This window comes from Gammaproteobacteria bacterium, from assembly GCA_003696665.1.
GTDB lineage: Bacteria > Pseudomonadota > Gammaproteobacteria > Enterobacterales.
This window is the reverse complement of the sequence record RFGJ01000266.1, coordinates 1-41068: the sequence shown is the minus strand read 5'-3', so window position 1 is coordinate 41068 and position 41068 is coordinate 1. Positions and strand designations below refer to the sequence as shown.

Below are 41068 nucleotides of genomic sequence, written 5' to 3'. Positions count from 1 at the left end.
TGAGCCGTGTTTAGCGCGTGTAGTGTGTACATTTTTTTGTGGAGAGTAGTTCGTTTGGACACTTTCAACATAACACCATCTCAGTTTGGCTGTCTACCCTGTCTCGCGTTCTCGCGTGTGCCCGTGTGCGCGGGTGCCTGTGTGCGCGTGTGGGTGCGTGTGGGTGTGCGTGTGTGTGCCTGTGCGTGTGGGTGCGCGTACGGGGGGGGTGTGTGTGTAATTATATATTAATTAACTCACAATAAATTTTCGCCAAATTTTCGCCGTCGATAAACGGCGATGAAAGGGTGTCGTTATACCAATTGTGCCAACAAAAAAAATAGGGTTATCCTATATATAGTAATTGCGAGTGAGCGGAGCCGAGCGAGCAATTACACCTACGACACTTAAAAGAAGCAATGGAAACTATCACAGTTGTTGCTGTTCTCAGTGCCGTGTCTACCGCACTAGGTGTAGTACTGTCGGTTGGTAATTTGCAGGAAAGGGTGGCAAGACCGCAAATTGAACTGCGGTTATTACAAGAGGGGCAGAAACGCCTTGAAGTGCGCCTCGATAGGCTTGAGAATAAAATTGATGGACTAAGGGAAGACAGTAATGAACGAGAACGAAAGCATCATCCTGGAAACAATTGACGACCCGTCGTTGGAAGCGGTGTTGGCAGAGGTTAGACCAGTAGGCGAGATGACGACCGACGAGCGTTTAGAGCGACGGCGGCGGCAGGAGATGGACGCGGTGTTTAACCGTGTGCTTGCTTTGCTAAATGGGGCAGGGTACTCCGTAAGCCAGTTTGCTGAATGGGCAGGTGGCAAAAAAAATGAACCGTCTACTGCCACACGTATGCGTGAAATTCGCAAGGAACGTGACAATGACACTGGTAAGAGGACAAACAAGCCCGCTAAGCCTGTTGAAAACAGCGAACCAAAACCAACCGAGCAAGGAAACGGACGGGCGGCGACGAAGGTTGGCAGAAAAACGCCAGTCATTAACACGCGCAAGACGGAGACTCCGCTAGAGCTGGAGGAGTACGACGATGGGCAGCAGGAGTAAGAAGGTTAAGGCTTCGAAAGAAGCCAAAGACACCTCCAGAGAAGTTATGAAGATGGAGCGTGAGCGCATTGCCCTTGAAAAAAAGGCTATGCGCGCGCGCAAACAGGAGGTTGGGCTATTAAGACGACAGCTCAACGCCCAAACCGCACAGAACGAGCAGCAGTTGGGCATCATGCGGCAACAGCAGCAGGAACAGCAGACGCTTTTTGGGCGCTATTCCGCACAAATGGATGAGGCGCGGGCACTCGCAGAGTCCCAAGCCGCTGACGCAGAACGTGAAGCCGAGCGGGCAAGGATGCTGCAAGAGAACCAGCGCATTAGGGCAACCAACCAGAGTTCAACCCTTATGCGTAGGAACCAACAGCGCCGTTCGTTAATGAACCGCCGCGCTCCAATTGTTTAATATAAACTTTTTTGCCACATTGGCAGAGGACAACCGACATGGTTTTAGGTTTTAACAACTTTGGTCTACTGGGCGCAAAAGACCAAAGTGCAGAAAAAGTAAATGCCCTTTTCCAAAAACTCGCTGAGTACCGGAAAGTAAACCTGGTGACAACTGGGGACACCCCCACCGTCGCACACCAAATGTTTCTGCCCGCAGCGGTTGCCGGTGTTTACGTGTTTCGGGTTGTGGCTACGAGCTACAACAGCACCGATAACGTGGGCGCAGGCTACACAGGTTTTGTTACGGCTACCGTAGATAACGCTGGTAACGTGACCATCGTTGCTGATGTCGCCGGTACCCTGCTTGGCATTAAGAACAACGCTTTGGGTGCAGCCGCAACCGCAGTGACCGCCGTAGCGCAAGACGCACCGGGTACGCCCGCTGTTAACTTCTTGGTCACCGGCACCGCCGCCAAGACTATCTACTGGAACGTGACGGTTAACGTGGAAAGCTACGCTGTAAACAACCCCAACCAAGCACCGTTGGGCACCGAACGGGTGACTTCCACGCCGCCCATTGCTTAGACCACTGTGGGGAGGACTGCCAACTCCCCACTAAACTTTTTTGCCACATTGGTTTGTGTATGCCGAGAACAGTAACAAGAGCGACAAGTCGAAGTTCTAGAAAAGTACCCACCCTTTCCCAAAAGAAAAAAGCACTATACGACTTCTGGGAGTTCATTGACCTCATTAACTTTCAAGGTGGTCGTAAGGCGTTTGGTGAGTGCCACCATGAACTTATTAAGTGGGTGATGGGTATCCCTGCAACAGAAGACGGGAAGCGTCTTATGGTGCAAATGCCACGGGGACACCTGAAGTCAACACTGATGACCGTTGCGTTTACGTTGTGGGACATTTACATCAACCCAAACATACGTATTTTTGTGGGAACCAGTACCCTCCCCCTAGCTCATGCGTTTGTGCGTGAGGTTAAGACGTACCTAGAGGACGACTTTTTACAAGAGCATGTGTGGAATGCGCGTCCACACATTGACGGTATTCTCATTCCCACAATGGAAAAGCAGGGAATGAAGCGGGTACGGGATAGGCGCAACTTTGACGACACGACAGAGACAGAAGCCGAGGACAAGAAAATTGTGTGGCGCTCAACGGAACTACAGGTTGTGCGTCCGTTCACAATGAAAGAACCTACACTAATGGCGGGTTCTATCGGCAAAGGAAGCACGGGTTTCCACTTTGATAAAATACGTTTGGATGACGTTGTTACCAAAGACAACGCCTGTGATGGTGTTAAGAAGACTCGTTTGTTGGAGTGGGTAGGCGACCTCGAAAGCGTCTTAGACCCTCCGTATGTTGACACCTGGTTAGCCGATAAACTACCGCCTAACGCTAAGCACCAAGCCCTATTGGGTGGTGATATGACGGTAGTAGGCACACGTTACGCTATGGATGATTGGTATGAGCAGCTAGAAAACGACGCTGAAGAACTTGGATACCACATCTACAAGCGCAACATCTATAAGAACACATACGACAACACCGGCGGTTATCTGTGGCATGAGAAGTGGAGCAAAAGGCTAGAGATGAAGTTAAGGAAGCGGCTTACGGCTGCAACCTTTGCGTCACAGTACCTCAACACCATTCTGCTTACAGAGAATGCACCGTTGGCGCTTAACTTAGATGCCATCAAAATACGAAAAGAGCAGGTAGTATACAACGGTGACGGCTACGCAACCATCACGTTTAACAGTATCGATGCCTCTGAAAGGATACGTCTGTTTGCTGTCTGTGACCCAGCAGTGTCTATCCAACAGACCGCCGACTACACTGCCTTTGCAATAGGTGGAAGGACTAAGGCGGGCGTTCTGTGTGTCTTAGACGGTTTCTGCGCCCGCGTCAACACCAGTATGCTTATCTCTACCGCGTATAAATACATGGACAGGTGGGGTATCCGTTGCTTGCACCTTGAAACTGTGAGCGGCTTCGGTCATTTGGCAGGTGCGTTTAAGATGGCGTTTGCTAAGTTTCACCCCATTGGCATTGTAGAAGTTAAGCCTAGGGGTGAGAAGGTAGCGCGTATTATCAACGGTTTGGAACCGCTCATTCGTGACAACCGGGTTATGTTCGCTGAGTCCCTGACCCGTGAGATGCACATCATAAGTCAGTTTCAAATGTTTGGTGTACCAAACGCTAAAGACGACTTCCCGGATGTGGTTGAAATACTTGCAAGTGTAGCGAAACCCGCAGCACCGGACAAGCCAAAGAACTACCTAGAGAAATTCAGAAACAAACGTTACGGAGGTTTCCGTTAAATGCAAAAGCTACCTAAGCTAGACAAAAACCACTTCCTATTTACTGACCTGCCCTACCACGGCGCACCCTTAGCAGCTAACCAACGTGTTAACGCGCTGCTCCAGGTGTGCCAAACGCTGCATAAAGAGTTTGAAGACCGACGTAAACCCAAGACAGACCGTATGCTTGAAAGCTGGGGTCTGTATTTGAACACTGAAGAAGCTTCATCGTGGTTGCGGCGACAAGCAATGGTATCGACGGGTGACACAACCAAGGACTGGCGACACCGCATCCAAACGGGTCTAGCATTTCGTACTGTTGAAACCGTTGTGTCTTATCTCATGGGCGCTACGTTCCCAAATGACGACTGGTTTGACCTGTCACCAATGGAATACATTGACGATGAGGACTACCAAACCTACCTTAAGGTGATGAAGTACTACATTAAAACCAAGCTGAACCAGTCCGGCTTTACCGAAGTAACGGAAAGCTTCATTCGTCAGTTGTGCATTGCGGGTACGTCTGTGTACGCCCTGCCGTGGCGGTATGAAACCGCAAAGCGTAAGCAAAATGTCATCACCCGTGTTATGGATGAAGACATTGTGGAAGTAACAGAGGTGGAGAAAACCATCTTCAACGCTCCAGACCTAGAGGTTGCGGATATCTTTGACTTCTGGCTAGACCCAGACGCAAGCAACCCCAACAAGGCGGACTTCGTGCGGCGCATTACCATGACCCGTGCGGAGCTGCAACGTTTAGTGAAGGATGGTTACTACGACCTGGCAGACCCAGACCTACTTAAGACGGCTAAAGTTAACCGCAGCTTTAACGTATTTTCTGAGGAGAAGCGGAACCTTGACATCTTTGCTGGTATCGAACAGACCATCTCACCATCTCAGCGAGTGGAGGTGTATGAGTTCTGGGGTAACATCGAGCTGCCCGACAAGGAACTTCACGACGTTGTTGTTACATGGACAGGAGACACTATCCTACGCTGTGAGACTAACCCCTACTGGGGAGGTCGTCCCTTTGTATTTGGCACCTACACACCCGTCTTTAACCAGCCATACGGCATAGGGTTATTGGAACCAATAAGAGGGGCGTTGCAAGAGCAGGCGAGTATTAAAAACCAGCGACTCGACGCAGGTGAATTGTCCCTCGCACCAATGTACGAGTTCATCAACGACGGTACACTAGATGCCGACACGTTTACCGTAGAACCCGGTAAGCTTATTCCCGTTTCCGCTATTGGACAAACCATTCGACCGTTACCTTTTGACCGCACTTACCAAGGTGTCTCGGTTAACGAGGAGCAATTGCTTGTCCAGGACATCGAACAAACCACCAGTACGGGTGCCTTCATTGGTAACACACCTGGGCGTTCCGGTGAACGTGTGACAGCAGCAGAAATTCAAGCACTGCGTGACGCTGGCGGCAACCGTCTGTCTGGCGTACACGCGCATTTTGAAACACAGGTATTGAAACGACTGTTGACTAATTACTACTCGCTGTGTCAACAGTTCCAAATTGAAGAAGAAGTTATTCCCATTCCCGGTGACAGTCCAGAAACTATCTGGTACGTTCGCGTAGGTATCGACCAACTTTCACACAACTTCTACTTCCAACCCAAAGGCGCTTCACACGTCGCTGACCGAGAGTACGAGCTACGCAATATGACTGACTGGGTTTCGGCTGTAAACCAAGTGCCAGAGATGGGCAGTATTGTCAACTGGCTTGAAGTCGCAAAAGAACTAACACGTCGCTTTATCGGTCGCGACGTTGAACGCTACATCAAAGTACCCAAAGAAGAACCCGCCGCCGCACCAGAAATGCCCATCGACCCAGAGATGGAAGCAATGGCGCAAATGCAAGGTGACATTCAGAACATCGGTGGTTCCTCTCTAATGGATGCACTGGCAGCGCGTGAGTCTGCCGCCCCTGGTCTAACCGTACAGGGCATTTCCGCATCTATGCCATCCGCACCGCTACCTCCTGGTGTGGACGTTTCAGCACTTGACCCGTCACTAATGGAAGAGCAACTATGACGACGCAACCGCAAATTTTTGAATATAACGAAAAGGGTGGGGATGACGACTGGCTAACGCTGCCCGATGAACCCACCACCACAGAGGCACCTGTCGAAGGTGGCAAAATAGAGGGTGATGTTCCTGCCGCAGAGGAAACACCCACTGAAAAACTGGACATCTCCAAGCTTGACGAACTGCGAAAGGCGCTGAACCCCGAAGCCCCCAAAGCAGAAGAGAAGGCGGAGGGCGAGAAGCCCGCTGCTGACGCTGGTGAGTTAGACGACGCTTTCATTGAAAAAGTAAGCCAAGCACTGGAGAAGCGCCTTGGTCTTTCCATTGATGAAATTTTGTCTGTCCTGGGCGGTGCGGATGCCATCGTGCAACAAACCGCTGTAGAGAAACAGGAGCAAGAGTTACGCCAGTTCTGGGGTGACGACAGCTATGAAGCAAACATGGAAGCCGTTGCGGAACGGTTCGCCAAGCTGCCTCCTGAACTGCAAGAGAAGTACGATAACGTCGAAGGCGCTAAGCTACTGTGGGCGCTTGTGCAGCAGGAACGTGGTGTCAAAGAAACCCGTAAGGCAAAACCGCAGCGTGAAACCGTACGTTTTATCCAGGGCGGCAAGCAGGCAACCGGACAGGGCGCAGCGGCAAACACGTTCAAGCTGAGCGAAATTCTTGAGATGTCCCCTGCGGACTACCAAAAGAACCTGCCACTCATTGAAGCCGCATTTAGAGAACAGCGGGTTATTAACGATACAGTTTAGGACGGGTCTATAGGGTGGCACAGTAGTTAAACTATTTTGCCACCTGCTATATTTGCACATCGATAGAATAGGAAACAACTTTTATGTCCACCACCATTACCCCCCAAGGGCAAATTTTTGGTCGCGCAGAGGGCGCAACTTTTATTCCCGAAATGTGGTCTACGGAAATTTTCCGTTACCGCATGGAACAACTCATTTTGGCTAAGTACGTTAAGCGCATTGCCTTTAATGGTGGTGTTGGTGACTACGTGCGGATGCCTAAAATCTCCCGTCTCGGTGTCAACAACAAACTACCCAAGTCCCCCGTTACCTATCAGGCTGTGACTGAAGGTAAGTGGGATATGCGTGTAGACACCTACCGCGAAGCGTCCTTCATGATAGAGGACATTCTGGAAATTCAGAGCAACGTGAACCTACGTGCAGAGTACACACGCGAACTAGGTCATGCAATGGCGCGTGACATTGACAACCTTATTCTGGGTATGCGTGCTGCTTTCGTCAACGTCAACGTGGGTGGTTCTAGCCACATCAACGTGAGCACTCCGCTAAGTGATGCAGAAATTCTGACGGCTATTGAACTCATGGACATTCGCCGCATCCCCCGCCAAGGTCGGGTGCTTATTGTGTCTCCGTCGCAGCACGCTGACCTTATCGCGTCTGCTTCCAAGTTTGTACAGTCTGAGTTTATTGGTGATGCTGACAACCGTCCGATGCTTAGCGGTGTTGTGGGTCAAGTCTACGGCGTGCCAGTGGTCGTAACCGATAACATGACGGTGAACGGCACTAACAACTTCAGCAACGGCGACCAGGACATCGCTCCAGGCCCGTCTCCTGGCATGACTGGTAGCATGTACTACCCCACACAGTTTGACATCACCGCACCTGCTTCTCTGCCTGTCGGTAAGTGGACGGCTATGCTCACCACTCCCGATGCTCTGGCAATGGCAATGGTCAAAATGCCCTCCGTTGAGACTGATAGAGACATTGACTACCAAGCCACAAAGGTAGTCACGACTCAAATTTACGGCATCAAGCCGTACCGTGAAGATGGCTGCATCCTAATCTCTACCCAGTGATACAACATGGCGACACTATTAGAACTTGCTAATAATGTGTTGCTCAGTGTGAACGAGCGTCCCTTGCCTAACCTTAACGGGTTACAGGGGACGCAACTCAAAACTTGCATAACATACGCACTAAACAGAACCAGTCAACTAAACGACTGGGACTTCCTAAGTGAAAGCCGTAACGCCAATGTCTGGGCGGGTAGCATTGCCACACTAGACACTGACGTACAGCGCATTAAGGGGGTCTACTGGCGCGTTCCTTTAGGTGGCGGTGCGTCTCGGCGCATCGCCATTCCTTTTATGCAGACTCCTGAGTTCCTAGCACTAGCACACAACCAGTCATTTGACAGCACGTTATCTGTTGGAACTTACCCCAGCCGTTACACAACGGTAGGCTGGAACCGTTTTCAGTTTAACCCGTACCCCATCGATACTATCGGACAGAACGCTATCGAGTTTGACATCATTCGTTTCCTGCAAATTCCTGTAAACGATAACGGTGTGTTCACCTGTCCTGACTTTTTTATTCCGCTCATTCAAAAACTCGCGTCCGCAGAGTACGCGCGCAACCACCTAGAAGATACTTCTTTGGCTAACAGCTTTACTATGCTGTGGGAAAGCGAGGCACAAACACTGCGTGACCGCCACAGAGCAACGGGCAACCAACGTGGTTTCTCGTTCTACAACCGCAGGAGATAGCAATGCAAAGCAATAGACAACCAGCCCGCGAAGCAGCAGCAGACCAGGATGGTATTGTTAGCAGTGTGAAGGGCGGGTTAGACCTTGTGTCGTCGCGTTTAGTTATGCCACCAGAGAACAGCCCTGAACTGTTGAATGTGGAAATTATGCGTGACGGCACAATGAGCAAGCGGCGCGGGTACAGGCGCGAGCTTATCATCCAGAATGAGAACCTCATTAACCAGTACCCAGGGCAGTTCTACAGCTTTAACCTACTCGAAGGATACCCAGTCCTAGTAGGAGCAAGTCAAGGCACCCTCCTAGTCCACTGGCTACCCGATAGCGCGTACCCTCTGACAGGAGATGTACAGCGTATTGCGTTCCGTGGTCGTGTGGGTGTGTTCCGTAGTAACCAACACGTAGACGCTACGGTTGTTCGTGAACCCGGCAAGCTGACCCGCTGCATCCTAACCCAACGCGACACTACGCCCATCCAACTTATTACAAAAGAATACACACAGGTACGCAACACGACCAAAGGCGGACAAACGGCAAAAGCTTTTTACGCTCCAGACCTCGAAGGTATTATCGGAACAGTAGACCAGCCGTTGGGTAACGCTGTGTTTTACATCAACGGTATTGCTATCGACGACCCAAACATCATCGGTAACTACGACCCGGTTACTAAGGAAGTAGTTGTTATTGACTTCTACCTACCTGGCAACCTTGGCTCTAACTTATTGATGGTGTGGTCTACCGTACAGTATTGGTGTGAGGCTATCAAGGTAGACGGTACTCAGGTTATAGGGCGTAGTGTGCAGGGTACAGTCTCACCAGCCGACCGTCTTGTAGCTGTGCCACCGGAGCTGCTCTCTGGCATTACAAACAGCAGCACGTCACTAACCACCGCTGGCTACCCTATTCGTCCGTACACAACGTCGTCACCGGGTTCTGTTCTCATCTGGCTCAACCCACCAACCACCGCAGCTAACTACACATTCAGCAATGGAAGCACAGACACCACAGTTTCAGTACCACGCAGCCCCAACTTCATCCTTACTGGGGCACCTCCAGGCACCGCAAGGACACTTCTGTTTTCCCGTGGCTATACCCTCCCCTTCCGAGGTGGAGTTACCAGCTTTGCAGCTAATGAACTCGGAGTCTACGAAATCTCTGGAGTATCGGCTGCCCGACCATCTTGGATAAAGTGGCAAGACGCTAGTGCTGGTGTTGTGTCTCGTTCGTACTACCGTCGAACGCAGGACTACACAGTAGTTAACACAGGCAACACCATCACCCTCGATGCTAACTCCCTAGCAGATGTCAGCGGCGAGAGCCAATACATTATCTGCGCCCCTCGCAACGGCGGTGCGGGTGCATATTTTGGTACTGCTAATGAGGTTGTAAATTATCTGGTAGAAGGCGGTGCTTGGGTAACGTTTGGCATTTCCAACTTCTCAGACTACGGCAAAGCACAGTCACACCCGTCTGTGTCTACTATCTGGCAGGGGCGCATTGTGTTAGCGGGTTGGAAGGATGACCCGTTGCGTGTGGCGGTAAGCGCAGTAGGCGACACGTCCGTTGTCGGTTTGTACTATAACGACTTCCAACTTGCGCTATCTGAACTCGGTGCCGCCGGCGCGTTTGACTTTATTTTGCCAACCAGTAATGATGACTACATCACAGCGGTTCGGGAGTTCCAGGGTAGCCTGTTCATTTTTACCCGTGACCGTCTGTTTCGTATGACTCTAGGCGAGAACGGCGCAAACGTTCGTTTAGTAAGTAACAACGGAGCTGGTAACAGTCGTTGTGTAGCTGAGCTAGACGGCACCATTGCATTCATGGGTTCGTCCGGTGTGTTTGTCATTCAGCCTACCCGCGACGAGTTTGACTATCAGGCTATCAGCATTAGTGAAAACATCTCACCTGTGTTTGAGAAGCTGGGCACAGAACACGGGTGGTTGGCGTACTCACAGCAGCAGCAATTATTGTTTGCCAGTTTGGGCAACCACGGTTTAGACTGGTTCGCAGCAGAGAAGGAGGGCAGTGGTAGCCCGCTACCCGCTAACCTCCGCTATCAAACCCCCGACCACCTTTACGTTATGTCCACTCTCCACCAAGCATGGGTGAAGTGGAGTGGTTTGGATGGTGAACATTTTGATAACATGGGCGGTTGTGCTGTGCGTCGTGACGACAGCCTGACTACCGTTATGTTTGCTACGTCCTACTTTGGCGACCCGTGCGCCACAACATTCATTGACCCCAGCCGTCAGCTTTACTGTCTGTGCGAATGGGGCTTCGAGCAGCAGCACGCTGACGTTTATATCTACGGCAGTGGGGCTACCGTTGTAGGTAGTCACGCGACGGCTACCACACCCGCGCTTCGATACACTGCCAATGTGCAGGAAACGGAGTTGTTTTGTGATAGAACACGTAGCCTTATTTTGCCATCGCGTACTCCAAACAACCGCAGTTTCGGTGGTGGCTTCCGTATGTGTCCGGTGTCGGATGTGCAAGACGTTGCAGTGTACCCATTCACCGCTGACACACTTTCCTTCCCAGACCTAAACACAATTTCTCCACTCCAACCTAACGTCCACTACTACAAGACACCGCACAACACACTCGTACTAACAGACACGTACTTTGAGAACAACCAAGTTCTTATCCTGTATGGTCGTACGCGAGAAGACGGCACGTTCCAACTTCCCTACGCTCTAAAGGTGGACGAGAAGTTTGTAGACTATACTATCGTTGGTGCGGCGGATAACGGCTATCTTATCCCACTTGATGGGTATGAGAATAAGCTGGAAATTCTTGTGACTTTTCCCACCTGGTATGCATCTCCTCATTGGTATCGGCAAGGCATTGGTTATAAGAAACGTGTGTCTACCTACATGGGATATTATAACCACAACAACGACCGTCGTGTTACACGACAAAACAAGGGTGACTTGCCTTTCACTCAAGTAGGAAACCCCCTGAACCGCCAGCAGTTTGACCTTATCCTTTCCTTCTCTGATGAGAATACTGGATACTACGATGCCGACGTTTATGGCGCTGACACTCTTACGTGGGACTACAGCAGCTTAGACATCGACAGCCCGGTACTACAGAACCAAGAGTATGCGAGACTCGCCGTACCTATCATTGGCAGCGGCTACAACTTGCAGGTCTGGAACTACAGTATGGACGTAGGCTCGTTTAGACTGGTAGGCTACGAGTTAAGAAGTTCTACTAAGAGAGGGAAAGGCATTAACAACAACACCGACTAACACATACCAAGGTGGCAAAAAAGTTATGGTAGCACTTGCAGCAATTGGTGTTGCTATCAGTGCCGCTTCAGCCGTTTCGAGTATTAGCGCTCAGAACAGACAAGCCAAGCTACAGAGTCAGTCATTAGCAGACCAAACACTTCTGTCTAATGACCGACTAGCTTTGGCGAAAGAGAACCGAGAGTTCGCTAAGCAATGGTCGAAGGTACAAGCAACACAGGAACAAATGGTTCTGCTGGCTCAACGCGACCAAGCTAAGCAGGACATCCAGTCTCAAGCACTTCAAGCACAGATGGCAGCGACGCAAGCCCGCATGGAAAAAGCGGGACTGCGTACGAACATTGCACAGATGAACGCCGAAATGCTGTCGCAAATTTCTGGCATTAGGACAGAGGCGGCAGTAGCAAACGCCAACCAGTTGGAGGAGTCCGAGCTTCTCGCACGCACGGGTCAGGCTAACCAAACGATGCGCCAGATGTCAGCGGTGATGTCGGGCACAGGTGAGCCTGGTTCTCTATCCGCCCTCGCTAATGACGAGAAGGAAGCGCAGGGCATCTCAGCAATGCAACAGCGCATCGAGGAAGGCGTACGCACTAATGAGGCGCAGGCAACCCTAGCCACACGCGCTATGGAAGACACCCGCCGCATTAACAACGAACTGGGGCAAATTTCTTTAGACGGGATGGAGAGCAACATCAGCGCTCAGGAACGCTCTACCGCAGCGAGTACCCCGTTCGCTTATCGCAACCTGCAACGCACCGTCCGGCGCAACCAGTTAGCTATTAGGGCACAACGCTTTAGTGGCGCGGCCGCTCAGGACGCAAGCTACATTTCACAGGTTGCCGCTGAGAAGACTAACCAGTTGGCTATGTCTGTCCAGCAGAAACAAATTCAAAGACCAGGGTTCCTTAGTTACCTTTCCGCAGGAGCGGGTATTGGTATGCAAGCGTACCAAGCTGGTCTATTTAACCGCACACCGTCACAACCCGGTGTCGCTATTCCTTCTCAAAACGTTAGTCAAACTACAAACGCCGTTCGCGGTGGACTGCTCTCTACCCAGTTAACTATGAAAGGTTTGGGCATGGCAGAGGTAGGACGACAAGGCATTATCAACAGACCTTACTACCGTTACGTAGACGTAACAGGAAATACTTATGGTTAACGGAGCAGCACCCCCACCCCGGCGCTCACGCGCTATTCAGATAGTCGGCATCAACGCCCCTGGCATCGCCGCCCCCGCTGCACCCCAACCCGTTACTACCCCAGAAATTCAAGACGTTACCCAACAGAAGTACGCTCAAGTATTTGAGGACGTGCAGAGGGTACAACAGGCGCAGACGGAACTTGTCACCGCCGCCAGTCAACAAAAATCTGTGGAGCTTAGTAAGCGTGGGCACAGCAGCTTTGGGCAAGAACTCGGTGGTTTGGCTAAAGCCGTCACCGAAACGCTATCGTTTGTGCAACAACAGCAAGAAGCAAAACGCAAAGCGGAAAAGGAAAGGGCGGACGCAATAGAGCAACAACGCATCGCACAGCTAGAGATGTCAACTAGCGTCGTCCTACAAGACTACACAGCGGACTTCCTAATGAGGGCAGCGGAAGAAGCCGACAAGGTTTCCCCCGAAGAAGCACAGATGGAAGCCGACCGCATTCTAGCTGAGGCAGTGAAAGAGGGTTTGCCCTTTGACGTTGCTCAGACCCTTAGAACCCGCACGTTCGAGGAAATTGGTGCAGTACGTCAGCGCCAAGCCGACGCACTTTTAACGACCGCAGAACGCATGAGGACGGCACAAAGCTCCCAAGCTGCCAACCTTTTGCGTGTGGATATGTCTAGCTATTTTGCCACATTGGCACAGGCAAGAACCCCAGGCGAAGCCCAACAAACCGCTTCCTTTATTCTTCAAACTCTTCTAGACCCTTCCACTGGTGGCAATATGTCACCGCTGGAAAAGATGGAAGCGCTGAACCCACTTATCAATGAGGTTGCTACACGACTGCAAGGACGTGAAGATGCTTTTGCTGAGTCTATGCACAACCTTTCCGGCATTCAAGAACTTGCTCAACTGTACCCGCAGTGGATGAGCGAACTGGGTGGGAACGAAATGGGCTTCCAGCAGCGTCGTGCTGAGTGGGCAATACGGCGGGGTATTGACCTCAGCGTTGCTACTATGTTCGCGCCTTCTCCTGGTGAGGTTGCTAACCAGCAACTCAACCTACAGCAGACGACTCAATCTCTACAGCAAATTGGTGAGCAGCAAATTATTACTGAGCTGCTTAACGACCCTGACAGTGCCGCTGCTTTGTTTGCTGAACAGGTACACACTCTCGTCAACAACCCAGCACAGGCGCAGAGTTTCTTGGCGTTGGTGGATGCTGGCGGTGCTGGTGTCACAGCAGAACAGCGCGCCCTAGCCGCCCAACTGCGAACTACGTTGTCAGACATCGCCGATATCGAAAACCGCCAAGTGCGGCTTAGAGAGCTATATACTGAAATTCAGGCAAAGGGGTATCGTACTGTTGAAGACGCAACGGTTCGCGCCCGTGCAGTCAATATCACTGACTTTACCGGAACGGTTACGGGTTTACAAGCGTTTGTTTTACCTGACGGTACTTACGTGCAAGCACCGCCACAGGTTAGCCAAGCAGAGTTTCAAAGCATACAAGAGCAGTACCGTCTAGAGTTGCAACAATACAACAACGCTGTAGCAAACCTACAAGCACGCGGCATTAACCCCAACAACCGAGCTGAAGTTACACCCACACTGCGAAGTCTACGCATACGGGCACAACAACTTATAGAACAGCGGGCGCAACGTGCAGCGGAACAAGCGTCCATGATGCAGCAGGCTACGCCAAATTTTAGTGGTGGAGCGTCGCAAAGTGGGAACGTCGCTCCGCTACCTGTAGCCCCACTCCACCGCATAAATGACATACTCGTTCCTATTCGACAGCAAAGGGACGGAGGTGTTGTCATTACGTCTGAGTACGGTGCGAACCGTGACACGCACATTCATAACGGCATTGACCTTGCCTTCACGGGTGCATCTCAAAACCGTGCTGTGGGTATCACCGCTTTGTCTCCTGGTACGGTTATCTCCGCCCAAATTGGTGGGGTCGGTGGTTACGGTGGACGCATTCAGGTGATGACCGATGATGGGTACATTGAAGAGTACGGACACCTGTGGGGTTCTAACGTACAGGAAGGACAGCGAGTTGTACCAGGACAGCAGATAGGCACACTGCCATCTAGCCAACACTGGCGCAACAACCGCAAACCGGAAGGTGACGTAAGCCGTGGTAACAACCCTCACTTGCACTTCACCGTACGTCGTGAGGGTGCCAGAGACTTTAATGGTGGTAACAGTGTTGACCCTATTGCTTACCTACGCACTCGTACCCAAGCACTCAGCACATACAACTTCAACCAGAACCAAGGCGTAGGCGCGCCGCCCACTCAGCGTACAATGGGGGCTAACAACCCAGCCACAACGCTCATCGGTGGTCAAGCGCTCATGCCTTCTATGACCAACTCTCAGGCTATCATTGCTGACCTCAACCGTAGGTTAGGTTTTGGTAGCGGTAACTTTGTCACACCCTCACAGCCTATGCCAGCAGCAAGAGCCAGCATCCACCGAGCCGACTATCCTCAACGCAACAACCCAACACACAATTATGGTTACGGTGTCCTTCGTGATAATCCGCGCGCTGCAAGAGCGCTTGCGGAAGTCTCAGACTCGCTAAACATTCCCGCTCAATGGTTAGCCGACATCATCCAATTTGAAAGCGGCTGGATACCCCACCGAACCAATACGAGTTCAGGGGCAAGGGGTCTTATTCAGTTCTTGCCCAGTACTATTGAAACCTTTCGTCGTTCGCCAGGGTGGAACCCAGCTTGGACGTATGAAAGTATTCCACGTATGAGCATTGAAGAGCAGTTACGCGGGCCTGTGCGTGCGTACCTGAGTGACCCGCCGTTTGCCCGTCGCGGGTTTCGTACACTTGAAGACCTTCACGCTGCTGTGTTCCTTGGGTACGATGGGTTCAGACGTAACCCTACCGACCGCGCTCAAATGGGTGACAACGCCATTACATTCATGAACTACGTGCGAAGGTTAGGGGAGGCGGTAGGCAGACGCTACCACACCAGCTACGACCACGGGCACGGTGCAACTCACACAACCTTTACCGCAGGATGTAGAACATGTGCCCAGCAGCGACAGCAGCTAGGAAATATCATTCCACACAACGCACCATAGTTCTTTCACATGCCAAGGTGGCAAAATAGTTTATGTCATACTCAGCAAACAACCGCATCCGTGCGGGCATCAAAAGTCTAACTGACACCACTTCCATTACTCAAGCAACCGTTGGTAACACCGCCGTTTTCACGCTACCAGAGGATGCTACTCACCTCATTTGTTACGCTATTACGTCTCAGCATCAAGTACGTTTTGGTGACTCTACGGTAGCATTTACTGCAAACGATGAGGGCTTCCGTATTTCAACCTCAAGCAGCAAGATGCACATTCTGCCCATTCCCCCTGATGCAACTCATTGGCGCGTGCGTGCTATTGCTGCTAGCACCGCTAACCGTTTCGTTTATGCGTTTGCGAACTTTGCTCCTGGAACACCTATCGCGTATTAATCTTTGAAGGTAGCTCATTAACTATTTTGCCACACTGGTTTGTGAAAGCTGGTTGGGTAATTTATTTAATGCTGCTACCTTTTCTTTTTATATAGGGAAAGGGTGGGATAGGTAGGTGAAGAAGTGAGGGAACCCGAATACCGAACCGTCTTATCTATTCTTAATTATAGCATATTTTTACCCCCTTTGTCAAGAGGCAACTATGGCAAATATTCTAGACCAGCAAAATGACCCACGCCAAGACGCGCAGGGTCAGCGGCGACCAGTACGTCTAGGCACCCCACGGCGAGAGAACGAAACAACGAACAATGCTACTGGTGAGCAACTATCCCAGCCGCCCCTAGCAGGCATCCCAGACCTCCCAACTACCAACCCGCTACCCGCGCCGACCGTTCCCACCGAACCGTTACGCGATGTAGTGTTCGACCAGAACGACCCAGAAGGACGTGTTGTAGCCCCAGGAAGCTCAGTCGAGACACCCCTTGACCCATCGACACCCCCACCCCCACAGAGTGAGCCAGATGCCCCACAGCCTATCGAGCTACCGGACTTTAGCGCACCTCTACCCTTTGAAAGTGTACGTGGCGGTGAGGTGACAGAAGGTAATGAAGCATTCATGAGCCGCTTCAACGCCTCCGCATTACGCAATAGCGCCAACTGGCACGGCACACTAAACGAACTAACTAACCGTCCATCTCCCTTTCGAGCGTATGCTGAACCACCGCAAACGCCGGATGCCAGTGGTGCTATCCGACAGCGACAGTCTTATGTTGACTGGTACAACGAACAGTTAGCCAAACTGGAACAACAGAACCTAACCGTGCGCCCTGGTGGTACGTCCGGTCTGTACGGTACAAGTAACGACATCTTGCGTGCGCTTCCTACCCTTGACCCCACTCGTTCTATCTACAACCAGATGGCTGGTGGTGGTATTGGGCGTGGTGCGGAAGTTCCCAATGACCAGCGCTGGTTTTCTCTACCCGTCGCTGAACAGTTGGGTATATACTTTGGGCGAGGTATTGAACAGTTCTTTCGTGGCGACTTTGTTTCTTACCTGAACCCCGTTACGTACGCCCGTGCTGGTGCCCGGTACATCTCCGAGCGTATGCGTGCTGGTGAGCGTGATGGTCTGAGCGTAGCCAACATCCTACGTGCAGCGCAAGCGGAGCAAGCGGGTATGCAGCCACAGCGCAACGCCAGTAACCAGCCGCCAACCATCCTACAGCGTATGAGTGACTTGGTGCAGTACATTAACCAAGAAGCGTTTAGAGGGATGTCCCCGCAAGCTCAAGCCCGCAGCCGTGCCCGTGAACAAGCAGGACGCGATGCCTTAAATATGGTTCTGCAAGGTTGGCTACCACAAGAAGACCCCAATAGTCCAACGGGTTTTCGTATGGACTGGCGGCGTGGTTACTTTGGTGAGATGGGCGGTGGTGTGCTTGGTGCTGGACTGTACGCACTCAACGCCGTTGGCAGCGCCGTTCCCGTAATTGCTTATACCGTAGGTGATGCACTTATTGAAGTAGGTGATAACGTCACAGGACAACAACTGACCCCCACCATCAACGCATCGGTGCGGGCATTGGTAGACAACATTCCCGCGTTCATGCGTAACGAGAACCAAACCCCCATCACCCCTGTACAAATTCGAAACGACCCAGGATATGACCCGTTCTATCGTGCGCGTCAGGTACTCAGCGGTATTGACCTTGGCTTCATGAACGTAATGGGCGCGAACAATAATCGCTACCTATCAGTCACCGCACCAAGTGGTTTTTCTACACCCGTTAGAGTAACGACAGGTGCCATTGGTTTTGGTTTAGATGTGGTAACGGGAGGTTGGTCAGACAACATCGCGGGTGCTGCTTCACGCTCTGTACGTCGGTATGCTATCGCCGCCGGACGTACCGCACAACGTGAAGGTCTTATCCAAGCAATGAACGCGCCAAGGTTAACCCGTACCGTGCGCGCCCTCAACCGCATGTATGACGCTCGCCGAGCTGCTGATGCCCGTCGGGGTATCGTGAGCTTTGCCAGCAACGAAGAGTTCCCAGAAATCGTCAGCCCGTCCGCACCTGTACCAACACCCGTTCCCGGTGCTGCGTTGTCCTACGAGACGGCAATGCAGAACCTAAACACTGCGCCTATCTCACCACGTACTGTCATCCAAACGCGCCAAAGCGTCAGCACCCAACAACTCGCACAGCAGCTACTACCGGACATTCCGTTTGAAACCCGCTACCCTGGACAGCGTTTGCTACCCCCAGCAGCAGAACCCGGTAGCCGTGCCATTGTACCTACTCGCGTAACCTCCGCTCAAGAAGTTGATGCCGTCGCCCGTCGTTTTAACGATGCCCAACGTGGTGTTGTTGGTGCGGAAACTCCCAACGGTATTGAGACGGTTGTGCTTACCGACGTTGCACCACGCAGCAGTACGGCACAGAACAGTATTATTGTACGCCCGCCAGGACAACCAGGAGTTATCGAAGGTCGCGAGTTTATCCAAGCCCGACCCATCGAGCGACGCATCACCCGTTACGTCGAAGACCTGTGGGATGGTGCTGACGGTGAAGCCGTTATTGACGCAGAAATTATTCGTCGTCCTGACGGCACCGACCGTTTCAGAGTACAGCGCCCACAGCTACGAGCCAACTATGGGCAAGTCGATGACCCGTGGGATGCACCCACCATTGACCGTGAGCTTCAAGAGTTCAACCAGCGACAGCTACAAGGGCGAGAAAGCCTTGCCTTACCAGCAGAAGGTCAGACAGGTCGTACGCCAGATGGAGCCATCCCCATGCCCGGTGGAAGCCCCATTCAGACAACCGCCGCAGAACTGGAGCAACTGTTCTTGGAGGCAGACCGCATTGGCAGTAAGTACCAAACGCCCGAAGAAATTCGTGCTTTTAACCAGAGATATGCAGAGGTAGTAGATGATATTAATGCCATCATTGACCAAGCAGATATGTCATCTGTCCCTAGCCAAGGTGGCAAAATAGATGGTAGTGTCTCGCCGCAACGTCCTACCGCTACTCTCAATGAAACCGAACGCGCCAACGTGCAGCGCGTCTTAGGTGTCACCGCAGACCGCATTCGACGACAAGCAGACCAGCTAGTAGAGCGCGGGCGCAACATCCCCGACGCTATTGCAACGTCTGTGTACAAAGTGGAACCGGGCGCAACGGAAGCGGTGCTTAACGGTGTGGAGTACAACAAGGTCGGGCGCATATGGGTTCGTCAAGGTGATGACGTACCTACTACTATTTTGCCACAGCCCACAGCCGCACCGCGACACCCCATCACTCAGCTACTTGAAGAAGCTCCCACTGTTCCTACCTCCCGACGCTCCTTAGTTGAAACTGTAGCCGCTGCTGTTGATGACATCCCGAACAACACCGCCGCTCGTACGCTTGCCAATGAAGCACCCGTGCGCCCTGCCATTCTTGAGGAAGCAATTGATGAAGGCGTTATTCGCGAAGCGGATGACGGCTTACTGGTTAGCATCCCTGACGAAATTGCAGAAATTGAAAGCTACATCGAAAGCCAGAAGCGCACACTGCAAGACCTCACCGCCCGCGTCTACGCCAGTACCGACAAGGCACGTAGACAAGAACTGTGGAAACAGCAGCAAGCCATCCGCAACAACATCGATGATGCCAACATTGAGCTACGTAACCTCAAACGTGCATTGCCTCAGGAAGTAGCGGTCATCAACGCCGCAGCTCCTATCCTTACTCAGGAAGCAATGCGCCCATCCATGAAGGCGGCAGAGTACTTGAACTATCTGGATAGTGACGAGTACGTAAACCGCATTGGGGCTGTGACGGCTGCTGACGTGTTGCCCGTTAAGCGCTCCGGTGCTGACCTGTCTCGTCTTGCTAAGTTCATTGTGGACGACAACGGACGACCGCTAATGAACCCAGCCCGCAAAAGTGTGCTGAACAAACGCGAGTTAGACAAACTACGTAACGCCTACCCTGGTGTGTTCGACGTGTTTGGTAAGCCCGTACCCTCTGACCTACTGAACCCCAACGCCCGCATCGAGGTACAGCCGCGCACTGTTGGCACCCCACAGGTGACGCAGTTCGTAGCGCCACGTCCTACCATGATGACAGAAGCAGACGCAACCAGCGCGGTAGAACTTAGTGAGGCGGCGGCAAAGGCGGAGCTGTACCGTGACCAGCTACCACTGGACAAACTACGCGCAACCGCTCAGCGCAAGGAAGCACTCATTGATGACATCCTTAACAACAATGAGTTCAACGCCGACGCTGTAGAAGAACTGCTGCAAATGGAGAACGCTACTAGTTCTTTTGCCAATGCCGTTGACCACCCCGCCGTTGCTCGTAGCTGGAACGATACCCTGGCACCAAACGACCTTCGCGTTGCGCCCGCTGACATCGAAGCCACGATGGAATTCCGTCGCGCACAAGAAGAGTTTCACGAAACGGGAACGGGTATCCGAGAAATGGCAGAGAGCATCGGTGCCGTCACTGATGAACTCGACCGTACCATCGCCGCCCTCGATATGGCACCGGAACTTAAGCGCGCCCGCAACGCTGACGCTATTGCCACCGCCGTTAACTACCAAGCTTACGACCCAGAAATCCCGCTACCCCGTCACCAACAGCGACTAATTGATGACGCTCAAATGACGGAGCTTACCCCGTTTGACCTTGACTCTCGCATCGCCGCACAAGCGGAACTCGATGAGCTTATGCCCAATGCCGTTGACCCAATGGGCGCGCGCGCTGCCCGTGCTGAGGCGTGGTATCATGGGACAAAACAAACGCAGGAGGCAATGTTCTCTAACGAGTACAACCCCGTGCGCGGTGGTAGCAGTGGGGAGTTTGGCGTAGGTCTGTATCTAACCGACCGTGCCGACGTTGCAGAAATGTACGCCCGCGCCGCCACAGACCCAACCTTCCGCTACCCCGGCACTCAGCGTTTGGGTGCGCCATCTGTCTACCGTTGGTCAGACGTGCAGCCCCGTTCGCCGCTGTTCCTGGGTCAAGCCGCACGCGACCTTCCTGATGAAGTGGGGCGTTTGGTGAATGACGCTTTTGGTGGTGACATCCTTGACGACATCGTTGGAGCAACGGAGGAGATGCGCTACAAACTGCGCGAACTCAACCGTCAACACCCATTGCTGCGTGACCGTTGGCTAAACGTTCGAGAGGCTTACGCTGACACGTTCGGAACACCAATGCCGGAAGGGGTGTTCCAAGACTACTCGGTAGCCGTAGCGGAGCGCTTGCGTATGGCTGGGTTCGATAGTCTGGTAGACACCAGCAAGGTGAGAGGACGCACACTAACTATTTTGCCACATTCCACAGAGGCACCGTTCTGGGCAATCTCTCCCCTACCCCCCGGTGTACCTTCTCAACGTCTAGCCGCCAGTGCGGATGAGGGACTAGACGCGGTGATGAACCGACACCAAGCAGACAACCTACTACATCAGTCAATGGGTCGCAGGACTACCGCAGTATGGGAACAAGAAAGCCGCATGGACACTCTTGAGAACATGCTGGAACGGTACACCAAAGAGTACGACGATATGGTAGACCAGGGGCTATTTGCTAGTAACAGAGTAGAAGCACTACGTGACCAGTTACGTGAACTAAACAACGCCTACATCGCCCGACGTACAGAAGCCGCACAGCAAAGCGCAGAAGCCGCACAAGTACGACTCGCGAAGGACACCCCCATCGACGACCGTAATCCTTGTATTTAACATCATGGAAAACAACAACGAACCCCAGATGAGCCGCGAAGAGTTCATCCGGCGTAACTCATTGGAGAACCGGGTACAAGGTGGCACACCAGATGCACCCACCCAGCAAGAAACAACTCAAGCCGTACGACAACATAACCGCCAAGCTAAGGAAGCTAACCAGAAAAAGTATCTGAACGTCAACACCAGCTCAGGGACAAGCCGTCGCATACCTAAGCGTGTGTTCGCCTGTCCGACCCCTGACCCTACCTCAGCCGCTCAAGTGGCAATGGCATCCCAACCAGGAAGGGGTGGGGCTTCCCGGCTCACAGAGATGCAGCGTAGGACGGCAGACCTTTACGAAATGGTCGAAGCCCACGCACTCAACCGCCGACCGGAAAGCGCCCGTGTGCGTCAGGTTTTGCTAAACAACCTCAACCGTGCTGGTGAATTGACAGGTGCGTTTACTCTGCGTGCTGGTAACGCTGACCGCATTAACGAGTTCCTCGCTCGTACGTTTGCCGTAAAGCGCAAATACTTGGGAATGGGCAGCGACTACACTCCATCGGGACGGGTGCGGGAAAACATCAACCGCGCTGGTACACTTTGGAAAGGAAGCATCCATAGCGACCTGCATAAGATGGGTGTGGTTGATGTCATGCGCCGCGCCAGTGCGGAGTACGAGTCTATCTTCAACCGCTACAAGCTAACCGCCGCTCAACGTGCAAGCATTGTGCTAGACGCTGGTGAGTCTGGGTGGTATCGCCACATCCGCGACCGTGCCGACATCAGCGTCGCTGCTAAGAACAACCTTGTAGAGCGCAGTACCCGCCTATCCGATAGACTTATTCGACAGTTCGGGATGACACCGGAAGATGCAGCTTTGGTGCTACGTACCGGGCAAAGCGTGGCGGATGGTTGGAATAATGCTTACCAAATTGCTCGTCGTGCGGGTGCTAGCTTCAAGCAACAGGAACTCATTGGTTACCAGTACCGAGCGTTTGACCCCACCTTCCAACAGCGTTTAACGTGGCGACGCAGCAAAGACCCAGGCATGGGAGAACTGTTTGAGTTTGACGATGGAACTACGATGAGTGGTGCGGAAGTCATCAACCGCTCACGCTCTACCTACCGTTGGGCGGTGGAGGATGAAGCACTGTTTGACTATTACATCACAGAGAACAGCCGCCGCCGTTTGGGCGACCCTACCGAAGCCTATCGTCGTGCGCTAGGTATCGAAGACAAGAACATCGTTCCCACCTTCGCTGACGTTATCGAGGACGGGCACGCACTTCGACGCTTGCTCAATGACCGTGAGTTTCTGTCTGACAACGTGTTAGATAGTATGATGGAAATGGGGTTGGTTCAGAAGCTACCCATGTTCACAACGGACATTGCGGAAGACATCATTCGACGCTACAAGCTACCCGTCGAGGGACTGAACGAGCTACTCATTACCGACCCTGCTGCCATGCTTGAAGCCTGGACGCGCCAGCTTGACGTTGTGATGAAAAGCACCGGGCAAATTAACTTTATGTTGCGGCAGGTGATAGACCAGAAGTGGGGTGTGCCTAAGAGCGTGTTTGATGCCGACCCGCAAAAATACAGACAGTACGTCCCGCTGGTGTCGAGGGGGCAAAATAGTGTAGGTGTGTTGAACCAAAGCTTAGCGGAGCGTTCGGGTGTGTTCGCCCTCGGTGCCGGTGATGCGGGAACGGTGGGGCTGTTCAGCAACTACTACGTCCACCCTGTAGCCGCCAATGCCATCCGCGCTGTCATCGACGTTAGCCGTAGCCCTGAATACCTGGTGAAGGTGGGTGAGTTCATGATGGGACTCAACCGCCACTTCCGCGACCTCATCGTTGTAACGTCTAACTTCATTCAACGCCAGTTCATCAACAGTACATTCCAAGTGGCAGCGGGAGGGGGCAACCCACTACGCATCTTCGAGGACGGCATTCGTGCATTGGAACACTACGTCAAAGGCAAGCCCATTTGGGAAGCCTACAGCACCGTTCCCAAATACGCGGGTGGACTGAGTGACCAAGACGTTGTGCGCCGACTGTTTGAGATAGAGTTCATCCATACGTTTGAACCGTTAACGGGTGAGCGCATTGGACAGACGGGCAGGCGGGTGAGCCGTGGTACACTGGCAACCATTCGAGATGGGGAGCGGTGGGGACGGTACGCGCTGGAAGAGTTTGGTGACTGGGGGCAGTGGTTAAAAGAGAACACACGGGTCAATGTGTTCAGTGTGGCAAAAAACAAAACGGTAGGTTTCTGGCAGACAATGAACAACGCCGCCGATGTTATCGGTCGCATCTCTGCCGTCCTCTCTACTATGCGCCTACAGAACGCCCGTGGCGTAGACCCCTCTTTTTTTGCCACCAACGTTAGCGGCACCGGACGCAGGTTCAACACACTGGATGAAGCTGTTGACCACTGGAAAGACTACTTCCCTTACTACAATGACTTCTCTAAAGTGGATGAAGGGCTACGACAAATTATCCCGTTCTGGGGTTTCCACGGTCGCAACATTCCCGCCGCTATCCGGCACGCTATCCGCAACCCCGGTAAGTACGCCGCCGTGAGCCGCGCCATTAGCATCCACAACCAAGTACAGATGGAGGAGTTTCCCGATGACCTTAACGAGAGTACCGTCCCTGGTTACATCACCTATTCCCGACCCCTCTTCTTTAGAGTTAATGGCAGTGACGGAAAACCCCGCTGGTTCTCAATTGGGCTTACGTCGCTTGACCCTTTCAGCGGAGCTTATGAGGGTATCTCCACAAGTGCTGAGGCAATCTTTGGGGCTATGGGCATCTGGCAAGACGACTACTCCGCAGACCCCACCCAAGCAGCGCGTCGCACACGTGGCAGTACAACTGACCGTCTAGCCAACAGCCCAGTAGGACAGCGCCCGAAGTCGCCGCTTCTGGAACTCATCGCCGGTAATCTATTCCCTCAGTATGAAGCCGCAGCACAGCTCATCGCCGCCGGTAGTGCAAGCGCTAACCGTGAGCGTCAAGAGGTCGTGCAACCGCCGCACACGTTCTGGGGTGTGGAGATGCCAGAAATTGTGGAAAGCCTCATTACAGTGTTTTTGCCACCTGCGGCAACTATCAACCGGGTTAATCCCCGCATCGGCGGACGGCGTATCTTCGGTGAACGTGACTACGTTGACAGCAATACGGGCGAGTTCGTAGAGGGCTACGCCTCCCCCATTACCGGAAGTGTACGCACAGATATCGACGCTTTTAACCGTGCGCTAGATGCTGGTGGAGCAGTGGCGGGTATCCTACGTGCGGGTGATGTCATCGGTGTTCGCGTTACGCCCATCGATGTGGTGGCGAACGCGGGTTACACCATGCAGGAAATTGGTACACACATTCGCGCAAGCAAAGATGTATACCGAGCCTACGCACGTAACTCCCTCCGCTACCCACCGGGCACACCTCAACACCAAGACGCACTCAACGGTATGTTAGCTGTTGAAGCCTACCTCCCAGAGTTGGAGAAGGCATATGAGGATATGATAGCGTGGGGCGAACGTCGGGGTATTGACCCTACAGAACTAAGCAGGCTGCTGCGCGAAGGACAGATGCGACCCCACATGATGGTGGATGAAAACGGTGTTGAAACCGTAGAGCATTACGGCAGACAGATGCGTGAAGTGTTACGACAAGAAATTGAGGCACTAGAGAACGATGACAATTGATAACAGCACGGCAACCGTGTTGGTATCCCGTAGTGGTGCAGGCTGGGCAGTCGATGTCTCAGCCTGTAACCTTTCCTTAGATACCACGGTTAAAGACTTTCGAGTTACTATTGACGGAGTTATTGTACCAAACAGTTCGTTTACTAAGACCAGCCCTACGGTCATCACTTACACGGGCGCGAGTATTGGTGTTGACCTGCTACCTGTTAGTGTCGTGCGTGCCACTCCCATCGAACGTGTGGCACCGCTTATTGGTTACGGTTCCCGGTTGTCCACCGTCTCCTATGAGGGAGAGCTTAATCGTCTGCATCGCATCGCCTATGAAGTCGAGGAGCGTTTGTTGAACGTAGAGGCTGGTGGTGGGCTAGGAGGGTCACCCATTGTCAACGAGAGTATCTTGAGTGGCAACTGGGTTGGAGACACCGTGCAGGGCGCTACAAGGGCTAACATCGCTGAGGCACTTACGCTCCGTTTACTGGTGTCCAACGGCATCGCCAATAACTTAAGCATCAGTTCGGTTTACCCAGACACAGAGGACACCGATAAAGCTGTGTACGCAAGCTGGGTACGTACGCGCATTAACAATGCCATCAACTCTTACGTTGCTGGTACACCCGTGGCTTCCACACCTCCGATAGGGTCTGGGTTACGCATTGTGAACATGGAGTATCTATACACCACCGCACTACCAGCGGGCACGGTGCTGCCATTCGCGGGCAACAGCGATACTCCTGGTTGGTTAGACTGTAACGGGCAAGCAGTAAGCCGCACAACGTACAGTCGTCTGTTTGCTGCCATCGGTACGCTTTATGGGGCGGGTGACGGTAGCAGCACGTTTAATCTACCTAACATCAACGGCGCACCAAACAGAACACTGGCGGGCACGGCTACCAATAGCAACACAACCTCTGGTGCTAATGCCGTGACCGTGCCTTTACCGCAGCACAGCCACTCTGTAAACATCAACAGTGGTTTTAACAGTGCAGTTCACAGCCACGGGCTTAGCGGCGGTTACGTGAGTGTGTTCGCTTTCCACGGCAGCGCGGGCGGTACGTTTAACATTAGCACTAGCCCAGGTAATTCGCACGGCGGCGCTAATATTGCGAACAACATGTTTAATGAACACTACCACAACGTGAACGGTAACACCGCTAATGCTGGAACGGCTGGTGTTCAGATGGACGTTCGACAACCCACGCTGTACATGAAGTTTCGCATCTGCACGGGTGGACAGGCATAGACCTATTTTGCCACACCCCAAAGAAAAAGGACGACACTCCATAATAGGGGTGCCGTCCTTCTTTTTTGGTCTTCACCGCTTGGACGCTGGCTTACGGTTCATGAAGTATTCATCCCGTCGTCGCGTCTGTTCTGCTGTCAAGCGTGGTAGTCCAAAGGGGTTGTCGCCGTTGTGGTCAGAGCAGTCCGGCTGACCCTTAGCATCTTTCTTTCCCATTAGTCTGACCCCATACAATAGTCGTTACGTCGGCACTTAGCTTTGTGAGGGCAGCTATCACACGGTTCAAAGTCACTGTCGTATGCCTCAGGCGCAACCTTCACATCCAGATGAGAGGGCGCTGAGCAAGACAAGTTTGCATTCATGTTGGCTGTAGCTGCTTTCGGGGTAGCGGATGTAGGCTTGGTCAATGGCTTCAGCAAAAGCGTTTGCATAGTCTTCTCCACTAACAGTAAATACACACAGATGAACACCACCAGTCGCAGTGTTTGTAACCTTAACCGAAGCGCTGTACTTTAGCATGATTGTCACTCGGTGTAAAGAACGTTGGTTTACCTGTAGGCGGTTGGTTCAGTAGCAACCCGGTAATGTACAAAGTATACAGGATGGGTGCCACCATTGTCAAGATGCGAACTTTGTTTATCATCTCCACTGCCCCATTCTTTTCTTGATGTACTCCAGAACTTTAACACTGCGGGCTGAGCCGTTGTAGTTCCATGCACGTCGGGCACCAAGGTCGATATGAATGAACCAGCCAGTAGCGCTGATGCTCACTCCCACACCACCAGGGAAGCCAATGTCAAACAACGCATCTACAACTTCCTCAGGAGTCCAGTCAACAAGATAGAAGTCAACCGCTCCACCTCCAAGATGGTGCGACGCTGAGGCTCCGCCGATATCTCTATTGACTGCGGGTGGTCGAAACCAGGAGGTAACGTGGATGGAGAACGAACGACGCTTAGCCCGTAGCTGTAACTCGTTACGCAACCGTTGCAACCACGTTGCGATGTTGATAACGTTGTCTTCCACTTGACGAGCCGTGAGCTTTCGTCCGCCTTGACTGGAGGCTTGAATAGGTCGGGTGCCGTTTTTAGTAACCTCTCCCCAAGTAAAGTTCTTGCATCCGGGAATAGTTTCGTTATTTGGGTGTGGTGCGTATCTCATGTTAATTCTTCTTGAACCTTCAGTAACAACATTTGAGTCTTGACGGTCTGCCAGTAAGCAGATGAGCAGCTTTGAAGTATCTGTGGTTGTTGCTCAGGAATGACGTTGCAAAAGAACTCTACCACCAGTGAGTTAATGATGTCCGCTTGTTGGTAGCGGATGTCTTGTGGTAAAGACTCCATCACACCAGCGCTGACCGCACCAACAACTTGAGAGAACAACGAAGGGGGCAGCACCTTCTTAAGCCGACGGTATATCATTGTACCCTGATGCTTGGCGATGCCCTCACAAATGTCGGCGCACTTCATAGGATGAATAACCTTAACCCATTTCATGATGTCATCGTAACTTTCTTCTGTTGTCATTTTACCACCTCGAACCCAGCACATATAACGTGTCCTTACCATAGCCATTCTTGTCTTCAACCAGTTCATAGCACGCTTCAATTAACTCCTGTGGTTGGTACTTCATACTGTCAGGTAGAAGGAATGCACCTGTCGGACGCTTACGGTAGATTTCTGGAACCGGGTCGGGCGGGCGCACACCGTTGGCTATCGCCTCATCCCAACTGTCCGACTTTTCCCAAGTGTAGCACAAAGCTTTGGCGTAGTCGAGCATCTCATCCCGCTCTACTGGGTCAGCTTCCACCCACATCACCGTGCTATTGTCTTTGTTGTACACCAACAAACCAGTTCGGTCAATGCGCTCACCGTTGGTAAGTTCCCACGCCGCCTTGTATACAGCTTGTTGCACAAGGTATTCTCTGGGTACTGTACCTGACGTAAGCTTGCGGTAAGAGTTACTGCTTGCCGTCTTGGTATCAATAAGGTAGCGACCATCCTCCGTTTCAAGCACATAGTCCAGCTCTCCTGACACAGGAACGTTACACTCAAGGGCATCCCGTAGGTCATACCGTTGGTGGGCGCTACGCACCTTATAGAACCCTACACGTCGCAGGAACCATTCAAACTGTAGCTCAAATACAAACCCCTCATGGAACAGTCGCATGAGTCTTTCACTGGGCATCTCTGCCGACCACCACTCAGGGAAGAAACGCTTAGCAAACAGCTCCACCGTTGGCTTACCCAGTGTCGAGCCGCGTAAGATGCGCTCAGGGTCATCGCGTTCTTTAAGCTGGTTGAGTAGAACATCAGTGTAACGATGACCGATGTCTTTAGCAAAGGGTTTAACGGTATCCGCTTCGACGGTAATGAACATTTCGTCATTCATACGTCGAACAATGTCTTTAAGTTTCATACCTCTCCTCTGGTAGAAATCTAGGGGCGGTCATGCAGAAGGCTACATGACCGTGGGTGTTTTAGAAGTCTGACGGCACCAGAACTTTACCAGTCAGGATAGTAATGTCGCCAGTCTCAACGCGGTCTTCTGTGTAGAGGGACAGCTTAACGGGTGGGTCGCTGCGCTCCGCACCATTTTCGTTCATCAAAGCATACACGCTGTCGTCTTTACCTTCTAGCAGTGTGATGTAGTACAACACGGGGTTTTCAAACTCGGTGTCTTTTGGTGCAAGACCGTACTCTTTAACGAACCCAGAAGCGATGACCTTCTCACTGGCACCTTCCTTTGGTGCGAACAAGGTGATGTGTAGAGCGTGGCTGTCGTAAGCCAGGTTTAGGAAACCTTTAGCCACAACTTTGCTGTCACCGACAGCGCCGTAGATTATCGTGGCGCGCCCGCCATTGTCAACGTATTCAGTGGGAGTGCTGGATGTTTTGTTAGAAGCAGTAGCGGCGGGTTTCTTGATAGCCATAGTGGAATTGTCCTTGTGATAGTTAGTGGGTCAAATGTCGGTGTGGCAAAATAGTTTAGTGAGCGGCTCTAGAAGTTGGTGTCGTCTGTGAACCAGAAGTCATCGCCCTCATCTTCCGGTAGCTCAGCGGTGCAGTAACCATCGCACTCATCTTCTTGTGCTTCATCCTCAGACTCAGCGTAAAGACATTCGATAAACTCACCCAGCTCTACGTCGTCATCTTCTTCCTCGCCCAGCGGTAGGTAAACACCGTCTTTGAAAACACAGGGGTTGTTCTCAGGAGTGGGGGCTGGGTACATTTTGTTTGCCACACCGTAACTCTCGTAGTAGCCTTCTTCCATACGCGCCGAGAGTTTGGTAACGTTAATGTCGATGACCTCACCAAGGTCGCTGTCAAGGTGCTGGTGCGCCATAGCGCCAAGGCATTCCAGGATACCGGTGAGACAGGAGCAAGCTTCAAACGATGTCGCAGACCCAAGGTGCAGGTCAGCCACGCCGCCGACAAAAGACGCAATAGCAAAAATAATTTCACCAATTCGCACGGGGGAGAAGTCTTTCGACTTGCGAACGAGGTAGTTAATACCATCTTCGCTTCTCTCTTTTGCCATCCCATCTTCAAGCTCGATGCCCAAAGCCTCAGCGATAGCGAACACATACCAAACAACGTCACCCATTTCTTTCAGCAGCTTCGAGCGGTCGAGTTCTTTGCCACCGTACAAGTGCTTCTTCAGCGGCTCGGACACCTCACCCAGTTCACCGATAAGACCAAGACCGAAGTGTTCTAGCTGCTTGTCACGCGCACCGGGTGCCATAGTGGAGCGGACAAAGGAAGTGTAGGAAGCGTAAGTTTCAGCGTGTGCCATGTTTTGTTTTCCTGTAGTATCCAGAAGATGTTAGCGTATACGTTGCGAACCGTCCACTCACTTGTGGAACCCTCAAGGATGTGAACCGTTGCGTTCCTGTCCTGACTCTCTAACCATAGCAGAAGGTCGGTCAAGTTGTCAAGGGGTGGGGCGGCTAAGCAGTCAGCGGGTGTGGGCTTAGCTGCCCTCTTAGGCTTAACTGATAGTACGAAACCGAGACGAGCGGGGCTTAACGTCAGCCTTCTCGTTTGCCGCCAGTGTCTCACGCGGTGCGGGTGAGCCTTGCGCCGCGTTGCCATCGTCGTCGTCGTCAGCGGTGAGGCTGAACAGAGCACACAGGTTATAGCGTCTAGCGTAGGTAATGCCTGAGCCTAGCTGCTGTGCCTTCTCGGTGATAGCGCCGACCGGGAATGCAGAGCGCATGATGTAGGGGCGGACGCTGGTGTCTTCCGTTTTATTAGCGACGTAAACATCAGTGTATAGAACCAATACCCCGTCATGAATAACCGTGTAGTTGACCAGCTCAAACCCGTTGGCGTAGAGGATGGGCAGCACAACGTTTTGGCAAGCGTCGAGGGAAGCGTAGCGGTTCTTGAAGTGGGGGTTAACGCTGTCCTTAACTAAGGGTTGCTCGGAGATTTCTTTGAGAACTTCGTTGAAGCTAAGCATGGGTATCCTTTAGGTAAACACTACTAAACTGGTGGTGTAACTTACACTACCTATTTTGCCACATTGGTAGGTGCGAGACGAGCTTAAACGTCCTCCACTTCTCCGCTAGTCAGTTGGTCGCGTACGTCTAGGTGACTATCCCATACCTGCTCTAACGCAAACAACACACGGCAAGCAGCGTGAGCTAGTTCTTGTACTTGAGCATACGTAAAGTTGTGTCGGTGCGTCTCTTGCCCCGCCTGCTTCATGCGGTTCGTGCGCTGCATCTCTGAGATAACGGCAAAGATGTGGCGGACACCGTGGTTGATGTTGTCTTCGATGGGCAAGCCGTACCAGTTTTCTTTACCGTACTTCAGGTTGCCTTCGTACAACACACGGGATATCAGCGCCAAGGCTTGGGCGGGTACCAGTTGGAAGGCGGAGTCAATGCGACCAGACTTAGAACCATTAGGATATTCGCGCACACCAAAGTCAACGTCCTTGAGAAGCATATCATCGGGTGGCACATGCTTGACTTCTTCAGCGGGAGAGGTAAGGTCGAGCCAGTCTTCGGGCTGAAAGGTGGTTTCTTCATAGATGAAAGGTACTTGTCCGTTGTCAGGTGTCATAAGTTTCTCCTACGTTTTTTAGCCTTCTCGATTATTCTCAGTATAGCAGGGGTGGGGTTCGTTGTCAAGCGCCTATGTTTCCTCGGCACCTTTTTCTTTTTCATTTTTGTACGCTTGTACGTTGTGTCTTACCAGCACTCGAACGGGAAAGTAGTCTCTGAGTGTAGCATCATTTAATTACGCTCCAGTTATCACCGTAGTTTGCCGTGCCATCGATAGGACAGAACTGCATGTAGCTCCAGTTGTTCCGGTAGTGCAGTGTGAGTGCAGCGGCTAGGGGTTCAGCGTTGTAGTCGTCCACATAGAACAGTAGTTCATCATGCACTGTGCCCACGTTAATGCCGTCGAATGCGGGCACGATGGGCGAGCCGTTAAGCACTAACATCATGTTTCTAAGATGCTTGTACTCTGACCCTTCGAGTTTGTCAAGTACGTTGGTGGCGCAAAGTTCAGATGTGTTCACGTCTAGGTGTATAAGTTTGTTGATGTCGGCGGCTGTGCCCTGAATGCGGGCGTTGAAGCACTGACGCTTGGCGCGAGCGATAGCTTCATGGGTGCGGCTGCTAGGTTTCAGGCAGATGTCGGGGTAGTAGTTCGGGCGGTTAAACGCCGTGAACCCCCATCCCCCATTGTCGATAGCACTTTGCCACACCCACTGCTGAAACTCATTGAACGATGGGTTGCTTTCGTTAGCGGTGGCAATGATAGCGCGCGCATCTTCTTCACTGACACCCATCATGGTGCTAGCCTTAGCCGCTCCGAACCCGAACATTCTACCATATGACACGTTCTTACCAATGGTGCGGTAATACTTAGCCTTGTCCTGGTAGTCCGGCTTGTGCCCAAACCATAGCTGCGCCATCTCGGTGTGAATATCCTTGCCATTGATGAACGCTTGCAACATGAAGTCTACATCGGGCGGGATGTGCCCGTGGTACTGCATGAAGTACTGCGCCATCTGGTCAGCCAGCACACGATACTCGATAGCTTGGAGGTCAATACCTACCAGCTTCATCCCTGGTGGTGCAATAACAGCTTGGCGTATGCGCTGCCCGTGTTCAGTCCTGGCGGGTAGGTTCTGAAAATTAGGGTTGGAGCAACTATACCTTCCGGTGATGGTGCCATTTTGGTTCCATCCTGGAAATATCCAGCCATCTTGCGCCGTACCTGTGTTGTGCATACCCACAACATATGTGGTGAACAGTTTTTCAAACTCGCGGAAGGTCTTAAGCTGCTTAGCTAACTCGTACCGTGGTGCCAGTTCGTCTAGCTGTCCTTTGCTCAGTAACGGCTTGCCAGTCTTATCGCTGAACTCAATAGGCTTCCACCCTAACTGCTGAAACACCCATGCTAGTTGGTCATTGCTTTTGGGGTTAAGCTCCAGCTTCTCACGGTACACATACATACCGTTCTCGTCTTGACCACAGAAGAAGTAGCGGTCGAGTTTCTCAGCGTCACCATTCATGGGTTTCTTGAGTAGCTTAGGTGTGGCAGCGGGGACGAACCCAATGTTCTCACGCACCCACTCTTTCATACTACTCTCGGACTGGTCAAGCAGTTCGCCCCACTCATCCCACAGTACAGCTAGGTGGTCAAGGTCTAGCTTCATACCGTGCGCCTGCATCTCCATCACTAGCATGACGGTCGGGCGCTCGATGAGAGTGTAAGTACTCATCGCTGCATTCTTCACAATTGGGTCGAGGGTTAGTAGTTCTTTGTTTAGATGTTCCCAGATAGCGAAGGTAAGCTCAGCGTCGCGTTTCCCGTACTCAAGTAGTTCGATGCCCGTGTTTGTGGTGACTTCTGCCGTCTCGTCTTCCAGCGCAGCGTGTATCCTATCCCAAGTAAACCGCATCTTATCTTTGGGGAAGCCAAGACGCTCACCCCAACTGGCTAGACTGTGCTGCTCACCCGCCGCGTACGGACGGTTCGGACACATGCACCACAACATTAGCAGCACGTCATCCCATTTGAACTTAGCTTTAGCTAGTGCGTCACCATAGAAACTATACAGTACACTCAGGTCATGCGCGGCATTGGCGAATACAATGTGCTCAGCCTCAGATAGAATATCTAAAACTTCGGTAGCGTTACGTGCGGCAAGACCACCAATACCGAGAGCATCAGCGTACGTGTGGCAAAATACAGGATAGACATCAGCCCCATCGGCACACGCAATTTGTACCGTGTACAGTTTCTTCAGCGCACCGAACCCACCGCCACCTAAACTCTCTGTGTCAACTGCGATAGTCTTCATAATAGTTTCTAACCTCAGTGATGTTGCTCTTACCTGTCTTAGCGTCGAAGTCGAACGGTTCGTTGATGTTATTTAACATCTTAAGGTATCCCGACATGTTTGTCAAGTCGTAAAGCTTAAGCCCACGCACTAGACGAATGACTAGAGCCAGCATTGCCGTCGATGGCATGTATTGTTTTTGGTCAAACACAGGGTTAAACGCACCAGCCCACACCATTTCGTACTCGTCAAGGTCAAACAACCACGCCTCTTTACCTTGGGGCTGTGCGCCTAGCATACTTACTGCCGTGCGTATTAGGCTTTCGATAGCTATCGGGTACTGTAGCTCAACGGGTACGGGCACAACCAAAGTCTTATCTTCCAGTGCCACCGCGCCCGGTCGGTAGTTGCCCACAAAGTCTAGCACAATGCGAGGGCACCCGACGTTAGCACCGAATAGCACGCCATCATTGGAGTTTCCTTCCCCATCGGTCACGCTTAGGATGTACTGTGCGTTCTTCCACTCCTCCACCATCTTGCTGTGGTGGCACGGTAGCCACGTGTGCCCGGCGAAACGGAAAACGCTTTTGTTTTTCTGCGTCTTTATTTTCTTCAGGTCGGACAGTACCCGTGGCAGACCCACCATTGTTATCCCCGTGCCGTGCTTTGGTAGACTTTGGAGCAAGAGTTCTGCGGTTGACGTTCTTGCCCTGGTCATTATCAGACCCATGCGGGGTGGGGGTGGTGGCACCGGTGCGCCCTTGGTTAGCCAGTGGGCGGGTAATGGTTCCCCCGCTGTTATCCACTCCAGACCAAGCGCTGTCGCCCAGTAACCAGCGTTGACTTTCCTTTTGCCCACTCTCACCTTTGGGTTTGCAAACACAAGCCGATATCGGTTGCGGAATGCGTCCCCTAATTCCCGAATAAGTTTCTCGGTGCGTTGCGCGTAGATGTCCGTTATCATCCCCTTCGTTTCTATGTAGCACACTGGGGTCTGGAAGTCCGGTGTATGCGTCCATTCCTTCACCTCCGTGTAACGGAACAGTTTCATCTGTGGGTTCAGACGTGTCAGTTGCGCTTCGTGCTGCTTGTACAGCTCCAGTTCCATTAGGCTGTCGAACTTCAGCCCCTTGTATGTTGTCTTCGTGTTGTTGAATTTCCTGGGCATTGTCCTTACCTAGTGCTATTTTGCCACCGCTATATAAGCCAGACGAGTAGGTTACTGTGGTGTACACCTTACCATCTCTGTCTGCTTGACCGCCATTCCTATCTTTGAGCAAACGGATACGGGTGCGGTCATCCCGTCCATCGATACCGCACACTACAAAGGCGTAGTGTTCAATGGCACTCGCACCAAACCCCGATGTTAGTGTGACGGGGTGGTCTACCACTTCACCGTTTTCATCGTACTCTACAGACGGTCGGTTTATCTGCGAGAGTACAGCAATGTGAATGGGGTAGCGTTTGACCAGCTCCGCCATACCTGCCATGAGTTGCTGAATGCGCTCACGCTCACTGTCACCACGCAGCGTTTGTGCGACGTTGGTGATGTGGTCAACCAAGAAGAAGTTGCGACCACTGCTCACGATGAAAGCACCGAACCATTGCAACCACTCATCGACCGTGTTGTTATCCAGTTGAATGCGGTCGGTACGCACAACGGCTGTGCGCTGCGCGAGTGCAAGCATATCTTCATCCAGCCCATTGGGTGTAGCAACAATAGTGTGAGCGTAGTATTTGCTAATGGCTAGGTCTGCACTCTCCTCGAAGGGAAGATAAGCGCCGTTGTCTTGGCGGGATAGGAGGTAGCGACCGAACGTAGACTTGCCACTCCCTGACCCAGCAAGCCACACCGACAGCTCATGTGGGTACAGTCCGCCTTTAAGCAATTCATCAAGGCTGCTGACCCCTGTAGGGTAGGCTGTGCCCCTTTTCTTGCGAACTGCCTCAGCCATCTCGGTTGGTGACATCAGACAGTCCAGCGCGTTAGCCCCTGCGGCATAGAGGGAGTCAATAAACACACCCTCTCTGCCCTCATTGAGGAGCTGTCGAATATCCTTTGTCGTAGGTGGCAAAATAAGTTGTTTCAGCTTGGGCAAGTTGAGCGCTTTAACCGCTGCGGCCGCCCGCCGTCCAGCCTCATCGTTATCCACACAGTACAGGACAGACTTAAACTTACTCGCCCACTCCCAAGCGTTTGCGATGACTTGCGCTAGTACCGTAGCCGATGCCGCACCCACAAATGTATACGTACCCGCACGGGTTCCTGCCATCTGTCTAGCGGCTAGTGTGTCGGTCATGCCCTCGCAGAATACCAGCGTACCTCTGTCGATGTAGCGCGCAGTGGGTTGACCGAACAGTACCTCATTTATGGGCACGCCGTTCGTATAGTTAGCCTCATACTTTGTGTCATCGAGCGGGTCATACCTGCGGGTGTGGTAGCCTACATGCTCACCTGTGGGTCTGAATAGTGGAAACCTCCATTCGCCATCCTTTAGGCTAACGTCGTAGAGTTTAAGAATTTCCGGCGCTATACCCCATCGGTTGGTGTTCGTGTCTTTGATGTTGCTAGGCTTAAACATAAGCTTCCTTGTGCCATTACCTTTATAGTTTTTTGCCACACTGGTTTTAGTAAGACGAGAGGGCACAACATCTGTTAGTGTCGTACGCTTCCACTTTTCCCACCTATTAACAACATACTCAGGGTGACGTATGTTGCGACATGCGTTACAGAAAACAAAATGTCCTATCAGTTTAGAACCGTGGAACATTTCTGTATTGCTGGTGTTGTCACTGCCACCACATCGATGGCAGTAACAACGTGTGTGGGTCACCCCATATTCATAACCTTCAGGCAGTTCATAACGTACCATTTCTTAGCCTCAACATTTCCTTATACAGTCCGCCTGCTGTGAATGCATCACGGCGTAACTCTGGCAATGCTAACCGTGCAAATGATGTGCAGGAAACTGTGTCTTTGGTGTAGGTTCCCTTGCGTAGGTGGCGCAAGGCGAGAGGGCTAATAGTCCAGCGCTCTTTAGTCGTGTAATAGAACTCTTCAAAGCACGTACCTATTTGGTCGCACGGCATACCGAGAGATACATACGCATCCTTGTATATAGTATCCCAGAGAACTTGCGTATTGTCAACGATGAAGCACGATGTACCATTAAGGGCGATGTCTATTGCACACAGCGGCGACCCTTCATCCCACTGGTAGAGACACGTAACATGCTCAAGGAATTGGTAGTGCGGAGAGTGTTCGATGTGTGCTTTAGTGATAGCCTCTTTCCAAGTGGGAGGCATATCATCATTGGCGCGATGGTCATAGAATGCGGCGGAAATGAAGGCGTTCATAGTTCGCAGCTATCCTCCATTCGGTTAAGTATTCCTTGCACCATACCACCACCTAACAGGTTGAACACGGTTAGGTATGTGTACTCAAGCAGGTCGATATAAGGGTAAGGCATGACCACAATGTATGGTCTGTGCTGTGCGGCATACTCATAAGCCTCCAGCTCACGGGTGTTACTGATGACGCGTGTCGTGTAGTCTGCTTGCTCTTGCTCCATGTAGTCATTAAGTTTCATACCACTCCTCCAAAGCAATAGGGTACATTACTTGGTAACACTGCAAATGACGGTCGATGATAGCTTGCCATCGCTTGAGCGTGCGGTGGTTGATGTCCGTACCTGTCTTTGCCTCCTCTACAGCCACAACTATTTCTAGAATGTTTTCTGCTGTCGGTGCTACACCTTCAGAGGCAAGGTCGTGTGCGATGGATGACACGTACTGTTCTTTAAGTGCTAAACTGTGGGCGCGGGTGTCGTTACCGGGCAATGCGACACCACGTTGCGACGCACTCCTAACAAACTCGAAGCCACCAAACCTAGAGTAGTAAGCATGAATGATACACTTGATAGGCAGATGCCGCAACGCTCGGATGAGTCTGTCTAATGTGATGATGCGGTCATTACACACGGCTAGATTATCCTGTTGATAATCTGAGATACCATCTTCCCAGTTCTTTGGCAGTCCGTTATTAATGTTTCGACGGTAGTAACGGTGAGCCGCTGCGCCTACCACCTTGCACAGTGCGATGTACTTGACCATCTTGCACAGCTCAAGTATGTCTGCGGGTCGGCACGGTAGTTCTGGCATGAGTACAGAGTCAGAACGAATAGCGTCTAACACTTCCCAAATTTTACCGCCTTCTAAATACTGCTCGATGTTTTTCCGGTCGGGGTAACGTGGCATGATACTTGCTCCTAATAATGTCGTCTATGCTACGGTCGAATGTGGTCTTGCACTTGAGACACCAGCTATGAAACCCTCGCCCGTTGTCACGCGGCACTGGTTCCGATACTAAGCAGTCGCATACGGAGCAACGATGCCGTACCTGTTGGGTAACGCTTTCCACTTCTAAGGAAGCGCAGCTCATTTCCTGGTAGAGTGCTGTCATAGCGCGTTCGATGATACTCTTTAATGCGTCGGTCGGCATAGTTTAATACCTCAGTGTGAGTTACCAGTCCATTAGCATACAGTCGATGAATGGAAATGATGCCATTCCTACAGGTCTTGGCGATGTGGTTTTGTTGGTTCGCGTCTAGTACTTCCTTGCTAGGTCTTAGCACACAGTCCCAACCATTGGCTTCGATGTATTCATGTAACCGAGCGCGGTGGATGTAGAGCAATTGGTTATGATAACCAAACACATAGAAGTCTGCCTTACCCGTAGCGTACCAAGATGGGAACACATTACCCTGAGCATCTTCATAGTCCAACTCAAAGGCGAGTCGGTTACTGCGTTCGTTGGCTATGCCCGTCTTGAGTGAGTAGGACAGACCGTAACCATCTCTCGCGTCGATGTCCAGTTCTATGTTGTCTTGCTTAGATGAAGGTGTCCATCCTTTGTAGGATATAATCATCCTCTCGCACAACATCCCCGATGAGGCTGCTTTGCCGTGTCGCTTCACGTAACTCTGAACACTGGGCGTTACATCTGTTCTGTTCATGGCGTATACCTAAGATGAGGGTGATAAGGAATAGTAGAAGCGGGCAAAGAAAAATAAATATCGCGGTGAGTCTGTACATGTGTGGCAAAATAGATAAGATAATCTTAGGGGAGAGGGTGGTCTCCCCTCGGACTTAGGGCTTAGAACTCATCATCGGCGGGCGCTTCATCGCTTAGCGTGTCAATGGTTTCGGTCTTTGCGGCTGGGCGCTTGCGGCTGGTGGTCTTGGTTGCCTTCGCTTTGCCGCGTGCTTTAGCCGCCACTTGCTCAGCCTTCACTAGCTCGTCGATATAAGCCTTGACTTCAGGGTTAGTCAGCAACGCCTTAGCCACAAGTTCACCGATGCTCGAAGCACCACGGGCAACATTGCCCGACAGCTCGCCAGTTGCATCGACGTAGCCACCTTTTTGCAGTGCCGTTTGCAGTGCGTCAGGGAACGCGGCGAGCAGTACTTCAAGAGTCTCGAAGCGCTTGGTTAGCTTAGCACCCAGCTTGCTTCCCATCTTCAGCTTAGACAGTGCGCTGTTGACGATGGCAAGAGTGGTGTTAGGCGATAGCTCAGCGTTATCCAATTCCAGACCGACGGCAAGGGCGAAACCTTTAGGGAATTTTCCGCTCGCCATGCTTTCCAAAAGCTCAGTCACGTTGGAAGTATCGATGCCCAAGGCTTGACCAGCAACGCTAGACTTCTCGAAGGGTCGCATCGTGCGGCTACCGTTAGTAGCGGTGACGATGTTTACATCATATCTACGAAAGATAACGGGGATAGGTTGGTCAATGAACGCTTCATAGTCGAACTCTGCATCATGGGCAGTGCACCATTGTTCAGCTAAGAAACCCAGCAATGAAAGCGCCGTTACCCTGTGGCGACCGCTGATGATTACAATACCATCAACAGTATTGGACACCTCCAGAAACGTGTATAAAGGGTTACCTTTGAGCAAACCCTTGTCGCCTTTGAGGATACTGATGACTGAGGACTCTTGCAGTTCCGCTTGCTCCACCACTTCCACGGCATCGAGCAACTCGGACAGGGGTAGGGTTTCGAACTTCTGTGTGTCAGGGAACAGACCGTCCTCGTACAAGGTATATGGTGAGAATTCTTCGTTTTCTTTCAGGTACTTTACGAACGCAGAAGTCAGCTCGTCTTGCTTGTTTTTGGCTAGTCTGTTGTAGAACTGTTCGCCATCGTAACGTGTCATAGTCCTTGTCCTTTTGTTGTGTGTACTCTTAACTTAGCACGGGTGGGTAAGTTGGGTTTGTCAAGCGCTTTGGGAATTTATTTTTTTGCTTTCCCCTTGCTCAACTCGTCCTCTCATCCATCTGTAAACAGAATACCGTAGCCTCACCCCATCTGTCAACCCCCTATCTCACAAAATTTTTAATAGCCCAGACCCTATATAAATTCTCTCATTCGTCTTCGCTCATTCGAGAATTACACTACTTATTTTGCCACACCGATATAGGTAACACGACACTAAACTTCTACCCTCTCCCAAATAAACTACCATCTACGCTCGGTAGTAGCTTCGTACTACCTCGCTATAGTATATTATTATATATATATTCTTAGAGTATATATATATACTAACGCGTGCGCGCGCGCAGGGGTAGAGCAATTTTGGTTGAGGCTGAACCCTTGCCCTCACCACCTAGTCACAACATCAACACAGCCACACCTATAAGGCTCAAGAAGGTTAGGCAAAGTGGGAGGAGGCTAGAATGGGTGGGTTAGGGAATAGCATAGGCTTGCTGAGCCTCATACGTCTAGCCTATGTAGCAAGGTGGCAAAATAGTTAGTAAGTACGGGCAAAAAAAATACCCATCACCCGCGTGAGGTGATAGGTATTTGTACCTATTTGCATAGGTTA

Annotated in this window: 30 protein-coding genes; 15 read left to right on the top strand and 15 right to left on the bottom strand. The window is 51.8% G+C overall.

Annotated elements, in window-relative coordinates; all coding sequences use genetic code 11:
* The first annotated feature begins 594 nt into the window (after positions 1 to 594).
* The 15 genes from D6694_07500 to D6694_07430 all read left to right on the top strand — a co-directional run bounded on the left by D6694_07500 (position 595) and on the right by D6694_07430 (position 26874).
* Positions 595 to 1047, top strand: coding sequence for a hypothetical protein (locus D6694_07500; GenBank protein ID RMH43031.1), 453 nt, complete (start codon positions 595 to 597; stop codon positions 1045 to 1047).
* Complete coding sequence (locus D6694_07495) at positions 1031 to 1450, top strand: hypothetical protein (protein ID RMH43030.1); 420 nt, start codon at positions 1031 to 1033, stop codon at positions 1448 to 1450. The genes D6694_07500 and D6694_07495 overlap by 17 nt, the downstream gene beginning before the upstream one ends.
* Before the next feature lie 38 nt (positions 1451 to 1488).
* A complete protein-coding gene (locus D6694_07490) occupies positions 1489 to 2016 on the top strand; it encodes a hypothetical protein (protein RMH43029.1) in 528 nt (175 codons plus the stop codon).
* A 59-nt stretch (positions 2017 to 2075) separates the two neighbouring features.
* Complete coding sequence (locus D6694_07485) at positions 2076 to 3764, top strand: hypothetical protein (protein ID RMH43028.1); 1689 nt, start codon at positions 2076 to 2078, stop codon at positions 3762 to 3764.
* Positions 3765 to 5789: a hypothetical protein gene (locus D6694_07480; GenBank protein ID RMH43027.1), complete on the top strand. Its 2025-nt coding sequence runs from the start codon at positions 3765 to 3767 to the stop codon at positions 5787 to 5789.
* Positions 5786 to 6538, top strand: coding sequence for a hypothetical protein (locus tag D6694_07475; GenBank protein RMH43026.1), 753 nt, complete (start codon positions 5786 to 5788; stop codon positions 6536 to 6538). The genes D6694_07480 and D6694_07475 overlap by 4 nt, the downstream gene beginning before the upstream one ends.
* A gap of 83 nt (positions 6539 to 6621) precedes the next feature.
* On the top strand, positions 6622 to 7614 hold the full coding sequence (locus D6694_07470; protein RMH43025.1) for a hypothetical protein: 993 nt from the start codon (positions 6622 to 6624) through the stop codon (positions 7612 to 7614).
* Positions 7615 to 7620: 6 nt separating this feature from the next.
* Complete coding sequence (locus D6694_07465) at positions 7621 to 8304, top strand: hypothetical protein (GenBank protein ID RMH43024.1); 684 nt, start codon at positions 7621 to 7623, stop codon at positions 8302 to 8304.
* A gap of 2 nt (positions 8305 to 8306) precedes the next feature.
* Positions 8307 to 11558 (top strand): hypothetical protein, encoded by a 3252-nt coding sequence (locus tag D6694_07460; protein ID RMH43023.1) that lies wholly within the window; start codon positions 8307 to 8309, stop codon positions 11556 to 11558.
* Positions 11559 to 11583: 25 nt separating this feature from the next.
* Complete coding sequence (locus tag D6694_07455) at positions 11584 to 12720, top strand: hypothetical protein (protein RMH43022.1); 1137 nt, start codon at positions 11584 to 11586, stop codon at positions 12718 to 12720.
* On the top strand, positions 12713 to 15814 hold the full coding sequence (locus D6694_07450) for a hypothetical protein (GenBank protein ID RMH43021.1): 3102 nt from the start codon (positions 12713 to 12715) through the stop codon (positions 15812 to 15814). Before D6694_07455 ends, D6694_07450 begins: the two co-directional genes overlap by 8 nt.
* Before the next feature lie 32 nt (positions 15815 to 15846).
* A complete protein-coding gene (locus D6694_07445; protein RMH43020.1) occupies positions 15847 to 16203 on the top strand; it encodes a hypothetical protein in 357 nt (118 codons plus the stop codon).
* A gap of 592 nt (positions 16204 to 16795) precedes the next feature.
* Positions 16796 to 21937, top strand: a complete 5142-nt coding sequence (locus D6694_07440; protein RMH43019.1) for a hypothetical protein — start codon at positions 16796 to 16798, stop codon at positions 21935 to 21937.
* Between the two features lie 28 nt (positions 21938 to 21965).
* The gene (locus D6694_07435) at positions 21966 to 25634 is read left to right on the top strand and encodes a hypothetical protein (protein RMH43018.1); all 3669 of its coding nucleotides are present in this window, start codon (positions 21966 to 21968) and stop codon (positions 25632 to 25634) included.
* Positions 25624 to 26874 (top strand): tail fiber protein, encoded by a 1251-nt coding sequence (locus D6694_07430; GenBank protein RMH43017.1) that lies wholly within the window; start codon positions 25624 to 25626, stop codon positions 26872 to 26874. The genes D6694_07435 and D6694_07430 overlap by 11 nt, the downstream gene beginning before the upstream one ends.
* 639 nt (positions 26875 to 27513) lie before the next feature.
* Here the strand turns inward: D6694_07430 and D6694_07425 are convergent.
* The 15 genes from D6694_07425 to D6694_07355 all read right to left on the bottom strand — a co-directional run bounded on the left by D6694_07425 (position 27514) and on the right by D6694_07355 (position 40399).
* A complete protein-coding gene (locus tag D6694_07425) occupies positions 27514 to 28035 on the bottom strand; it encodes a DUF882 domain-containing protein (protein RMH43016.1) in 522 nt (173 codons plus the stop codon).
* Positions 28032 to 28400, bottom strand: a complete 369-nt coding sequence (locus D6694_07420; protein RMH43015.1) for a hypothetical protein — start codon at positions 28398 to 28400, stop codon at positions 28032 to 28034. The genes D6694_07425 and D6694_07420 overlap by 4 nt, the downstream gene beginning before the upstream one ends.
* A gap of 1 nt (position 28401) precedes the next feature.
* Positions 28402 to 29292 (bottom strand): hypothetical protein, encoded by an 891-nt coding sequence (locus D6694_07415; GenBank protein RMH43014.1) that lies wholly within the window; start codon positions 29290 to 29292, stop codon positions 28402 to 28404.
* A 61-nt stretch (positions 29293 to 29353) separates the two neighbouring features.
* Positions 29354 to 29806 (bottom strand): hypothetical protein, encoded by a 453-nt coding sequence (locus tag D6694_07410; protein ID RMH43013.1) that lies wholly within the window; start codon positions 29804 to 29806, stop codon positions 29354 to 29356.
* A gap of 68 nt (positions 29807 to 29874) precedes the next feature.
* Positions 29875 to 30669: a hypothetical protein gene (locus tag D6694_07405; protein RMH43012.1), complete on the bottom strand. Its 795-nt coding sequence runs from the start codon at positions 30667 to 30669 to the stop codon at positions 29875 to 29877.
* A 195-nt stretch (positions 30670 to 30864) separates the two neighbouring features.
* A complete protein-coding gene (locus D6694_07400; GenBank protein RMH43011.1) occupies positions 30865 to 31338 on the bottom strand; it encodes a hypothetical protein in 474 nt (157 codons plus the stop codon).
* Between the two features lie 83 nt (positions 31339 to 31421).
* Positions 31422 to 31946 carry a hypothetical protein gene (locus D6694_07395; GenBank protein RMH43010.1) on the bottom strand — a complete coding sequence of 175 codons (525 nt, stop codon included), beginning with the start codon at positions 31944 to 31946 and terminating at the stop codon, positions 31422 to 31424.
* Positions 31947 to 32115: 169 nt separating this feature from the next.
* On the bottom strand, positions 32116 to 34203 hold the full coding sequence (locus tag D6694_07390; protein RMH43009.1) for a hypothetical protein: 2088 nt from the start codon (positions 34201 to 34203) through the stop codon (positions 32116 to 32118).
* The gene (locus D6694_07385) at positions 34184 to 34645 is read right to left on the bottom strand and encodes a hypothetical protein (GenBank protein ID RMH43008.1); all 462 of its coding nucleotides are present in this window, start codon (positions 34643 to 34645) and stop codon (positions 34184 to 34186) included. The genes D6694_07390 and D6694_07385 overlap by 20 nt, the downstream gene beginning before the upstream one ends.
* A 4-nt stretch (positions 34646 to 34649) precedes the next feature.
* Positions 34650 to 37055 carry a hypothetical protein gene (locus D6694_07380; GenBank protein ID RMH43007.1) on the bottom strand — a complete coding sequence of 802 codons (2406 nt, stop codon included), beginning with the start codon at positions 37053 to 37055 and terminating at the stop codon, positions 34650 to 34652.
* On the bottom strand, positions 37042 to 37539 hold the full coding sequence (locus tag D6694_07375; GenBank protein ID RMH43006.1) for a hypothetical protein: 498 nt from the start codon (positions 37537 to 37539) through the stop codon (positions 37042 to 37044). The genes D6694_07380 and D6694_07375 overlap by 14 nt, the downstream gene beginning before the upstream one ends.
* Entirely contained in the window at positions 37536 to 37754 is a 219-nt protein-coding gene (locus D6694_07370; protein ID RMH43005.1) for a hypothetical protein, read from the bottom strand. Before D6694_07370 ends, D6694_07375 begins: the two co-directional genes overlap by 4 nt.
* 7 nt (positions 37755 to 37761) lie before the next feature.
* Positions 37762 to 38439: a hypothetical protein gene (locus tag D6694_07365; protein RMH43004.1), complete on the bottom strand. Its 678-nt coding sequence runs from the start codon at positions 38437 to 38439 to the stop codon at positions 37762 to 37764.
* Between the two features lie 86 nt (positions 38440 to 38525).
* A complete protein-coding gene (locus D6694_07360) occupies positions 38526 to 39125 on the bottom strand; it encodes a hypothetical protein (protein ID RMH43003.1) in 600 nt (199 codons plus the stop codon).
* 212 nt (positions 39126 to 39337) lie between these two features.
* Positions 39338 to 40399 (bottom strand): hypothetical protein, encoded by a 1062-nt coding sequence (locus D6694_07355; GenBank protein RMH43002.1) that lies wholly within the window; start codon positions 40397 to 40399, stop codon positions 39338 to 39340.
* Positions 40400 to 41068 lie beyond the last annotated feature (669 nt).

What these genes read in the sequence shown, in the direction of transcription:
- D6694_07500 (RMH43031.1), top strand. Translation starts at nt 595, where the DNA reads ATGAACGAGAACGAAAGCATCATCCTGGAAACAATTGACGACCCGTCG.
- D6694_07495 (RMH43030.1), top strand. Translation starts at nt 1,031, where the DNA reads ATGGGCAGCAGGAGTAAGAAGGTTAAGGCTTCGAAAGAAGCCAAAGAC.
- D6694_07490 (RMH43029.1), top strand. Translation starts at nt 1,489, where the DNA reads ATGGTTTTAGGTTTTAACAACTTTGGTCTACTGGGCGCAAAAGACCAA.
- D6694_07485 (RMH43028.1), top strand. Translation starts at nt 2,076, where the DNA reads ATGCCGAGAACAGTAACAAGAGCGACAAGTCGAAGTTCTAGAAAAGTA.
- D6694_07480 (RMH43027.1), top strand. Translation starts at nt 3,765, where the DNA reads ATGCAAAAGCTACCTAAGCTAGACAAAAACCACTTCCTATTTACTGAC.
- D6694_07475 (RMH43026.1), top strand. Translation starts at nt 5,786, where the DNA reads ATGACGACGCAACCGCAAATTTTTGAATATAACGAAAAGGGTGGGGAT.
- D6694_07470 (RMH43025.1), top strand. Translation starts at nt 6,622, where the DNA reads ATGTCCACCACCATTACCCCCCAAGGGCAAATTTTTGGTCGCGCAGAG.
- D6694_07465 (RMH43024.1), top strand. Translation starts at nt 7,621, where the DNA reads ATGGCGACACTATTAGAACTTGCTAATAATGTGTTGCTCAGTGTGAAC.
- D6694_07460 (RMH43023.1), top strand. Translation starts at nt 8,307, where the DNA reads ATGCAAAGCAATAGACAACCAGCCCGCGAAGCAGCAGCAGACCAGGAT.
- D6694_07455 (RMH43022.1), top strand. Translation starts at nt 11,584, where the DNA reads ATGGTAGCACTTGCAGCAATTGGTGTTGCTATCAGTGCCGCTTCAGCC.
- D6694_07450 (RMH43021.1), top strand. Translation starts at nt 12,713, where the DNA reads ATGGTTAACGGAGCAGCACCCCCACCCCGGCGCTCACGCGCTATTCAG.
- D6694_07445 (RMH43020.1), top strand. Translation starts at nt 15,847, where the DNA reads ATGTCATACTCAGCAAACAACCGCATCCGTGCGGGCATCAAAAGTCTA.
- D6694_07435 (RMH43018.1), top strand. Translation starts at nt 21,966, where the DNA reads ATGAGCCGCGAAGAGTTCATCCGGCGTAACTCATTGGAGAACCGGGTA.
- D6694_07430 (RMH43017.1), top strand. Translation starts at nt 25,624, where the DNA reads ATGACAATTGATAACAGCACGGCAACCGTGTTGGTATCCCGTAGTGGT.
- D6694_07425 (RMH43016.1), bottom strand. Translation starts at nt 28,035, where the DNA reads ATGAGATACGCACCACACCCAAATAACGAAACTATTCCCGGATGCAAG.
- D6694_07420 (RMH43015.1), bottom strand. Translation starts at nt 28,400, where the DNA reads ATGACAACAGAAGAAAGTTACGATGACATCATGAAATGGGTTAAGGTT.
- D6694_07415 (RMH43014.1), bottom strand. Translation starts at nt 29,292, where the DNA reads ATGAAACTTAAAGACATTGTTCGACGTATGAATGACGAAATGTTCATT.
- D6694_07410 (RMH43013.1), bottom strand. Translation starts at nt 29,806, where the DNA reads ATGGCTATCAAGAAACCCGCCGCTACTGCTTCTAACAAAACATCCAGC.
- D6694_07405 (RMH43012.1), bottom strand. Translation starts at nt 30,669, where the DNA reads ATGGCACACGCTGAAACTTACGCTTCCTACACTTCCTTTGTCCGCTCC.
- D6694_07400 (RMH43011.1), bottom strand. Translation starts at nt 31,338, where the DNA reads ATGCTTAGCTTCAACGAAGTTCTCAAAGAAATCTCCGAGCAACCCTTA.
- D6694_07395 (RMH43010.1), bottom strand. Translation starts at nt 31,946, where the DNA reads ATGACACCTGACAACGGACAAGTACCTTTCATCTATGAAGAAACCACC.
- D6694_07390 (RMH43009.1), bottom strand. Translation starts at nt 34,203, where the DNA reads ATGAAGACTATCGCAGTTGACACAGAGAGTTTAGGTGGCGGTGGGTTC.
- D6694_07380 (RMH43007.1), bottom strand. Translation starts at nt 37,055, where the DNA reads ATGGTACGTTATGAACTGCCTGAAGGTTATGAATATGGGGTGACCCAC.
- D6694_07375 (RMH43006.1), bottom strand. Translation starts at nt 37,539, where the DNA reads ATGAACGCCTTCATTTCCGCCGCATTCTATGACCATCGCGCCAATGAT.
- D6694_07370 (RMH43005.1), bottom strand. Translation starts at nt 37,754, where the DNA reads ATGGAGCAAGAGCAAGCAGACTACACGACACGCGTCATCAGTAACACC.
- D6694_07365 (RMH43004.1), bottom strand. Translation starts at nt 38,439, where the DNA reads ATGCCACGTTACCCCGACCGGAAAAACATCGAGCAGTATTTAGAAGGC.
- D6694_07360 (RMH43003.1), bottom strand. Translation starts at nt 39,125, where the DNA reads ATGTTGTGCGAGAGGATGATTATATCCTACAAAGGATGGACACCTTCA.
- D6694_07355 (RMH43002.1), bottom strand. Translation starts at nt 40,399, where the DNA reads ATGACACGTTACGATGGCGAACAGTTCTACAACAGACTAGCCAAAAAC.